General features: G+C 70.9%; 51 protein-coding genes and 1 pseudogene (2 of these 52 cut by a window edge). 19 read left to right on the plus strand and 33 right to left on the minus strand.

The annotated features are described in order from the left end of the window. Positions 1 to 675: the start of a D-inositol-3-phosphate glycosyltransferase gene (mshA, locus tag OHA88_RS22740; protein WP_328626852.1), read on the minus strand. The gene continues 678 nt to the left of window position 1, outside the view; 675 of the gene's 1,353 nt are visible here — the first part of the coding sequence; its start codon is at positions 673 to 675; its stop codon lies beyond the left edge, outside the window. A 182-nt stretch (positions 676 to 857) separates the two neighbouring features. Here mshA and OHA88_RS22745 point away from each other — a divergent pair, with 182 nt between their 5' ends. From OHA88_RS22745 to OHA88_RS22755, 3 genes are all read left to right on the plus strand, one after another. Then, entirely contained in the window at positions 858 to 1,634 is a 777-nt protein-coding gene (locus tag OHA88_RS22745) for a class I SAM-dependent methyltransferase (protein ID WP_267003577.1), read from the plus strand. 216 nt (positions 1,635 to 1,850) lie between these two features. Beyond that, positions 1,851 to 2,924, plus strand: coding sequence for a C40 family peptidase (locus OHA88_RS22750; protein ID WP_328626853.1), 1,074 nt, complete (start codon positions 1,851 to 1,853; stop codon positions 2,922 to 2,924). Positions 2,925 to 3,238: 314 nt separating this feature from the next. Continuing rightward, positions 3,239 to 4,588 (plus strand): PP2C family protein-serine/threonine phosphatase, encoded by a 1,350-nt coding sequence (locus OHA88_RS22755; protein ID WP_328626854.1) that lies wholly within the window; start codon positions 3,239 to 3,241, stop codon positions 4,586 to 4,588. Here OHA88_RS22755 and OHA88_RS22760 read toward each other — a convergent pair. The 4 genes from OHA88_RS22760 to rox form a co-directional block, all read right to left on the minus strand. Beyond that, positions 4,570 to 4,905: a DUF2516 family protein gene (locus OHA88_RS22760; RefSeq protein WP_030929444.1), complete on the minus strand. Its 336-nt coding sequence runs from the start codon at positions 4,903 to 4,905 to the stop codon at positions 4,570 to 4,572. The two genes, OHA88_RS22755 and OHA88_RS22760, sit on opposite strands and share 19 nt — an antisense overlap. 113 nt (positions 4,906 to 5,018) lie before the next feature. Then, a complete protein-coding gene (locus OHA88_RS22765; RefSeq protein WP_328626855.1) occupies positions 5,019 to 5,633 on the minus strand; it encodes a hypothetical protein in 615 nt (204 codons plus the stop codon). 27 nt (positions 5,634 to 5,660) lie between these two features. Then, on the minus strand, positions 5,661 to 6,101 hold the full coding sequence (locus tag OHA88_RS22770; protein WP_328626856.1) for a helix-turn-helix domain-containing protein: 441 nt from the start codon (positions 6,099 to 6,101) through the stop codon (positions 5,661 to 5,663). 146 nt (positions 6,102 to 6,247) lie between these two features. Next, a complete protein-coding gene (rox, locus tag OHA88_RS22775; RefSeq protein ID WP_328626857.1) occupies positions 6,248 to 7,675 on the minus strand; it encodes a rifampin monooxygenase in 1,428 nt (475 codons plus the stop codon). Positions 7,676 to 8,286: 611 nt separating this feature from the next. On the opposite strand from rox, the gene OHA88_RS22780 reads away from it, so the two are divergent. After that, a complete protein-coding gene (locus OHA88_RS22780; protein WP_328626858.1) occupies positions 8,287 to 8,643 on the plus strand; it encodes a VOC family protein in 357 nt (118 codons plus the stop codon). Positions 8,644 to 9,007: 364 nt separating this feature from the next. Further along, positions 9,008 to 11,398, plus strand: coding sequence for an excinuclease ABC subunit UvrA (locus OHA88_RS22785; protein ID WP_328626859.1), 2,391 nt, complete (start codon positions 9,008 to 9,010; stop codon positions 11,396 to 11,398). Positions 11,399 to 11,618: 220 nt separating this feature from the next. On the opposite strand, the gene OHA88_RS22790 is transcribed toward OHA88_RS22785, so the two are convergent. Then, on the minus strand, positions 11,619 to 12,179 hold the full coding sequence (locus tag OHA88_RS22790) for a GNAT family N-acetyltransferase (RefSeq protein ID WP_328626860.1): 561 nt from the start codon (positions 12,177 to 12,179) through the stop codon (positions 11,619 to 11,621). 71 nt (positions 12,180 to 12,250) lie between these two features. After that, complete coding sequence (locus tag OHA88_RS22795) at positions 12,251 to 13,135, minus strand: sigma-70 family RNA polymerase sigma factor (RefSeq protein ID WP_328626861.1); 885 nt, start codon at positions 13,133 to 13,135, stop codon at positions 12,251 to 12,253. A 97-nt stretch (positions 13,136 to 13,232) separates the two neighbouring features. Here OHA88_RS22795 and OHA88_RS22800 point away from each other — a divergent pair, with 97 nt between their 5' ends. Together OHA88_RS22800 and OHA88_RS22805 are read left to right on the plus strand one after the other, a co-directional pair. Next, complete coding sequence (locus tag OHA88_RS22800) at positions 13,233 to 14,003, plus strand: SDR family oxidoreductase (protein WP_328626862.1); 771 nt, start codon at positions 13,233 to 13,235, stop codon at positions 14,001 to 14,003. 325 nt (positions 14,004 to 14,328) lie between these two features. After that, positions 14,329 to 15,135, plus strand: a complete 807-nt coding sequence (locus OHA88_RS22805; RefSeq protein WP_328626863.1) for an SGNH/GDSL hydrolase family protein — start codon at positions 14,329 to 14,331, stop codon at positions 15,133 to 15,135. Positions 15,136 to 15,231: 96 nt separating this feature from the next. Here OHA88_RS22805 and OHA88_RS22810 read toward each other — a convergent pair whose 3' ends face one another. Continuing rightward, complete coding sequence (locus tag OHA88_RS22810; RefSeq protein ID WP_328626864.1) at positions 15,232 to 15,840, minus strand: MFS transporter; 609 nt, start codon at positions 15,838 to 15,840, stop codon at positions 15,232 to 15,234. Positions 15,841 to 15,943: 103 nt separating this feature from the next. Further along, a pseudogene (locus OHA88_RS44655) lies at positions 15,944 to 16,819 on the minus strand (MFS transporter); the annotation flags it as partial. Between OHA88_RS44655 and OHA88_RS22820 the strand changes: the two are divergent. From OHA88_RS22820 to OHA88_RS22830, 3 genes are all read left to right on the plus strand, one after another. Continuing rightward, positions 16,791 to 17,345: a winged helix-turn-helix transcriptional regulator gene (locus tag OHA88_RS22820; RefSeq protein WP_328629769.1), complete on the plus strand. Its 555-nt coding sequence runs from the start codon at positions 16,791 to 16,793 to the stop codon at positions 17,343 to 17,345. The pseudogene OHA88_RS44655 and the gene OHA88_RS22820 sit on opposite strands and share 29 nt — an antisense overlap. Positions 17,346 to 17,459: 114 nt before the next feature. Further along, positions 17,460 to 19,307, plus strand: a complete 1,848-nt coding sequence (locus tag OHA88_RS22825) for a S9 family peptidase (RefSeq protein WP_328626866.1) — start codon at positions 17,460 to 17,462, stop codon at positions 19,305 to 19,307. 81 nt (positions 19,308 to 19,388) lie between these two features. Further along, positions 19,389 to 20,213 carry an SURF1 family protein gene (locus OHA88_RS22830; protein WP_328626867.1) on the plus strand — a complete coding sequence of 275 codons (825 nt, stop codon included), beginning with the start codon at positions 19,389 to 19,391 and terminating at the stop codon, positions 20,211 to 20,213. Positions 20,214 to 20,290: 77 nt separating this feature from the next. On the opposite strand, the gene OHA88_RS22835 is transcribed toward OHA88_RS22830, so the two are convergent. From OHA88_RS22835 to OHA88_RS22865, 7 genes are all read right to left on the minus strand, one after another. After that, positions 20,291 to 21,631 carry a hypothetical protein gene (locus tag OHA88_RS22835; RefSeq protein ID WP_328626868.1) on the minus strand — a complete coding sequence of 447 codons (1,341 nt, stop codon included), beginning with the start codon at positions 21,629 to 21,631 and terminating at the stop codon, positions 20,291 to 20,293. Continuing rightward, positions 21,628 to 22,203 (minus strand): SigE family RNA polymerase sigma factor, encoded by a 576-nt coding sequence (locus OHA88_RS22840; RefSeq protein WP_267008025.1) that lies wholly within the window; start codon positions 22,201 to 22,203, stop codon positions 21,628 to 21,630. The genes OHA88_RS22835 and OHA88_RS22840 overlap by 4 nt, the downstream gene beginning before the upstream one ends. Before the next feature lie 379 nt (positions 22,204 to 22,582). Then, entirely contained in the window at positions 22,583 to 23,647 is a 1,065-nt protein-coding gene (locus OHA88_RS22845) for an aspartate-semialdehyde dehydrogenase (protein WP_328626869.1), read from the minus strand. After that, positions 23,644 to 24,915: an aspartate kinase gene (locus tag OHA88_RS22850; RefSeq protein ID WP_267003613.1), complete on the minus strand. Its 1,272-nt coding sequence runs from the start codon at positions 24,913 to 24,915 to the stop codon at positions 23,644 to 23,646. The genes OHA88_RS22845 and OHA88_RS22850 overlap by 4 nt, the downstream gene beginning before the upstream one ends. 219 nt (positions 24,916 to 25,134) lie before the next feature. Then, entirely contained in the window at positions 25,135 to 25,794 is a 660-nt protein-coding gene (locus OHA88_RS22855) for a DUF5063 domain-containing protein (protein WP_267003615.1), read from the minus strand. A 92-nt stretch (positions 25,795 to 25,886) separates the two neighbouring features. After that, positions 25,887 to 26,486, minus strand: coding sequence for a recombination mediator RecR (gene recR / locus OHA88_RS22860; RefSeq protein ID WP_267003617.1), 600 nt, complete (start codon positions 26,484 to 26,486; stop codon positions 25,887 to 25,889). Positions 26,487 to 26,559: 73 nt separating this feature from the next. Next, positions 26,560 to 26,895, minus strand: coding sequence for a YbaB/EbfC family nucleoid-associated protein (locus OHA88_RS22865; RefSeq protein ID WP_267008026.1), 336 nt, complete (start codon positions 26,893 to 26,895; stop codon positions 26,560 to 26,562). Positions 26,896 to 27,251: 356 nt separating this feature from the next. Here OHA88_RS22865 and OHA88_RS22870 point away from each other — a divergent pair, with 356 nt between their 5' ends. Beyond that, positions 27,252 to 28,085, plus strand: coding sequence for an SLATT domain-containing protein (locus OHA88_RS22870; RefSeq protein WP_328626870.1), 834 nt, complete (start codon positions 27,252 to 27,254; stop codon positions 28,083 to 28,085). Positions 28,086 to 28,150: 65 nt separating this feature from the next. Here the strand turns inward: OHA88_RS22870 and OHA88_RS22875 are convergent, their stop codons facing one another. The 3 genes from OHA88_RS22875 to OHA88_RS22885 all read right to left on the minus strand — a co-directional run bounded on the left by OHA88_RS22875 (position 28,151) and on the right by OHA88_RS22885 (position 31,161). Continuing rightward, positions 28,151 to 28,801: a hypothetical protein gene (locus OHA88_RS22875; RefSeq protein ID WP_328626871.1), complete on the minus strand. Its 651-nt coding sequence runs from the start codon at positions 28,799 to 28,801 to the stop codon at positions 28,151 to 28,153. Between the two features lie 133 nt (positions 28,802 to 28,934). Next, on the minus strand, positions 28,935 to 29,666 hold the full coding sequence (locus OHA88_RS22880) for a GntR family transcriptional regulator (protein ID WP_328626872.1): 732 nt from the start codon (positions 29,664 to 29,666) through the stop codon (positions 28,935 to 28,937). Between the two features lie 112 nt (positions 29,667 to 29,778). Further along, positions 29,779 to 31,161 (minus strand): aspartate aminotransferase family protein, encoded by a 1,383-nt coding sequence (locus tag OHA88_RS22885; protein WP_267003625.1) that lies wholly within the window; start codon positions 31,159 to 31,161, stop codon positions 29,779 to 29,781. Between the two features lie 178 nt (positions 31,162 to 31,339). Here OHA88_RS22885 and OHA88_RS22890 point away from each other — a divergent pair, with 178 nt between their 5' ends. Further along, positions 31,340 to 33,193 carry a serine/threonine-protein kinase gene (locus OHA88_RS22890; protein WP_328626873.1) on the plus strand — a complete coding sequence of 618 codons (1,854 nt, stop codon included), beginning with the start codon at positions 31,340 to 31,342 and terminating at the stop codon, positions 33,191 to 33,193. A 30-nt stretch (positions 33,194 to 33,223) separates the two neighbouring features. Here the strand turns inward: OHA88_RS22890 and OHA88_RS22895 are convergent, their stop codons facing one another. Continuing rightward, a complete protein-coding gene (locus OHA88_RS22895) occupies positions 33,224 to 34,675 on the minus strand; it encodes a helix-turn-helix domain-containing protein (protein WP_328629770.1) in 1,452 nt (483 codons plus the stop codon). Between the two features lie 362 nt (positions 34,676 to 35,037). Between OHA88_RS22895 and dnaN the strand changes: the two genes are divergently transcribed. Next, positions 35,038 to 36,177, plus strand: a complete 1,140-nt coding sequence (gene dnaN / locus OHA88_RS22900; RefSeq protein WP_328626874.1) for a DNA polymerase III subunit beta — start codon at positions 35,038 to 35,040, stop codon at positions 36,175 to 36,177. Positions 36,178 to 36,335: 158 nt separating this feature from the next. On the opposite strand, the gene OHA88_RS22905 is transcribed toward dnaN, so the two are convergent. Next, a complete protein-coding gene (locus OHA88_RS22905; protein ID WP_267003632.1) occupies positions 36,336 to 37,217 on the minus strand; it encodes a glycoside hydrolase family 19 protein in 882 nt (293 codons plus the stop codon). Positions 37,218 to 37,674: 457 nt separating this feature from the next. On the opposite strand from OHA88_RS22905, the gene OHA88_RS22910 reads away from it, so the two are divergent. Beyond that, positions 37,675 to 39,204 carry a substrate-binding domain-containing protein gene (locus tag OHA88_RS22910; protein ID WP_326604975.1) on the plus strand — a complete coding sequence of 510 codons (1,530 nt, stop codon included), beginning with the start codon at positions 37,675 to 37,677 and terminating at the stop codon, positions 39,202 to 39,204. A 55-nt stretch (positions 39,205 to 39,259) separates the two neighbouring features. On the opposite strand, the gene OHA88_RS22915 is transcribed toward OHA88_RS22910, so the two are convergent. Next, positions 39,260 to 40,543: an adenylosuccinate synthase gene (locus OHA88_RS22915; RefSeq protein WP_267003636.1), complete on the minus strand. Its 1,284-nt coding sequence runs from the start codon at positions 40,541 to 40,543 to the stop codon at positions 39,260 to 39,262. 186 nt (positions 40,544 to 40,729) lie between these two features. On the opposite strand from OHA88_RS22915, the gene OHA88_RS22920 reads away from it, so the two are divergent. Both OHA88_RS22920 and OHA88_RS22925 read left to right on the plus strand, forming a co-directional pair. Beyond that, entirely contained in the window at positions 40,730 to 41,587 is an 858-nt protein-coding gene (locus tag OHA88_RS22920; RefSeq protein WP_328626875.1) for a diacylglycerol kinase, read from the plus strand. Between the two features lie 78 nt (positions 41,588 to 41,665). After that, positions 41,666 to 41,938 (plus strand): DUF1876 domain-containing protein, encoded by a 273-nt coding sequence (locus OHA88_RS22925; protein WP_267003640.1) that lies wholly within the window; start codon positions 41,666 to 41,668, stop codon positions 41,936 to 41,938. Positions 41,939 to 41,983: 45 nt separating this feature from the next. Here the strand turns inward: OHA88_RS22925 and OHA88_RS22930 are convergent, their stop codons facing one another. Next, complete coding sequence (locus OHA88_RS22930; RefSeq protein WP_267003642.1) at positions 41,984 to 42,517, minus strand: GbsR/MarR family transcriptional regulator; 534 nt, start codon at positions 42,515 to 42,517, stop codon at positions 41,984 to 41,986. Between the two features lie 113 nt (positions 42,518 to 42,630). Here OHA88_RS22930 and OHA88_RS22935 point away from each other — a divergent pair, with 113 nt between their 5' ends. Together OHA88_RS22935 and OHA88_RS22940 are read left to right on the plus strand one after the other, a co-directional pair. Further along, positions 42,631 to 43,554, plus strand: coding sequence for an ABC transporter ATP-binding protein (locus OHA88_RS22935; protein ID WP_328626876.1), 924 nt, complete (start codon positions 42,631 to 42,633; stop codon positions 43,552 to 43,554). Next, on the plus strand, positions 43,551 to 45,152 hold the full coding sequence (locus tag OHA88_RS22940) for an ABC transporter permease (RefSeq protein ID WP_328626877.1): 1,602 nt from the start codon (positions 43,551 to 43,553) through the stop codon (positions 45,150 to 45,152). The genes OHA88_RS22935 and OHA88_RS22940 overlap by 4 nt, the downstream gene beginning before the upstream one ends. Before the next feature lie 236 nt (positions 45,153 to 45,388). Here OHA88_RS22940 and OHA88_RS22945 read toward each other — a convergent pair whose 3' ends face one another. The 8 genes from OHA88_RS22945 to OHA88_RS22980 form a co-directional block, all read right to left on the minus strand. After that, positions 45,389 to 46,618 (minus strand): cytochrome P450, encoded by a 1,230-nt coding sequence (locus tag OHA88_RS22945; RefSeq protein ID WP_328626878.1) that lies wholly within the window; start codon positions 46,616 to 46,618, stop codon positions 45,389 to 45,391. A gap of 37 nt (positions 46,619 to 46,655) precedes the next feature. After that, positions 46,656 to 47,318 carry a response regulator transcription factor gene (locus OHA88_RS22950; RefSeq protein ID WP_328626879.1) on the minus strand — a complete coding sequence of 221 codons (663 nt, stop codon included), beginning with the start codon at positions 47,316 to 47,318 and terminating at the stop codon, positions 46,656 to 46,658. Next, on the minus strand, positions 47,315 to 48,640 hold the full coding sequence (locus tag OHA88_RS22955) for a histidine kinase (protein WP_328626880.1): 1,326 nt from the start codon (positions 48,638 to 48,640) through the stop codon (positions 47,315 to 47,317). The genes OHA88_RS22950 and OHA88_RS22955 overlap by 4 nt, the downstream gene beginning before the upstream one ends. A gap of 131 nt (positions 48,641 to 48,771) precedes the next feature. Next, positions 48,772 to 49,647, minus strand: a complete 876-nt coding sequence (locus OHA88_RS22960) for an alpha/beta hydrolase family protein (protein ID WP_326814762.1) — start codon at positions 49,645 to 49,647, stop codon at positions 48,772 to 48,774. Between the two features lie 109 nt (positions 49,648 to 49,756). Continuing rightward, entirely contained in the window at positions 49,757 to 50,995 is a 1,239-nt protein-coding gene (kynU, locus tag OHA88_RS22965) for a kynureninase (protein WP_328626881.1), read from the minus strand. Continuing rightward, positions 50,988 to 51,836 carry a tryptophan 2,3-dioxygenase family protein gene (locus OHA88_RS22970; protein WP_267003656.1) on the minus strand — a complete coding sequence of 283 codons (849 nt, stop codon included), beginning with the start codon at positions 51,834 to 51,836 and terminating at the stop codon, positions 50,988 to 50,990. Before OHA88_RS22970 ends, kynU begins: the two co-directional genes overlap by 8 nt. 160 nt (positions 51,837 to 51,996) lie before the next feature. After that, a complete protein-coding gene (locus tag OHA88_RS22975; RefSeq protein ID WP_030977723.1) occupies positions 51,997 to 52,410 on the minus strand; it encodes a DUF3151 domain-containing protein in 414 nt (137 codons plus the stop codon). Between the two features lie 57 nt (positions 52,411 to 52,467). Then, the gene (locus OHA88_RS22980) at positions 52,468 to 53,985 is read right to left on the minus strand and encodes an MFS transporter (protein WP_328626882.1); all 1,518 of its coding nucleotides are present in this window, start codon (positions 53,983 to 53,985) and stop codon (positions 52,468 to 52,470) included. 136 nt (positions 53,986 to 54,121) lie between these two features. Here OHA88_RS22980 and OHA88_RS22985 point away from each other — a divergent pair, with 136 nt between their 5' ends. Continuing rightward, positions 54,122 to 54,772, plus strand: coding sequence for a hypothetical protein (locus OHA88_RS22985; RefSeq protein WP_328626883.1), 651 nt, complete (start codon positions 54,122 to 54,124; stop codon positions 54,770 to 54,772). Positions 54,773 to 54,830: 58 nt separating this feature from the next. Here OHA88_RS22985 and OHA88_RS22990 read toward each other — a convergent pair whose 3' ends face one another. After that, positions 54,831 to 56,021: a MalY/PatB family protein gene (locus tag OHA88_RS22990; protein WP_328626884.1), complete on the minus strand. Its 1,191-nt coding sequence runs from the start codon at positions 56,019 to 56,021 to the stop codon at positions 54,831 to 54,833. Positions 56,022 to 56,079: 58 nt separating this feature from the next. After that, a protein-coding gene (gene fbaA, locus OHA88_RS22995; protein WP_326604963.1) for a class II fructose-bisphosphate aldolase crosses the window boundary here: on the minus strand, positions 56,080 to 56,638 show its 3' portion. 464 nt of this gene lie beyond the right edge of the window; only the last 559 of its 1,023 coding nucleotides appear in the window; the start codon falls outside the window, past its right edge; its stop codon occupies positions 56,080 to 56,082.

Here is a 56,638-nt window from a genome sequence, read left to right on the forward strand (position 1 = left end):
GTGGACGACGGCGACGGCCGCCGCGTCGGCCTCGTAGAACCGGACGAGCTCGTCCGCCTCCCCCGCGGTGTTCGCGATCAGCCGGTCGGCGGCGCTGACGATCTGGGTCTCGCCGATGACCCGGGCGGCCGGCTCGGGGGTGTCGCCCTCGGCGAGCGCCGCGTTCTTCACCTTCGCCATGGTGTGCATGGCGTGCACGAGGGGGACGCCCCAGCGCTGCGCGGCGAGCCAGCCGACATGGCCGGAGAGCCAGTAGTGGGAGTGGACCAGGTCGTAGTAGCCCGGGCGCTGGCCGGCCCAGGCCTGCATCACCCCGTGGGTGAAGGCGCAGAGCTGGGCGGGCAGGTCCTCCTTGGCCAGACCTTCGTACGGCCCCGCGTCGACGTGCCGCACCAGGACGCCGGGCGCCAGCTCGACCGCCGGGGGCAGGGCGCCGGTGGTGGCCCGGGTGAAGACCTCCACCTCGATGTTGATCGCGGCGAGCCGTTTGGCCAGCTCCACGATGTAGACGTTCATGCCGCCCGCGTCGCCCGTGCCCGGCTGGTGCAGCGGGGAGGTGTGCACGGAGAGCATCGCGATGCGACGCGGTTTGCGGTGACTGCCGGGGAAGGCGCCGGGGAACCTCAGGCGTGGCGCCATGCGGTTGCTGCCGAGCCGAGAGACGTACTGGCTCACGTCGTCCGGTCCTCCTCGCTCGGGGCATGACAGTGAAAGGGCATGCGCCCCCTCGGAAGCCTGAAACAGCGGAACGCACCCTTTCATTTCCGCTTCCGTCTCCGTTTTGCCAAATCATTACGATCAGCCACGGCGCGTCACCGCGGCCCGCCCGGGCCCGCGGGATCGTTAGGCTCGCTGTCATGCGCCCCATCGGCACCGCGACCCGCGGGACCACCAACCCGAACCGGCTCCGCCGCATGGACCGCTGGATCGCCGCCACGCACGGCCCCGCCCTGCGCCGCTCCGACTCCCCTGTCGCGGTCGATCTCGGATACGGCGCCGCCCCCTGGACCGCCGTCGAGCTGCTGCAACGCCTGCGCACCGCCGAGCCGCGCACGGCGGTCGTCGGCATCGAGATCGATCCGGAGCGGGTCGCGGCCGCGAAGCCGTACGAGCGCGAGGGGCTCACCTTCGTCCACGGCGGCTTCGAGATCCCGCTGACCGGCCGCCCCACCCTCATCCGGGCGGCGAACGTGCTCCGCCAGTACGACGAGGGTGAGGTCGCCGCGGTCTGGCGGCGGCTGTGCGCCCGGCTCGCCCCCGACGGGCTTCTGGTGGAGGGCACCTGTGACGAGATCGGGCGCCGCCATGTGTGGGTGGCGCTCGGCCCGGAAGGCCCGCGCACGGTCACGTTCGCAACCCGCCTCGGCTCCCTCGACCGCCCCTCCGACCTCGCGGAACGCCTCCCCAAGGCGCTGATCCACCGCAACGTGCCGGGCGAACCGGTCCACGCGTTCCTGCGCGACTTCGACCGGGCGTGGGCCGCGGCGGCTCCGTACGCCTCACTGGGCGCGCGGCAGCGCTGGATCACCGCGGTGCGCACGCTGTCGGGGGACTGGCCGCTGACGGACGGGGTACGGAGGTGGCGGCAGGGTGAAGTCACGGTGAAGTGGGCGGCGTTGCGGCCCGAGCGGTAGCCGAACACGCGCGGACCGATGGCCCGACGGGCGTCCATGGGCGGCCCGACAGGCGCTGAACCGGCGAAGTTCGGGGCGCATCCGGGAACACGGACGCGACGCCGTTCGTCCGAGATGACGGGGAATGCCTCTGTTGCTTTTCGGTACGGCATGGCACGATCGCGACGCCGCGAAAAGTTACTGACGGTAAGTCAGGTCTGCTCGGAGGGGGAGCTTGTGAACCGACGTCACTGTGCCGCTGCCGCGATCACTCTGGTCTGCGCTCTGGCCGTACTGACCGTGCCGACACAGGCCTTCGCCACACCCGCACCGCCTTCCCCCTCCCAGTCCCCCACCGCACCGGCAGCTCCGCAGCGGAAGAGCCTCGAAGAGGTACGCAAGGAGATCGACGCCCTCTATCGCAAGGCCGGGACGGCCACCGACGCGTACAACCTCGCCGAGGAGCGGGCGAAGAAGCAGTCCGGCGAGATCGTCAAACTGGCACAGGCGATCGTCGCGGGACAGGCGAAGATCGCCGACCTCAAGAGCAGGGCGGGCGCCCAGGCCCGCGAGCAGTACCGCACCGGCGGGCTGCCGCCGGGCGCGCAGATGATGCTCAGCGACGACCCGCGGATGTTCATGGACGGCGTGAACAGGGTCTGGCAGGGCCAGCAGGCCGCCAAGGGGGTCCTCGGCGAACTGACCAGGACCCAGGAGGACTTGGAGACGTACACCAAGGACGCGAGCAGCAACTGGAAGAAGCTCGAGGCCAACCGTCTGAAGCAGGCCAAGGCCAAGAAGCGGATCAACGGGCAGATCGCAGCGGCGAAGAAGCTCGAATCGCAGCTGGAGAAGGAGGATCGGGCACGCCTCCTCAAGCTGGAGCAGGAGGCGGAGTACGAGGCGCAGACCGCCTGGCTCGGCTCCGGCGCCCTCAAGGAGATCAACCGCGAGGCGAGCGCGCACGGCAAGAAGGCGGTGGCCTTCGCGACGGCCCAGATCGGCAAGCCGTACGTCTGGGGGGCCGAGGGGCCCGGATCGTACGACTGCTCGGGCCTGACGTCCCAGGCGTGGGCGGCGGCGGGACGGCCGATCCCGCGCACCTCGCAGGAGCAGTGGCGGCAGCTGCCGCACATCGCCGTCAAGGACATGCGTCCCGGCGACCTGATCATCTACCACAGTGATGCCAGCCATGTGGGGATGTACATCGGCGACGGCGCCATCGTGCACGCACCGCGCCCGGGGCGGAACGTGACGCTCGCGGGGGCGGGCTCGATGGAGATCCTCGGGGTGGTTCGCCCGGACCGGTGACCGGTCCGGGCCGGTACGGATACGGGCGGCCCCGCGCGAGTGACCCGGACCACCCGCTCACTCCGCCGCGCCGTGAGGCACGCCACCCGCGTCCGCGCCGCAGGGGTGATGTTCGTCATGACCCTCGGACCGCCCATGGGCGCGCATTTCTCGCCGGATCCGTGACGGGACGCGGCTTATGGCTCCGCATATGCCGGAGGGCGGATGACATTCGCCATTCCGTTCGCATGTCCAGTACCGCTATGGTCCCGGTCTGGTGGGTCGTCGATCGTCGTCCCGCCGCGCCCTCGGGGGGAGGGAAGGAAACCGAACCTATGCCCGTACCCGTACCGCAGCAGCGTGTCGCTCCCACTGTGGAGGCCACCCACGTCGCCCACCTCACCCTCCTGGTGATCGAGGACGACCCGGCGGGCACCTTCACCGTCCCCGAGCTCCCTGCCGCGGCCGGCACCCGGGTCCGCGTCCGGACCGCCCGCAATCTGACCGAGGCGGGACGGCTCCTCACGGACGACGTCGACTGCATCCTGCTGGACCTGGCCCTGCCGCCCAGCAGCGAGACACGCGCCGACGAGGGGGCCGAGGGGCCCGCCGAGCTCGCCACCCTCCAGCACGTCCTGCGCATCGCACCGCGCCACGCCGTCCTCGCGCTCACCGCGGAGGACGACACCGAGCTGGCCGCCGAGGCGGTACGCGTCGGCGCCCAGGACTACCTCTTCCGTGGCGAGCTCGACGGGCGGCTGCTCACGCGCGCCATCCGCTACGCCGTCGAACGCAAACGCGCCGACGTCGCGCAGCACCAGCTCACCGAGTCGAAACTGCGCGCCCAGGAGAACGCCCGGCTGGAACGCGGTCTGCTGCCCACCCCGCTGCTGCAGGGCTCCGATCTGCGGTTCGCCGCCCGCTACCGCCCCGGGCGCAGCCGTGCGCTGCTCGGCGGGGACTTCTACGACACGGTCCGTACTCCCGACGGCACCGTCCACGCGATGATCGGTGACGTCTGCGGCCACGGCCCGGACGAGGCGGCGCTCGGCGTCGAGCTGCGCATAGCGTGGCGGGCGTTGACGCTGGCAGGACTCTGCGGCGACGAACTGCTCTCCACGCTCCAGCAGGTTCTGGAGCACGAACGGGAGAGCGAGGAGATCTTCGCGACGCTCTGCACCGTCGACATCACCCCCGACGGCCGGCGCGCCGGGCTCTGCCTGGCGGGCCACCCGGCCCCGCTGATCACTCGTCACGGACGGGCGGCGCAGCTGCTCCCGTACGAGGACGGCGGCCCGGCGCTGGGTCTGCTGCCGCACGCCCGCTGGCCGCGCCGCCAGGTCGAACTGGGCGGGTCGTGGAGCCTGATGATGTACACGGACGGGCTGATCGAGGGCCGCGTCGGGCCGACCGGAACCCAGCGGCTCGGCCAGGAAGGCATGCTCGCCATGATCAACCGCCAGCTGGCGGAGGGGCTCAGCGGCGAGGCGCTGCTGGAGGCGGCCGTCGCCGAGGTGCGCGAGCTGAACGGCGGCGAACTCACCGACGACGTCGCGGTCCTGCTGCTCGACCGCGACCGGAGCGCCGACCGGAGCCGCAATGACGATCGGGGCCGGAGCGCGCCCCTTCCGCGCCCCCGCCCCGCAACGGCGTCACCCGTGAGCGCTCAACGACCGCCGTTGTAGGGCCCGTACGGACCGTCGCTGCTGGAACCACCGCGCCGGCCGCCGCCACCGGAGACCGCCTTCAGCGCGGGCCGTACGTCGACCATGAAGACGATCGACGCGACCGCGCCCGCAAGCTGCAGGAACAGCATCGGCACGAAGAGGTTCACGGCAACGGTGATGCCGAGAATGATCAGCCAGAAGGACTTCTTCTGCTTGTCCGCGGCGCGGTACGCATCCTCGCGTGCCGTCGCGGCCAGGAACAGCGCGACCACGGCCAGGACGAGCATGATCAGGTAGAGCAGCCAGACAAGTGTGCTGAACCCCGTGAGCAACATGGTGTGCACCGCCTAATGAATGGATGAGCGCCTCGCCGCCAAGGTACCGGGACAACGAGCCGGCCACCCCGAAAGGTGCCCGGCCCGCGCCCCGGTACACATCGGCCGCGGCGCTACTTGGCGGTCGGCGGCGTGGGCTTCTTCGCCACGGGCTTGCGCGCGGGCGTCGCCGGCTTCTTGGCGGGCGTGCCGGAGGTCCGGGTCTCCGCCTTGGCAGCGCTCTTCGGCTCGCTCTTCGCGGCAGGCGCCGGCTTCGGCTTCGGCTCGGACTCCCGCCGCGGCTCGACCACGACGGCGATCTCGACAAGATCCTCGGCGGTCTCGCCACGCCACGTCTTCACGGTCTGCTCGCCGCGCTCGGCGACCTTCTCGTACGTCTCCCGGGCCCGGACCGCGTACTCCGCGGCCACACCCAGGCTCCGCAGCGCCAGGTCCTGAGCGGACTCGCCGAGCTTCTTCAGATCGGTGTCGAGCGACCCGAGCACCTCGGTGACCTTGGCCTGCACGGTGGCCTGCGCCTCCTTGGCCTGCGTGGTCACCTTCTCCTGCACGGCCCGCGGGTCGGCGTTGCGCACGGCCTCGAACCGCTCGGGCGCCTCGGCCCGCAGCTGCTCGATCAGCGCCGGGACCTTCCGCGCCTGCTCGACGGCGAGGTCGGCCGTACCGGCGGCGAAGTAGAGAGGGGTGGGGTCGGTGAGGGTCTTACGCAGGTCATCGGTGATGGCCATGACTGTGGTCCTCCCGGATCATCAGACTCAGTTTGAGGGTGGTGAAGGCTTTGAAGCTGTATCGGCATCTGTGCCGTCGGCGCTGAGGCCGGATTCGTCATCGGTTTCCCCGGAGCCGGATTCGAACCCGTTCTCCTTGCGGAAGGAGTCGTAGATCTGCAGCAGCACGTTCTTCTGCCGCTCGTTCATGGACGGATCGGCCAGGATGACCGCCCGGGTCTCCAGCTCCCCCCGCTCCCGCTCGTCCAGAATCCCGGCCCGCACATAGAGGGTCTCCGCGGAGATCCGCAGCGCCTTGGCGACCTGCTGCAGCACCTCGGCGCTCGGCTTGCGCAGCCCGCGTTCGATCTGGCTGAGATACGGATTGGACACCCCGGCAGCATCGGCGAGCTGCCGCAGCGAGAGCTGAGCAGTGCGGCGCTGCTCGCGCAGGTACTCGCCGAGATTGCCGACGTTGAGTGATGCCATGACTCGATAGTGCGCCATCACTGCTAACTATTGCAAGCACATGCTTGCAATAGTGTCCTGAGTCACGGTGCGTGACCGAACGAGTCCGAACGCGACAGGTGTCGTACCTGCGGGACGCCTGTCGTGTCCCGCCTCATCCGGCGCGCTCAGCCGACGGCAGCGCCGAACCACCTTGGCATCCGGCTGAGCAGATCCGCCTGATCTTCGCCGACCCACGCCACGTGGCCGTCCGGCCGCAGCAGCACCGCGGGCACGTCCAGTTCCTCGCTGACGTCGACCACGTGGTCGACCCGATCCGCCCAGCCCTCCACCGAGAGCCGGCCGGTCCCGTCGAGCAGCAGGCCGCGGCCGCCGTGCATCAGCTCGTAGAGGCGCCCCTGCTTCAGCTTCACGTCCCGCATCCGCCGGCCCAGCAGTTCATGGCCCTCGCCGAAGTCGTAGCGGACCCCGACCGCGGTGATCATCCCGGTCACGTACCGGTTCACCTCCTCGAAGTCCATCAGCGTCGAGAACAGCTCCCGCAGCGCGGTCGCACCCGGATCGGTCCCCAGCAGCGTGATCTGCGCGCGGGTGTTGTCCAGCACGCGGGCGCCGACCGGGTGCCGTTCGTCGTGATAGCTGTCCAGCAGCCCCTCCGGTGCCCAGCCGTTGACCTCGGCGGCCAGCTTCCAGCCGAGGTTGAACGCGTCCTGCACGCCGAGGTTGAGCCCCTGCCCGCCGGTCGGCGGGTGGATGTGCGCCGCGTCGCCGGCCAGCAGTACCCGGCCGACCCGATAGCGCTCGGCCTGCCGGGTGGCGTCGCCGAACCGGGACAGCCGGCGCGGCGAGTGCACACCGAAGTCGGTGCCCGCGACCGCCCGCAACTGCTGCTTGAACTCCTCGAGGGTCGGCGCGGTCGCACGGTCCTCGGCCACGCCGTCGGCGGGCACGATGACGCGGTGCGTCCCGTCCCCGTTGGGGATGGTGCCGAACCGCAACTGGGTCTTGCGGACCTCCGCGACGACCGCGGCCACCGTCGCCGGGTCCTCGGCCATCTCCATGTCGCCCAACAGCGTCTCGACCTTGGCGGGCTCGCCGGGGAAACCGACGCCGAGCAGCTTGCGCACCGCACTGCGGCCGCCGTCGCACCCGACGAGGTGGCGCGAGCGCAGGTACGTGCCGTCCGCCAGCTCGACGGTCACCCCGTCCTCGTCCTGGCTCAGCCCGACCACTTCGCAGCCGCGCCGGATCTCGGCCCCGAGTTCGAGGGCACGCTCGTTGAGCAGCCGCTCGGTGACCGGCTGCAGAGTGGAGAGGCCGTACGGGTGCGCCGTGTCCAACCGGTCCGGCCACGGCTTCTGGATGCCACCGAAGAAACCGCCGACCTGGAACTTCTCACTGACCGCGAGGAACCGGTCCAGCAGGCCGCGCTGGTCCATCATCTCGACGCTGCGCGTGTGCAGGCCGCGCCCGCGGGACTCCCCGGTCGGCTCGGTCAACTTCTCCAGCACGATCACGTGCACTCCGGCCAGCCGCAACTCGCCGGCCAGCATCAAGCCGGTCGGTCCGCCGCCGACCACGATCACGTCAATCATCAAAACGCCCATTCAACGAGATTGGATTTCGGCCGGCGGCTCCGCGCAGTCCGGCGGCGCACACATCCGCACCTCCGCGCCGAGTCCCGCAACCCGTACGTCGGCAAAAACAGACGCACTTCGCGGGTCCCTGATTTCCGCAGGTTCTGGCCTCGGCCGAAGATTCTGCGGCACGACCCGGGTCTTGCCGCAAGGCCCCCCGTGCGCTATATGTTGAGAGTGGCAAGGAGTGGGTTACTTCCTTGCCTTTTCTTTTTGTCGCCCGCTGTGGACGGACAACCTCCTCGCGAAGCGGCACTCGACGAAACACGTCTTCGTTGGCGGCATCCTCGGAAAGACAGTTCCGCGCGCGACGGCAGGGATCCCGTCGCGCGTCGCGAAACAGGCGGCCGAACCGATCAGGATTCGAGAAGCGCGGACCCCCGAGCCGCAGCTAGCGTGACCGCGCAGAGGTGATTCCGGTGGTTCTCCTTCTCTTGCGGGCTGGACCCGGTCAAGACGAACAGCCAACGGCGAAATCACCATCCGGGGCGATGGGCTGCCGATTTCCGGACTTCCCTTTCGCACCTGCGCCGGACAATCCGACCGGACCCACGACTTCAGGAGTGACCATGACCGACTCTGCCACCCAGGGAATCAAGACCGTGCTGCATCCCGTCTCCGACCTGGCGGCGGCCAAGAAGGTGTACGCCGCCCTGCTCGGCGTACCGCCGCAGGCCGACGAGTCCTACTACGTCGGCTTCGAGGCCGCGGGCCAGCACATCGGGCTGGTGCCGGGCGGTGGGTCGCAGGGCATGACCTCACCGGTGGCCTACTGGCACGTGCCGGACATCGAGGCGAAGCTGGCCGAGGTGACGGCCGCGGGTGCCACCGTGAAGGAACCCGCTCACGACGTCGGTGGCGGCCGCCTGGTGGCCACCTTCACCGACCCCGACGGCAACGTCCTCGGGCTGCTTCAGGACCGATGAGCGCCGGCTGAGTGCCGACCACCCGCTCCCGCACCCTGGTCCACCCGCGCGGTGTCCGTGATCGAGGGCGACGCCGAGGTCCTCGGGATCGACGCTGTGAGGCAGGAGCGGGATGGCCGGTTCACCGCGCACACCGGCCTCGACCCGCGTGCGTCGGTCCACCCTGTACCGCTCGTTCCGCATCGCCCCCGCGCGCCGCCGGCTGGTCCGACACCTCGGCGGGCGGGACGCGTCGCCCGGAACCAGAGGTTCCACGGACCGAAGCAAATGAGAGTCGGACGTACTGCTCGAATTTTGGTTGGATCGAGCCAGGCGACACCGACGGAGACCGCGAAAGCGGGCCCGCCCAACAGATGGAGACACCATGAGCCCGGCCAAGAGGAAGAACACGCAGTCGCCTGCGCTGCACGCTGCCGACAGCCACGATCTGCTCCGCGTGCACGGCGCGCGCGTGAACAATCTCAAGGACGTCAGCATCGAGATCCCCAAGCGCCGCCTGACGGTGTTCACCGGCGTCTCCGGCTCGGGCAAGAGCTCGCTGGTGTTCAGCACGATCGCCGCCGAGTCGCAGCGGATGATCAACGAGACCTACAGCGCCTTCGTGCAGGGCTTCATGCCGACGCTGGCGCGGCCGGAGGTCGACGTACTCGAAGGGCTGACGACCGCGATCATCGTCGACCAGCAGCGGATGGGGGCCGACCCCCGCTCCACCGTCGGTACCGCCACCGACGCCAACGCGATGCTGCGCATCCTCTTCAGCCGGCTCGGCAAGCCGCACATCGGCCCGCCCAGCGCGTACTCCTTCAACACCGCCTCGGTCCGGGCGAGCGGTGCGATCACCGTCGAGCGCGGCGCCAAGAAGACGGTGAAGGCGACCTTCAACCGCACCGGCGGCATGTGTACGCGCTGCGAGGGCCGCGGCTCGGTCTCCGACATCGATCTCACCCAGCTCTACGACGACTCCAAGTCGCTCGCCGAGGGTGCGTTCACCATCCCCGGCTGGAAGTCGGACAGCCAGTGGACCGTGGGGCTCTACGCCCAGTCGGGCTTCCTCGACCCGCAGAAGCCGATCCGCAGGTTCACCAAGAAGGAAATGCAGGACTTCCTCTACGGCGAGCCGACCAAGGTAAAGGTCAACGGTGTCAACCTCACCTACGAAGGGCTGATCCCCAAGATCCAGAAGTCGTTCCTGTCCAAGGACAAGGAAGCGATGCAGCCGCACATCCGTGCCTTCGTGGAGCGTGCGGTCACCTTCACGACCTGCCCCGAGTGCGACGGCACCCGGCTCAGCGAGGGGGCCCGGTCGTCGAAGATCAAGCGGATCAGCATCGCCGACGCCTGCGCGATGGAGATCCGCGACCTGGCCGAATGGGTCCGTGACCTGGACGATCCGTCGGTGGCGCCGCTGCTCACCGCGCTGCAGCACACCCTCGACTCGTTCGTGGAGATCGGTCTCGGCTACCTCGCGCTCGACCGGCCGTCGGGCACGCTGTCGGGAGGCGAGGCGCAGCGCGTGAAGATGATCCGCCACCTCGGCTCTTCGCTCACCGACGTCACCTACGTCTTCGACGAGCCCACCATCGGCCTGCACCCCCACGACATCCAGCGCATGAACGGCCTGCTGCTGCGGCTGCGGGACAAGGGCAACACGGTGCTGGTCGTGGAGCACAAGCCCGAGGCCATCGCGATCGCCGACCACGTCGTCGACCTCGGGCCCGGCGCCGGTACGGCGGGCGGCGCCGTCTGCTTCGAGGGCACCATCGAGGGGCTGCGGGCCAGCGGTACCGTCACCGGCCGCCACCTCGACGACCGGGCCGCCCTCAAGGAGACGGTGCGCAAGTCCACCGGCACGCTGGAGATCCGGGACGCCACCCGCCACAACCTGCAGGGCGTCGACGTCGACATCCCGCTCGGGGTGCTGTGCGTCGTCACCGGCGTCGCCGGCTCCGGCAAGAGCTCACTCATCCATGGTTCCGTGCCCGCCTCCGCGAGCGTGGTGTCGGTCGACCAGGCGCCCATCCGCGGCTCGCGACGGAGCAACCCGGCGACGTACACCGGACTGCTCGACCCGATCCGCAAGGCGTTCGCGAAGGCCAACGGCGTGAAGCCGGCCCTGTTCAGCGCCAACTCCGAGGGCGCCTGCCCCAACTGCAACGGCGCCGGCGTCATCTACACCGACCTGGCGATGATGGCCGGGGTGGAGACCACCTGCGAGGACTGCGAGGGGAAGCGGTTCCAGCCATCGGTCCTCGAATACACCCTCGGCGGCCGCGACATCAGCGAGGTGCTCGCGATGTCGGTGACCGAAGCCGAGGAGTTCTTCGGCGCCGGCGAGGCGCACACACCGGCCGCGCACAGAATCCTCGACCGGCTCGCCGACGTCGGGCTCGGCTACCTCAGCCTCGGCCAGCCGCTCACCACGCTGTCCGGCGGCGAACGGCAGCGGCTCAAGCTGGCCACCCACATGGCCGACAAGGGCGGCGTCTACGTCCTCGACGAGCCGACCACCGGCCTCCACCTTGCCGACGTCGAGCAGTTGCTCGGCCTGCTCGACCGGCTCGTCGACTCCGGCAAGTCGGTCATCGTCATCGAGCACCACCAGGCGGTGATGGCGCACGCCGACTGGATCATCGACCTCGGCCCCGGCGCCGGTCACGACGGCGGCAAGATCGTTTTCGAGGGCACACCGGCCGACCTCGTCGCCGACCGCTCCACCCTCACCGGTGAACACCTCGCGGACTACGTCGGCACCTGACCGAGGCCCTCGCGACATCAGGCACCTCGAGGGCGGCGAGATCGGTAGGGAGGACACCGAGGCCCGACAGACTTCGCCCGCGGCGGAGGAGTTCATGACGCTGTCGGGCGGGAAGCGGGGCGCCGCGTTCGCCGCCCCGGGCGCGGACCCGGGGGGCGTGGCGGCCACGACGGCAGCGACGAGCGGGTTCTGCACGGGGGCGCGGGCGGGGGCGCCGGGCTCAGGACGTCTGCCTGCCCGCCCGCCACTCCGGTGCAAGCACCGACCAGATCTCCTCGTCGTGCCGCTTCCCCCGGTACAGGTAGCTCGCCCGCAGCACGCCGTCCTTCGTCATCCCGAGCCGCCGGGCCACGGCGATGCTGGCCTCGTTCGTCGACGAGACCCACCACTCCACACGGTGGATGCCCCGCTCCTCGACGGCCCAATCGATGATCACACGCGCGGCCCGGGTCACCAGCCCCTTGCCCACCGCCGACGGCTCCAGCCAGCAGCCCGCCTCGGCGGTGCCCTGCTCGATGTCCATGGTGCGGAGGAGGACCGCGCCGACCAGCTTGTCGCCCGTCCAGATGCCGTGGAGCCGCCCGGCGTCGGCGGCGGTCTTCTCCGCGTACGCCTGGAGGAACGCCCGGCTCGACTCCAGGTCCGTGACGACATCGGGCAGCGCGTTGTGCTGCCCGATGAACTCCCGCCCCCGGTCGATGTGGGCCAGGAACTCCTCGGCCCGCCACGGCTCCAGCGGGCGCAGCTCGGCGCCGTCGTCACCCAGGGATATCGCGTACATCGTCACCTTCAACAGTCGGAAGCAGCGCACTGCGCAGGGATCTTCCCACGGGCCGCGTGACCGGCGACGCCTCAGTGGTCGAGGACTGTCAGGTCGAGCTGGTGCAGCCGTTCGGGGTCGGACAGTACGTCGATGGCGACGGTCCTGCCGTCCGTGACGGTGAAGGCCATGACGGACAGCGGCCTTCCATGGGCAACGACCACGACTCCGGCAGCCCCATTGATGAGCGCCGGGCGTGCGAACGGCGACAGTTGACCGAAGGTCAGCGCCTGGCCGGCCACGGTCCGTGCGCCGTGGAGCACGGCCGTGTGGCGGGCGCCCGCGACGCCGCCGTCGGACCGCAGCACGACGTCGGGATCGAGTACGGCGACGAGCGCGTCGAAGTCGCCGTCGCGAGCGGCGGCGAAGAACGCGTCGACGGCTTCGCGTTGGCGGATGAGATCGGGGTCGGGAACCGGGGCCCCTCCCTGCACCCGGCGGCGCGCGCGGCTCGCGAGCTGTCTGGTCGCGGCCGGGGTCTTCTCGACCATCGGGGCGATCTCGTCGAAGGGCACGGCAAACATGTCGTGCAGTACGAACGCGAGCCGCTCGGCCGGTGTCAGCGACTCAAGCACCACCAGCATCGCCAGCCCGACCGAGTCGGCCAGCAACGCCTCCTGCTCGGGATCGACCCCGTCCTCGTGGCTGATGACCGGGTCCGGCATACGTATCTCGAGAGGTTCTTCGCGCCGCTGCTCACGCGCGCGCAGCATGTTCAGGCAGATCCGTGCCACCACCGTGGTCAACCATCCGGCGAGGTTCTCGACGCCGCTGGTCCCGGCGCGATCGAGGCGCAGCCAGGTTTCCTGAACGGCGTCATCGGCCTCGCTGAGCGAGCCGAGCATCCGGTAGCCGACCGCCCGCAGACGAGACCGGTGTTCCTCGAAACGCTCCGTCAGCAGTGCGCTGTCGTCCACGTGTCACATTCCTTCGTCGCGGCGGGTCAATGCATTGGACCCACGGAACCTCGACTGATCCAACCGGGAGATCGGCTCCCGTACGAGCGAATTGGAGATGACCGTGACGACCTCACCCATCCTGGTCACCGGTGGCACGGGCACCCTGGGGGGCCACGTCGTACCGCTTCTGCGGCAGGCCGGCCGCGACATACGTGTCCTCAGCCGGCACAGCCGCGAGTCCGCGGGCGGCATCGAGTACGTGACCGCCGACCTGCTCGGGGGCGAGGGCATGGAGCCCGCAATGGATGGGGTCGAGACCGTGCTGCACCTTGCGGGCGGCCCCAAGGGCGATGACGAGGCGACCCGCAATCTGGTGCGGGCCGCGTCGCGGGCCGGGGTGCGGCACCTGGTGTACATCTCGGTGATCGGGGCGGACAAGGTGCCGCTGGGCTGGTTCAGGACCAAGCTCGGCGCGGAGCGCGCCGTGGCCGACTCCGGCCTGGAGTGGACGACGCTGCGTGCCGCCCAGTTCCACGACCTGGCCCTCGATGTGGTGGAGAAGATGGCGAAGCTGCCGGTGGTCCCGTGCCCGGGCGGACTCCGGTTCCAGCCGGTCGACTCGCGCGAGGTGGCGGCCCGGATCGTGGAACTGACCCTCGGCAGGCCCGCCGGCCTGGTACCCGATCTGGCGGGGCCGAAGGTGTACGGGATGGCCGATCTGGCCCGCGGATATCTGCAGGCGCGCGGCAAGCACCGGTTGATGATGCCGGTGCGTATGCCGGGAAAGGCCGGCCGCGCGTACCGGGCCGGCGAGAACCTGTCTCTTGAGGGGGCTGTGGTGGGGCAGCGGACCTGGGAGCAGTTCCTGGCGGAGCGGGTGGGTTAGTACCCCGACGAATCTCCGTCACTGCCGGTCACCGCCCACACCGGTCGGGGCCGACCCGGATGCGAACGGCCGGGTCAGTCCTGACCGGCGGGACGTCGCCGCCTCCTCCACGTCACGTGGATCCCTGGTCACACATTCCAACAGCCTTTATTTCATAGGCAGTTGGAGGTTTATCTACGCGCGGAGCCATGCCTACCGAACGATCATTCGGGCATATCCGGCGAGTTCTTGCGCGGCTATTACCGGCCGGTACCCACAGCTGCTAGAAACGTGCTCGCTCACTCAACCCCCCACTCACCCCCCACACTTCGGAGGGCTGACAGTGATGTCAGTACGGAGATTCTGGGCGTCCGCATCCACTCTGGTCCTCGCAGCCTCGGCCGCACTGGGCGTTGCCCAGCCGGCCTCGGCAACCTCCGCGGCCGCCGCCGGCGGGTACGTCGCTCTCGGCGACTCCTACTCGTCCGGCGTCGGCTCGGGAAGCTACATCTCCGACAGCGGCGACTGCCATCGGAGCACCAAGGCCTACCCCTACCTCTGGGCCACCCAGAACTCACCGTCCTCGTTCGCCTTCGTGGCCTGTTCGGGGGCCACGACGGGTTCGGTGGCGAGCAGCCAGCTGGGCGCCCTGAGTTCGTCCACCACCCTGGTCAGTGTCACGGCGGGCGGCAACGACGTCGGCTTCGCCGATGTCATGGAGGACTGCGTTCTGTACAGCGAGGCCACCTGCCTCAGCAGCGTGAACGCGGCCGTCTCGCAGATGCAGAACGCACTGCCGTCCGGCCTCGGTTCGCTCTACGGCTCCATCCGCTCACGCGCCTCGCAGGCCCATGTGGTGGTGCTGGGATACCCGCGCTTCTACCGGCTGAGCGGGGACTGCATCGCCGGTCTCTCCGAGACCGAGCGCTCCGCCATCAACAACGCGTCCGACGTACTGAACAGCGTCATCGCCCAGCAGGCAGCCAATGCCGGGTTCACATTCTCCAGCGTGGTCGACGAGTTCACGGGACACGAGTTGTGCTCCGGCAGTCCGTGGCTCAACAGCGTGACCGTCCCCGTCTACGAGTCGTACCACCCCAAGTCCGCAGGGCAGTCGGGCGGTTATCTGCCCGCCTTCCGCTCAGCCGCGTAATTCGCTCGTACCCGGCCCTGTGCGAGATGGCGGTCCACCGGCACGGCTCCGGTGGACCGCCACCTCTCTGTCCCGTTCCGTTCCGTCCGATACGTGTCAGGCGCGGCCCGCGGCGCCCGGCCGGGGCAGTGCGAGGGCGGCCGCCGCGGCCAGTACGGCGATGGCGGCCGCTGCCCACCAGCCGTGCCGGAACGCATCGAGCGCCCCGGCCGGGCCGTCCGGGGTGGCGAGCAGCGTGACCATCAGGGCCACGCCGAGGACCGAACCGGTCTGGCGGGCCATCGTGGTGACGGCCGATCCGGTCGCGAACCGGGTGGGCGGCAGGGCCGCCGCGGCCGCACCGACCAGAGTGGGCAGGGCGAAGCCGACGCCGATACCGGTGATCAGCATGCCGGGCAGGAGTCCGGCCGCGTAGTGCGGGGCCGTATCGAGCGCGACGGCCCACCAGCCGAGGCCCACGGCGAACAGCAGGCAGCCGAGCGCCGCCGTGCGGCCCGCGCCGAGGCGGCGGACCATGGGGCCCGACGTGACGGCGAGCACCGGTACGACCAGGGGCCCGGGAGCGATGGCCAGTCCGGTACGGATCGCCGAATAGCCCCATACCTGCTGGCACCAGAGCACCGAGGTCAGCAGCATCGCCGCGAACGCGACGGAGAAGAGCAGCGCAGCGAGGGTCGCCGCCGCGAAGGCCGGGGTGCGCAGCATCGGCAGTTCGACGATCGGTGCGCTGTGCCGGGCCGAGCGCAGCCAGAACGCCCCCGGCGAGGACGACCGTCGCGACGAGCGAGCCGATCACCTCCGGCGAACCCCAGCCCCACGCATCCGACTTGACCAGGCCGAGCGCGAGTGCGCCGATGGCGAGCGTGAGCAGCGCGGCACCGGCCAGGTCCGGCAGCCGTCCGTCGCGGTCCGGGCGCACATCGGGCAGCAGCCGGGCCCCGGCCACCAGGCCGACCGCACCGACCGGCACGTTGACGAGGAACACCCAGCGCCAGTCGGCCTCCACGAGCAGCCCGCCGATCACGGGACCCAGACCGGCGGCGATGCCCCCGATCGCCGCCCAGCTGCGAATGGCCTGCGGCCGGCGCTCCGGCGCGGTGTTGACCAGCAGCAGCGCCAGCGAGGTGGGCATCAGGGCGGCGGCTCCGGCCGCCTGCAGGGCACGGGCGGCGACCAGCCAGCCGACCCCGGGGGCGACGGCGCACAGCGCGGAGGCCACGGTGAAGGCCGCCAGGCCGAGGAGGAAGCCGCGCCGGTGCCCGTACCGGTCCGCGAGCCGGCCTGCGACGACGAGCAGCGCGGCGAAGACGATCGCGTACGCGTTGAGCACCCAGGACAGCGAGGCGAGCGAGCTGCCGTCGAAGGAGTCACCGAGGGCGGGGACGGCCACGTTGACGATGAACAGGTCGAGGTTCACGACGAAGACCCCGGCCGAAACGATCCAGGCCGTCGCGCGGGATCCAGTGGATGGACTCTTCGCGGACCCGTTCGCCGAGCCCTTCGCGGGCCTGGTCGCCCCGGGCGGCCCGGACTCCGCGGGCGGGGCGGACGATCCGGGGTCGGCCGCACCTGCGAGTGAGTTTGATTTTCCAACTGTCATGACGGCAAGGTAGCGCCAGTAAGTTTGAGATGGCAACCTTGTAGGGGTGAGTGCAATGAATGGTTCCGGCAGCCGTATCGACATCGGCGCACTGCCCGGCCGCCCGTGTTCCGCCGCCGCCGCGCTGCAGGTGGTGGGCGAGAAGTGGGCGCTGCTCGCGGTGCGCGAGATCTTCTTCGGCAATCACCGGTTCGAGGCGATCGCCCGGAACACCGGTGCACCCCGGGACCGGCTCGCGGCCCGGCTGCGGTCACTGGAGCACGCCGGGGTGGTCGAGCGGCGCCCGTACAGCGAACGGCCGCCACGCCACGAGTACCACCTGACCGAGGCGGGCCGGGACCTCGCTCCGGTGATCCGCGCCCTGCTGAACTGGGGTGACCGCTGGGTGCACGAGGAGCCGCCGGTCGTCATGGTCCATGAACCGGTGGCCACCACGGACGCGGAGAACCCTGGCGAGGGCGAGGACGAGGGCGCACACGGGCACGACCTGGACACCGCGTGGATCTGCCGCACCTGTGGCGAGGAGGTCGTGATGAACACCCTCACCGTCGACGTCCGCTCCCCCGGCTGGGACCGGGCCGGCCCCACACCCGCACCTGCGACACCCTGACAGCCCATCAGCCGTACGTCATACGCGCCCCCGGTCCGCGGCCGGCCAGGGAGTTGTCCACAGGCTGCGGACGATACGAGCCGAGTGTCCGGCCCCCGGCGCAGAATGGGGGGCATGACTGAGATCACTGGCTCGACGACCGATTCCGTTCCGGCGCTGACGACCGACCCCGTTCCGGAGTGGGAGCAGCGCTTCCGGGCGCCCCGGGTGTCGTTGCCCGACTGGGCGGAGGACGCGCCGGACCGTGCGCTGTTCGTCTCCAACGCGACGGGGACGTACGAGCTGTACGCGTGGGACCGGTCGACCGGGGAGCAGCGACAGGTCACCGACCGGCCGAACGGGACGACGGACGGGATACTGACGCCGGACGGCGAGACGATCTGGTGGTTCAACGACACCGACGGCGACGAGTTCGGGGTGTGGATGCGTCAGCCGTTCCACGGCGGCAATGGGAGCGGACGGGCGGCGGACGAGCCCGCGGCCCCGGGGCTCGAGCCCTCGTACCCGGCCGGGCTCGCGATCGGGCGGGACGGGACGGCGGTGGTCGGCCGGTCGACCGATGAGGACGGGACGACGATCCATGTCGTACGGCCCGGGGCTCCACCCGTCGAGATCTACCGGCACCGCGAGTCGGCGGGCGTCGGGGACCTGTCGCACGACGGGACGCTGATCGCCCTGGAGCACACCGAGCACGGCGACGCGATGCATTCGGCGCTGCGCGTGGTGCGGCAGGACGGGACAACGGTCGCCGAGCTCGACGACACCAAGGGCGGTACGCAGGAGCTGGGCCTGTCGGTGCTGGGCTTCGCGCCGGTGGCCGGGGACACCCGGCTGCTGGTCGGACATCAGCGGCGGGGCCGCTGGGAGCCGATGATCTGGGACCCGGTGGCGGGGACGGAGACGGATCTTGCGATCGATCTGCCCGGTGACGTGGGCGCCGAGTGGTATCCGGACGGCTCCGCGCTGTTGATCGTGCACGGCTTCGAGGCCCGCAGCGACCTGTGGCGGTACGAGCCGGCGACCGACAGCGCTCCGGTACGGGTGGAGACCCCTGCCGGATCGGTGTCGGGTGCCACGGCCCGGCCGGACGGCACCGTGGAGTACCTGTGGTCGTCCGCCGCCCAGCCCCCCGCCGTGCGGTCCACGACGGGTGCGGTGGTGCTCGATCCGCCGGGTGCGAAGGCTCCGGCGTCCGTGCCGGTGGAGGACGTGTGGGTGGACGGGCCCGGCGGCCGGATCCACGCGCTCGTGCAGCGGCCCGCTGCCCCGGCCGAGGGCCCGTTTCCGACCGTCTTCGAGATCCACGGCGGCCCGACCTGGCACGACAGCGACGCCTTCGCGTCCGGGCCCGCCGCCTGGGTGGACCACGGCTACGCGGTCGTCCGCGTCAACTACCGCGGCTCGACGGGGTACGGGCGGGCCTGGACGGACGCGCTCAAGCACCGGGTCGGCCTGATCGAGCTCGAGGACATCGCGGCGGTCCGGGAGTGGGCGGTGAAGTCCGGGCTGGCGGACCCCGCGAAGCTGGTCCTGGCCGGGGGCTCGTGGGGCGGCTATCTGACGCTGCTCGGCCTCGGTACGCAGCCGGAGGACTGGGCGCTGGGCCTGGCCGCGGTCCCGGTCGCGGACTACGTCACGGCGTACCACGACGAGATGGAGGCCCTGAAGGCGATGGACCGCACGCTGCTGGGCGGTACGCCGGAGGAGGTGCCGGAGCGGTTCGAGGCCTCGTCCCCGCTCACGTACGTCGACGCCGTGCGGGCGCCGGTCTACATCTCGGCGGGGGTCAACGACCCGCGCTGCCCGATCCGCCAGGTCGAGAACTATGTGGACCGGCTGAAGGCCCGGCAGGCGGTGCACGAGGTGTACCGGTACGACGCGGGGCACGGCTCGCTCGTCGTCGAGGAGCGCATCAAGCAGGTACGGCTGGAGCTGGACTTCGCCCGGCGCCACCTCGGGTAGCGGGACCCCCGGCCACCGGGGGTGGTGCCGTCGGCGGCACCCCGCTCCGGGGTTCCGGAGCGGGGACCGTACCGTGGAGGGGTGTACCGGTTCCTGCTGACCCCGCGATGGTGGGGGATCAACCTCTTCGCCGTACTGGCCATCCCGCTCTGCGTCTTCATGGGCACCTGGCAGCTCGGCCGCTTCGAGGACCGCGTGCAGTCGCACGAGCAGGCCACGAAGCAGCCGGCCCCGGGGGCGAGAGCCGCAAAGCCTCTCGATGATCTGCTGCCGGTCGACACGGTGACGTCCGGCCGCCCGGCCACCGCCACCGGCCGGTACGCCGACCAGTTCCTGGTGCCCGGCCGGGAGTTGGACGACAGGAGCGGCTTCTACGTCCTGAACATGCTGCGCACCGACGGCGGCAAGGCCCTGCCGGTGGTACGCGGCTGGCTGCCCGGCAAGCCCGGGCACACCCCGGTGCCCGCCGCGCCGACCGGCGAGGTCACCGTGACCGGCGACCTCCAGGCGTCCGAGAACACGGGCACCGACGGCGTCGACACGGCGGGAGGCCTCCCCGACGGACAGCTCGGCATTATCAGCGCCGCGTCCCTCGTCAACCTCGTGCCGTACGACGTGTACGACGCATGGGTGACGCTCCAGGACACCGAGAGCAGCGGCGGCGGCGCCGGGGGCAGCGCGCTGCGCCCCGTACCGGCCGTGGCACCGCAGGGCAGCGGTCTCGACCTGAAGGCGTTCCAGAACCTCGGCTACACCGGCGAGTGGTTCGTCTTCGCCGCCTTCGTGCTCTTCATGTGGTTCCGGCTGGTCCGCCGCGAGGCGGAGGCCGCGCGGGACGTGAAGCTGGGCCTCGTGCCCGACACGGACGCGGACGCGGACACGCACGCGGGTACGCGCACGGCCTGAGCCGTCCCGGCGTACGCACGCACGTGAGGGGGCCCGCCGGTTCGACCGGCGGGCCCCCTCACGTATGCGTCATGGTGCTAGGCCGTCGGTGCGAGCACGCCCGTCCGGTAGATCGTGCCCGCGCAGGCGTTGGGGATCTCCGTCTCCGCGACCGGCGCCCCGGGCTCCGGGGTGTGCGTCACAGCGACGCTGCCGTCGAGCGTCGTGCCGCCGTCCTCGCTGCCGAGCTGCACCTCCGTCTGCGACGTGCTGCCGTCACTGGTGCCGTCGGAGGTACCCGCCGCACCGTCGGTCGGGGTCGGGGTCGGCGACCCGCCGGAGGTCGGACAGGTGTCCTTCGGGACCCAGGCGAACTGCACCTCGTACGCCATGGCCGGCTTCAGCAGCACTGTGCCCGCCTCCTGCGACGGGTCGGGCAGTCCGGCCGCCGCGTCGCCCGCGGTGTGCTGCACGACGTCGATCTTGGCCGGGTCGGCCGCGCCCATCGCCTGGAAGCCCACGGTGCCACTGGTGGTCACCGAGCACTCCTTGCCGGAGATGTTCGAGATGCGGAAGCTGCCGTACACCGTGCCGTCGGCACCGGCCGCGCCCGTCTCGGCCGAGGCGACGCCGAGCTGGCTCGGATCGCAGACCGGCATCGAGGCCGCCGCGCTGTCGGCGGGGCCCGCACCACCGGTGGTCGCGTCGCCGGCTGCGCCCTGGCCACCGGTGCCCGAGTGGCCGCCGGCGCCGTTCGGGTGGCCGTTGCCGCCGGTGCCCTGTCCGCCGGCGGTGCCGCCACCGGCCTTCTCGCCGGCTGCCGAGCCGGTGTCGGAGCCGCTGCCGCCCTGAGCCTGCTCGCCGTGCGCGGCGATGGCCGGGCTGGCGGTGCTCGAGCCCTCGGAGTTGGCGACGTGTACGAACGCGGGGATCGCGGTGCCGATGAGCAGCGCCGCCGCCGCCATTCCGACGACGGCCTGCCGCTTCTTGGCGCGCCGCGCGGGGACGGCGCGCTTCAGATGGTCGAGGGTGCCGTCACCGGGTTCGAGGCCCTCGACAGCGCCCCGCAGCAGACGGCGCAGGGCGACCTCGTCCAGGTCCGAACCGGAGTCGTCGAAGTCGCCGGAACCACCGGAGCCGCCGGAACCACCGGAGCCGCCACCGGCACCCCGGCCCGATCCTGCACCCTGGCCCACGCCCGATACCGCGCCGAAGAGGGCCGTCAGGCCGGCGAGCCGTTCCGTTTCGGCGCGGTCGTCTCCCCCGTCCTCCGTCTCCGGCACTCCCTCGACGGACACGGCGTCCGTATCCGGGTGCCCGTCCGAGTTCACGTTCGGCGCGTTCTCCGGCCCGTGGTTCACAATTCCGTTTCCAGTCCGGTCGATCTCACGCTCGTGCGTACGTTCCTGCGCGGGGTCCTTGTGCTCGCGCCGACTCATGCCTGAGCCTCCATCACGGCGCGCAGCGCCGCGATGCCGCGGGAGCCGTACGCCTTGACCGAACCCAGTGAAATCCCCAGTGTCTCGGCCACCTGGGCCTCGGTCATGTCCGCGAAATACCGCAGCACCAGCACCTCCCGCTGGCGCCGTTGCAGCCCCCGCATCGCTTTGATCAGCGCGTCCCGCTCCAGCTGGTCGTACGCACCCTCCTCGGCGCTCGCCATGTCGGGCATCGGCTTGGAGAGCAGCTTCAGCCCGAGGATGCGGCGGCGCAGCGCGGAGCGCGACAGGTTGACGACCGTCTGGCGCAGGTACGCGAGTGTCTTCTCCGGCTCACGTACCCGGTTCCGCGCCGAGTGCACGCGGATGAACGCCTCCTGCACCACGTCCTCACACGACGCGGTGTCGTCCAGCAGCAGGGCCGCGAGGCCGAGCAGCGAACGGTAGTGGGCGCGGTAGGTCTCGGTGAGATGGTCGACCGTAGTACCGGCTGCCACTGTCTCCTCAGCACCCCCGCGCTGCGACGGCAGCTGGGCCGGGCGCGCAGCGGGCATGGGCGCAATCACCGGCATACCGCCGGGTGCGCGGGGCCGCCGGAGCGGACGCACGGTAGCGCCTCGCAACGGGCCCACCACTGTGATTTCGAGAACCTCTGCCACGCCAGTTGGACACGCGTCCCCCCGTCAGGGTTGTACGCGTGCGGCACCGCGTTTGACGCTGTGCGACATGCCCTCATACGTACCTGCTCTTCCACAAATGCCCCGTTTTCGCGCCCCACCATCCGCGAAGTGACGGCATAGACGCGCGCTGCCCGACTGCTGGTTCCAGCGGGCCGAAAGGTCATCGTCGGACACCGCAACGCCCCAGCTCAAGAGGTTCAGACCAGCAAGTTGCTCACAAGGGCTTCACAGAGAGTACAAAACAGGTTCGATCGTGAGCCGTCGGGTCGGATCAGGCCTGGGGGAACTCGGCAGCCACCGATTCGGCGATCTGAGCCACGTTCAGCGCCGCCCCCTTGCGGAGGTTGTCGCCGCATACGAACAGCTCCAGGGCGCGTGGATCGTCCAGCGCCCGCCGCACCCGCCCCACCCAGGTCGGGTCGGTGCCCACGACATCGGACGGCGTCGGGAAGTCGCCGGAGGCCGGGCTGTCGAACAGGACCACACCGGGTGCGGTCGCCAGGATCTCGTGCGCCCGGTCGACCTCGACCTCGTTCTCGAAGCGGGCGTGCACGGACATCGAGTGCGTCGCGACGACGGGGACGTACACACAGGTCGCCGCCACCGGCAGGTTCGGCAGGTCCAGGATCTTGCGGCACTCGTCGCGGATCGCCAGCTCCTCGGACGACCAGCCGTCCCCGGCCTCCGTTCCGGCCCAGGGCACGACATTGAGGGCCACCGGAGCGGCGAAGGGCGAGTCCTCGGTGTCACCGACGGCCCGGCGCACGTCTCCGGGCTTCGTGCCCAGTTCCGTACCCGCGACCATCGACAGCTGTTCGCGCAGCGCCGCGACACCCTCCCGGCCCGCTCCGCTCACCGCCTGGTACGAGGAGACGACGAGCTCCCGCAACCCGAACTCGGCGTGCAGCGCACCGACCGCGACGATCAGCGACGCCGTGGTGCAGTTGGGGCTGGCGACGATGCCCCGGGGCCTCATCCGTACGGCGTGGGGGTTGATCTCGGGCACGACCAGCGGCACATCCGCGTCCAGCCGGAACGCCGCCGAGTCGTCGACGACGACCGCACCCTTGGACGCGGCGATCGGCGCCCAACGCGCGGACACGTCGTCGGGCACCAGGAAGAGGGCGACGTCCACCCCGTCGAACGCGTCCTCGGTGAGTTCGAGGACTTCGGTCTCCTCACCGCGGACGACCAGCTTGCGGCCGGCCGAACGCGGCGAGGCGATCAGCGACACTTCGCCCCAGACGTCCGCGTGCTGCGAAAGGATCTGGAGCATGACGCCGCCGATCGCCCCGGTCGCTCCGACGACCGCGAGCGAAGGGCGGCGAGGTGTCATCGGCCGGTGCCCCCGTAGACGACGGCCTCGTCGGAGTCGCTGTCGAGGCCGAAGGCCGTGTGCACGGCACGCACGGCCTCGATGACGTCGTCGGCGCGGGTGACCACCGAGATGCGGATCTCGGACGTCGAGATCAGCTCGATGTTCACACCGGCGTCGGACAGCGCCTCGAAGAAGGACGCGGTGACCCCGGGGTTCGTCTTCATACCCGCGCCGACCAGGGAGATCTTCGCGATCTGGTCGTCGTAGCGCAGCGACTCGAAGCCGATCGTGCCGCGGTTGCGCTCCAGGGCGTCGATCGCCTTGCGGCCCTCGGCCTTCGGCAGCGTGAACGAGATGTCGGTCAGACCGGTCGACGCGGCGGAGACGTTCTGCACCACCATGTCGATGTTGACTTCCGCGTTCGCGATGGTGCGGAAGATCGCGGCGGCCTCGCCCGGCTTGTCCGGCACGCCGACAACCGTGACCTTGGCCTCGGAGACGTCATGGGCGACTCCGGAGATGATCGCGTGCTCCACCTTCTGGTCCCCTTGCGGCTCGTTGCTGACCCAGGTGCCACGCAGTCCGGAGAAGGACGAGCGGACGTGGATCGGAATGTTGTAGCGGCGTGCGTACTCCACGCACCGGTGCAGCAGCACCTTGGAGCCGGACGCGGCCAGCTCCAGCATGTCCTCGAAGGAGATCCAGTCGATCTTCCGGGCCTTCTTCACGACCCGCGGGTCGGCGGTGAAGACACCGTCCACATCGGTGTAGATCTCACAGACCTCGGCGTCCAGCGCGGCCGCCAGTGCGACGGCGGTGGTGTCGGACCCGCCGCGGCCGAGGGTGGTGATGTTCTTGCCCTCCTGGCTCACCCCCTGGAACCCGGCGACGATGGCGATGTTGCCCTCGTCGATCGAGGTCCGGATACGGCCCGGCGTGACATCGATGATGCGCGCTTTGTTGTGGACCGAGTCGGTGATGACGCCGGCCTGGCTGCCCGTGAACGACTGGGCCTCGTGGCCCAGGTTTTTGATCGCCATGGCCAGCAGGGCCATGGAGATCCGCTCTCCTGCGGTCAGCAGCATGTCGAACTCACGCCCGGCAGGCATCGGTGACACCTGCTCGGCGAGATCGATCAACTCGTCCGTCGTGTCGCCCATCGCCGACACCACGACAACCACCTGGTTGCCGTTCTTCTTGGCATCGACGACTCGCTTGGCGACGCGCTTGATGCCTTCGGCATCGGCTACGGAGGAGCCTCCGTACTTCTGCACGACAAGGCCCACGTGCGCTCCTCGCTCATTCCATTGCTTCGGTCCGCTCAGTTTAACGAGCAGTCCGGAAACGCCCCGTCGATATCACATCGTGAGATGTCCCGCTCACCACGTGATCTCGACGTGCCGCCCCGAACTGCTCGTACCGGGCTGCTGCCCGGCGCACCGGAATCCACTCCTGTATGTGCCCCACTCCACACGCCGCGCCGGCCGCTCGGTGCGGCCGAACGGCTACTTCACCGGGCGCAGGCCCAGCGGTCCCGCGATCTCCTCCGCCATGACCCGGCCCGCCTCCTCGGCCAGGTCGTCCTCGCCCGCGTCCTGGTCCGTGTCCAGCCCGTCCAGCTCCTGGAGGGGCTGGTTCAGGCGGATGTGGGCGACCAGGGACTGGATGGCGCGCAGGGTTGCGGAGGCGGTGGAGCCCCAGTTGGAGAAGTACGAGAACTGCCACCACCACAGCGCCTCGGTCGTGCGGCCCGCCTCGTAGTGGGCCAGGCCGTGGCGCAGGTCCGTGACCAGGTCGGCCAGGCCGTCGGAGATGCGGCACGGGACCGGGGCCTTGCGGGGCTCGTACGGGTCGAAGACCTCGGAGTAGACGTCGATCGGCTCGAGGAGGGTCGCGAAGCGCTCGCGCAGGCCGTCCGCGTCCGGTTCGGCGCCCAGGTCCGGCTCGTAGCGCTCGTCCGGGAGGATGTCCTCGTACGCGCCGAGCCGGCCCCCCGCCAGCAGCAGCTGGGAGACCTGGAGGAGCAGGATCGGGACGGCCTGTTCCGGCTCGTCGACCTTGGACACCTCGGTCACGGCGACGATGAACGATTTGATCTGGTCCGCGATCTGGACGGCGAAGTCGTCCGGGTCCTGCGTGACGGAGTTCAGCGTGGCGTCAGACATCGAGGGGACCTCCCGTGGGCACGGTCGCGAACGGTGAGTAGAACATAGCGTCGCTGAACATAAAACCGTCGTGAGACGTGGTGGTACGGGTGCTACACATCGAGCAGCCGCCTCCCCTCGAACGCGCGGCCCAGGGTGACCTCGTCCGCGTACTCGAGGTCGCCGCCCACCGGCAGCCCGCTGGCCAGCCGCGTCACCCGCAGGCCCATCGGCTTGATCATCCGCGCCAGGTACGTCGCGGTGGCCTCGCCCTCCAGGTTGGGGTCGGTGGCCAGGATCAGTTCCGTGATGGACCCGTCGGAGAGCCTCGCCAGCAGCTCACGGATGCGCAGATCGTCCGGACCGACGCCCTCGATCGGGCTGATCGCCCCGCCGAGGACGTGGTAACGGCCGCGGAACTCACGGGTCCGCTCGATCGCCACGACATCCTTCGGCTCCTCGACCACACAGATCACCGTCCGGTCGCGACGCGCGTCGCGGCAGATCCCGCACTGCTCCTCCTGCGCGACATTGCCGCACACCGAGCAGAACCGGACCTTGTCCTTGACCTCCAGGAGGGCATGGGCGAGACGGCGAACGTCGGTGGGCTCGGCCTGCAGGATGTGGAAGGCGATCCGCTGCGCGCTCTTGGGACCGACGCCGGGCAGCCTGCCCAGTTCGTCGATGAGGTCCTGGACCACGCCTTCGTACAACGGAACGCCTTCCTGAGCTGAGACCCGCGGCTGTTGCCGTCGTGGTACGTACGGTAGTTGGTGTGCTGACGGATCAGAAGGGCAGACCGGGCATGCCGCCCAGCCCCTGGGCCAGCGGGCCCAGCTTCTGCTGCTGAAGCTGCTGCGCGTTCTCGTTCGCTGCCTGGACGGCGGCGACGACGAGGTCGGCGAGCGTCTCGGTGTCCTCGGGGTCGACGGCCTCGGGGGCGATGACCAGGCTGCGGAGCTCGCCGGAACCGGTCACGGTCGCCTTCACCAGACCGCCGCCCGCCTGCCCCTCGACCTCGGTCCTCGACAGCTCCTCCTGGGCCTGCGCGAGGTCCTGCTGCATCTTCTGGGCCTGCTGCAGCAGCTGCTGCATATTGGGCTGACCACCACCGGGAATCACGGTCACTCCTGGCATTTCGACGACAAATGTTTCGGTATGCCGAGCCTACGTGGTCCCCGGGCACCACGCCCCACCCACTGGCGAGCAACTCTTTCGGGTGAGATCCCGTCAACGACAGGGAGACTCCTATACCTGATCACAGGCCCTGCCCACCCAGGAATACCGCGATTTCGACCCCACGCCCCACCATTCGGCGGTAGGAAGGGCATGCGTATCAGTACGCATACGTGCACCGCCCGTCACGCAGGGTTACGCAGCGGGACAGGTCGGCCACGTCGAAAGTCCGCCCGCCGTCGAGTGCACGCGTCGAAGCACGCGTTGATACGTCGATACGCAGAGTGCAGAGGAGTGCCCCGGTGAGTCAGCCGGAGATGCAGCCCGAGGGGGCGCCCCGCAACGAGCCCGGTACGCCTGGTTCGGCCGTTCCGCCGGGTTCGGGCCCGGAGGCGAGCTCGGACCCGGACCCGGGCCCGGGTTCGGGTTCGGGTTCGGGTTCCGGTGCGCGGGGCGGGGATCTGACCGGGCAGCCGTTCCCGCTCGGCGACTGGGGTGAACCCGCGGAACGCCTCGACGAGCTGTACCGCTATGTCGAGGCCGACGCGCTGCGCACCGCCGGCTGGTACCTGGCCGACCGGGTGTGGAAGCGGCGCGGCGCCAGGGCGCTGCGGATCGGCACGGCGGCCGGGGTGGTCGCAGGCGCCGCGCTGCCGCTCCTCGATCTGACGGGGGCGCTGGACGGCGCGGCCGGCTGGGGCTATCTGTTGCTGTTGCTGGGCGCCGCGTGCATGGCCTGCGATCGGTTCTTCGGCCTGACCTCCGGTTGGATAAGGAACCTCGCCACGGCCCAGGCCGTGCAGCGAAGGCTCCAGGTGCTGCAGTTCGACTGGGCGTCGGAGTGCGTACGCGAGGTCCTCGGGCCGACCGAGGGGACGGCGAGCGAGGCGGCGGAGCGGTGCCTCGGGGTGCTGCGACGGTTCTCGGAGGACATCACGGAGCTCGTGCGGTCCGAGACCGCGGACTGGATGGTCGAGTTCCGGGCCGGGCCGGCGCCGATGGGAATGCAGGCGCTGGTGTCCGGCAGCGGGGTCGGGGGGCGTACGGAGCAGTGGGTGCCGCCGGGGCGGTTCCCGCTCCAGTCGATGGCCCGGCCGAACATGCCGCGGCAGCGGCCCCCGGAGCCACCGCGCTGATCGGTGACCGGCGATCGGTGGCTCCGGGCGGGCTCGTGGCTCCGGGGCGGGGCCCGGCCGTCGCGTCAGCTGAAGATGATCATTGAGCCTTGGGCGAGGCTGCGGGTCACCGCCGCGTGCAGGCCCAGCCAGACGTGCCGTTCCCGGGCGAACGGACTCTCGTCGTACGGAATCGGGCTCGCCGGCTCCTCCAGGGAGGTCGGTGCGGCGGGCGGTGCGGGGGCGGCCGGCGGGTTCGCCGGGTCGATGCCGATGGAGGGGGCGACGAACTCCAGCTCCCGCAGCAGCCCGTGCGCCGAGCCCAGCGGGCCGCCGCCCTCCAGCAGCTCGTCGTTGGTGAGCGGGGAGGGGAAGTCCACGGGGACGTACGCCCCCGCGTGGTCGTAGTGCCAGACCAGATGGGACTGCTGCGCCGTCGCCTCGAACATCTCCAGCAGCTGCTCGTAGTCCCCGCCCAGTTCGTCGACGGGTGTCACGGCGAGGCCGCTCAGCTGGAGCAGATAGGCGCGGCGCAGGAAGTGCAGCGCGTCGTAGTCGAAGCCCGCCACGGGGGCCACGTCGCCGGTCAGGCCCGGCATGTAGGCGTAGACGGGTACGGCCGGCAGTCCGGCATCGCCCAGCGCCTTGTCGTAGATGGCTATCTCTTCGGCGAACGGATTGTCGGGGCTGTGGCACAGCACATCGACGAGGGGGACCAGCCACAGGTCACAGGCCACGAAGTCTCGCTCTCCAACGGGTTCTCGCAAGGGTGCGTGCGATGGTCGGGACAGCGTAATGCGATCGGCACGTTGCGCACAGTGGTCCCTCATGACCGGCTCGGGAACACCTCGTTGTCGGGGCCGGTCGCCCCTACGGCGCCGTCGGCTTCCCGCCGTGTCCCGGGTGCGCCGGGTCACCGGCCGCGAGCCGGTCCGCCCACATCAGCGCGTGGGCGTTGTAGTCGTCGATCGCCGCACGAACCGCGTCGTGCTCGCCCAGCGTGATGGCCGCGACCAGGCCAGGATGGCCGTTCCAGAGCCAGTCCCGTACGTCCACGTCGCTGCGCAGGTACGGGACGGCGAACACCCAGCACTGGACGCGCAGCCGGTGCAGGAAGTCGGTGATGTACGTGTTGCCGACGAGCGCGCCGAGTTCACGCCAGAAGCGCAGGTCGTAGCCGATCAGGATGTCGAGGTCGCCGCCGCGCGCCGCCCGTGCGGCCTCGTCGGCTCTGCGCCGCACCGAGACCAGTGACTCGCGGTACTTCGCCGCCTGCGCGCGCGAGGGCGGCGGTCCGGAGAAGATGTCGCGGATGACTCCGTCCATGACCAGGGTGCGGGCCTCGACCATCGCCCGGTAGTCGGCCACGGTGAACTCGTGCACCCGGAATCCGCGGTGCTGATCGGATTCGAGCAGGCCCTGCGCCGACAGGTCGAAGAGCGCCTCGCGCACGGGCGTCGCGGAGACCCCGTACTGCTCGGCGATCTGCTTGACGGTGAACTCCCGCCCCTGCTGCAGACGCCCGGCGAGCACCTCGTCACGCAGCGCGTCCGCGATCTGCTGCCGCAACGTACTGCGGGTCACAGTTCCGCTCGCGCCCATGGCGACCCTCCCTCTTCGGCTGCGGCCACCTTAAGCCAGGGCCGGTGTGCCCGGTTCCGGGCACGGGGAGGGGCGCCATGCGGGATGCGTACGGATGTGTCGGACGGATGCGTCAGACGGTGTGCTCGTCCGCGACCGACAGGGCCACGTCCAGCGCCGCCAGTCCCTCCTTGGCCTCGGCCTCCGTGACGTTGCAGGCCGGAACGGCGTGGGTGCGGTTCATGTTGATGAAGGGCCACAGGCCGTTCTTCTTGCACGCCGCGCCGAAGGCCGCCATCGGGGCGTTGGCCTCGCCCGACGCGTTGTACGGGACGAGCGGCTCGCGGGTCTCCCTGTTACGGACCAGGTCCAGCGCCCAGAACGCGCCGAGGCCGCGCACCTCGCCGACCGACGGGTGGCGCTCGGCGAGCTCGCGCAGGCCGGGGCCGAGGACCGTCTCGCCGATGTGGGCCGCGTGCTCGACGACCTTCTCGTCCTCCATCACACCGATGGTGGCGACGGCGGCGGCGCAGGCCAGCGGGTGACCGGAGTAGGTGAGTCCGCCCGGGTAGGGGCGGGTCTCGAAGGTGGCGGCGATCTCGGCGGAGACGGCGACGCCGCCCAGCGGCACATAACCCGAGTTGACGCCCTTGGCGAAGGTCATCAGGTCGGGCGTGACGTCGAAGTGCTCGGCGGCGAACCACTTGCCGGTGCGCCCGAATCCGGCCATCACCTCGTCGAGGACGAAGACGATGCCGTACCGGTCGCAGATCTCGCGGACACCCGCGAGGTAGCCGGGCGGCGGCGTCATGATCCCGGCCGTGCCGGGGATCGTCTCCAGGATGATCGCGGCGATGGTGGCGGGGCCCTCGAAGGCGAGGGTGTCCTCCAGGTGCTGGAGGGCGCGGGCGCACTCCTCGGCCTCGGTCTCGGCGTAGAACGGCGAGCGGTACAGGAACGGGGCCCAGAACCGGACGACGCCCGCCGAACCGTTGTCGGACGGCCAGCGGCGCGGGTCGCCGGTCAGGTTGATGGCCGTCGAGGTGGCGCCGTGGTACGAGCGGTAGGCGGAGAGCACCTTCGTACGGCCGGTGTGCAGCCGGGCCATCCGGACGGCGTTCTCGACGGCCTCGGCACCGCCGTTGGTGAAGAAGATCTTGTCCAGGTCGCCGGGGGTCCGCTCGGCGATGAGGCGTGCGGCCTCGGAGCGGGCCTCGATCGCGAACGCGGGGGCGAAGGTGGCGAGCTTGCCCGCCTGCTCCTGGATCGCGGCGACGACGGTGGGGTGCTGGTAGCCGATGTTGGTGAAGACGAGGCCGCTGGTGAAGTCCAGGTAGCGGTTGCCGTCGTAGTCCCAGAAGTACGCCCCCTCGGCGCCGGCGACGGCGAGCGGGTCGATCAGGCCCTGGGCGGACCAGGAGTGGAACACGTGCGCACGATCGGCGGCCTTCACGGCCGCACCGGCCGCGGAGTCGACCTGCGGAGCGTGGGATCCATGGGAGGCATGAGGGGTCATGCGGCGAGCGTAGGTCGTGCGGTGAGCGGCTCGACATGGCCATCTTGTATGGCGTGGGGCGGTTTGGTGGGCAGGGTGTCGGGTCGGCGGGCAGCGGTGTCCCGGTCAGGGCTTCCGCCGGACGCTATTCTCAGGCCGCATCGGCGGCGTGTCGCCGGAGGGGGAAGGACTGCACACCATGGACAAGCTCGGCTCCGGGGATCCGCAACGCATCGGCGCATACCGCCTGCTGGGGCGGCTGGGCGCGGGCGGCATGGGGCAGGTCTATCTGGCCCGCTCCGACCGGGGCCGTACAGTCGCGATCAAGCTGGTACGCCGGGAGCTCGCCGAACAACAGGAGTTCCGTGACCGCTTCCGTCAGGAGGTGCGGGCCGCCCGCCGGGTCGGGTCGGCCTGGACGGCCCCCGTACTCGACGCCGACACCGAGGCCGCGGTGCCGTGGGTCGCGACCGGGTACGTCGCCGGGCCGTCCCTCCAGGCCACCGTCTCCGGTCGCGCGGGCGCCCCGGCGGGTCCGGGCCCGGGGGCGTACGGTCCGCTGCCCGAGCGTTCCGTCCGCAGTCTGGGGGCCGGGCTGGCCCGCGCGCTCCGGTCCATCCACTCCGCCGACCTCATCCACCGGGACCTGAAGCCGTCCAACATCCTGCTGACGATCGACGGTCCGCGGGTCATCGACTTCGGTATAGCCCGGGCACTCGACACCGTCACCGACGGGGGTCTCACCCGCACCGGCTCATTGGTCGGATCCCCCGGCTTCATGGCGCCGGAGCAGGTGCGGGGCGAGCGGGTGACCGCGGCGTGCGATGTGTTCTGCCTCGGCTCGGTGCTGGCGTACGCGTCGACGGGCCGGCTTCCTTTCAGTGGGGCGGACAACGAGGTCCATGCCCTGCTGTTCCGGATCGCCCAGGAGGAACCGGACCTGACCGGTGTCCCGGTGGACCTGGCCGACCTGGTCCGGGACTGCCTCCTCAAGGACCCGGCCGCCCGGCCGACCACGGACGCGATCCTGGAGCGGCTGGTGGAGGGCGAGGCGGCCGAACCGTGGCTGCCGGGCGCACTGATCGCCCAACTGGGCCGCCACGCGGTGGAGTTGCTGGACTCGGAAGACCCTGAGGAGTCGGCGGGGGCCGCGGGGCCGCAGGACGCGGTGCCACCCGTGGGCAATCCGCTACCTCCGCCGGCCCAGACGCCCGGCGCAGTTCACGCGCTCCCCACGGTGATCGGCACCCAGCCTCCCGCGCCGGCCCCGGCCCCGGTGCCCGGGTTCGGACCGCCGCTGCCAGGACCTCCGCCGCCAGGACAGCCCGCCCCCGGGTACGGCTATCCGCAGCTGCCCGCCCAACCGCATCCCGGTCAGGGGTACGGCTACCCGCAGCAGCACCCCGGCTTCGGCCCCACACCCCCGTACGGCCCGCTCCACCCCACCGTCGCGCCGGGCGCGCAGCCCGCGCCGACGCGACGCAGCACGGGGTCGACCATCGCGCTCGTCGCGGTCGCGGTGCTCGTCGCGATCGGTGCGGGCGGCTCGGTGTACGCGCTCATGAGCGACGACGGCAAGAAGCCCGCCGCGCCGCCCACCGCGTCCCCCTCCGCTTCGTCGGACTCCCCCGCCCCGGACGACTCCCCGTCCTCCACCGGCCCGTCCCCCGGCGACGAGTCGAAGAACGGCGACGGCCCCATCCCCGAGGCCTACCTCGGCACCTGGTCCGGCAACATCGACAACGCCGCGGGCCACTCCACCCGCGAACTCGTCATCCAGCAGGGCAAGGTGGGCCAGGCCGTCCTCACCCTCACCGCTCAGGGCCCCATCGACAGCGGTGGCACCTACCGCTGCGTCTTCCAGGCGGACCTGGCCTCCGAGCCCTCCCCCGACGAACCGGTCCACATCGGCCCCTCCACGGTGACGCTCGGCGAGCCCATGTCGTCCTGCACCCCGGGCAAGGCCACCACACTCACCCTGCTTTCCGACGGCACCCTGCGCCGCGAGAACACGGAGACCGGCGAGCAGCTCACGTACACGAAGAGCGACTGACCCGCCGCCGCACCGGCCAGGCGCCGGACCTCACGCCGTGCCGGTGCCGCCTGCGACGTCCAGCGCGTGGAACGCCAGCCACAAGTCGTACCGTGCGCTGGGGGTTTGGAGCAGCGAGCGTTGAAGTACGGCTTCGAGCCGGGTGAGGCGTTTGCGTACGCCCGGTACGGAGATGCCCAACGCGGCGGCGGTCGGACCGAGTTGAGCCTCGCACTTCAGCCAGGTACGCAGGGTGGTCTCGGCCGCCGTACCGGTCTCGGCGAGCGGGCGCAGCTGCTCGGCCGCCCACTGCCCGACGGCGGGATGCCGCAGGATCTCGTCCAGCGCGCCGGCCGGTAGGGATTCCGTGGGCCGGACGGCCCGCTGGGGTACGGCCCGGATGCGCAGGGCCAGGTCGAGCGCGGCCTGATCGGCGACCCGGTTGAGGTCCAGGCCGAGCAGCTCGCCGATCAACCGCAGCCGTGCGGCGAGGGTGTTGCGGTGGATTTTCAGGTGCTGCGTCGCATGCGACGAGAACGCCAGCCAGGAGGACAGGGTTGCCGCCAGCTCCTGGCTGCCGGGGTCCTGGCTGCGTCGTGGCAGGTGGGTGAGCAGCGGCGCCAGCAGGGTGTCGGCCCACTGCGCGCCCGCCGCGCCGACGACCAGGGCCGGTTCCGGTGCCGAGCCGAACCGGGCGTGGCGCGCGGGCAGTCCGCGGGCCACGGCCAGGGCGTGGAACGCCTGCCGGTATCCGGTCGCCGTGTCGCTCAGCGGCACGTCCTCGCTCACGCCCACGACACAGTCGTCCACCACGGCGGCGACGTCGAGGCCGAGTCGCGGATCGGCGCCGTCCGGCCCGGCAGGCACGATGAGGATCAGATGGCGTGCGTACACCGGACACCGCACGATCCAGGACCGGCCGCCGCAGATGTCCGTGCACACCCGCGCCACCTCGTCCCGCCGGCCGCCCGAGCACTGGACCACGCAGACCTGGACGGGGTCCGGCAGCGTGGGTTTCAGCGCGCCCGCCACCTGATGGGCGATGGAGAGCTGGCCGGTCATCAGCAGATGCAGCACCGCCTCCCGGCCGCGGGACTCGGCGAGGTCGACGCGGCGGCGCTTGCGTTCGACCGTCTCGGCCGCCCAGCACATGGTCAGGGGCATCGCCACATCGGCGAGAAGCGTGGCCAGTCCGTCCGGCAGCGGCCGGCGGGCGACGACGGCGAGGACCGGTGCGGGTGCGTCGGGAGTGCCGTCGAGGGGGAACAGCAGGGCGGTGTCCGGGCCCTTGTCGAGAGCGAAGGAGCGGCCACGGAGAGCTGTCAGCTCCTTCACGCCCTCGGTGGCCAGCGAGAGGGCCGAGGCGCTCGTGAGGTCCGGGGTGCGGGCCACGCCGCGCAGGACGGTGCCGTCGCTTCCGAGCAGACCGGCCCAGCCGCCGGCCCGCCCCGACACCCAGCGCAGCAGCTCCTGTGAGCCGCCGGCGCGGGCCAGGCGGTGCATCCGCAGCACGTCGTCGGCACGTTCTCCTGCTCGCACCGGTCCCTCGCTCCCTACCCGTCCTGCATTCCGCAGAAAAACGGAGTGCAGCGTACCGGTTTGACTGTGCGAACTGATACCCCTGTAACGCCCACACAGTGCGAATTGAATCTCCCTGCCGTCTACCCGCAGCCCTAGAGTCCGAACGTGTTCCGGGGCGTCGGGGGAACACGCGGCCACCTCGGACTCGGGGGACGACGGGGAGTCACGACGGCAGCGACCCACGGGGGTGGTCGCTGTCGTCGGCCGCACCGGCCCCGGGCCGATTGTCAGTGGCACCGCCTAACGTCGGGTCCTCACCTGGACCGACGGAGAAGGGCCCCGCCATGGAGTTCCGTATCGACCGCAGTGCACTGACCGATGCCGTGGCCTGGGCGGCCCGCGTGCTGCCCACACGCTCTCCGGTGCCCGTGCTCGGCGGGCTGCTGCTGGAGGCGGACAGCGGGTGGCTGCGGATCTCCGGCCTCGATTACGAGGCGTCCGCCTGCATCGAGGTCGAGGCGGAGACCGTACGGGCCGGGCGGGTGCTGGTCATGGGGAGACGGCTGCTCGATGTGTGCCGGGTGCTGCCCGAAAGTCCGGTGGTGTGCGCGGTGGAGGGTTCACGGTTCTCGGTGACCGGCGGCGGCGCCCGGTTCGGGCTGTCGGTACTGCCGTTGGACGACTATCCGGCGCTGCCGCCGCTGCCCGGGGTGCTGGGGGCGGTGGACTCGGAGGAGTTCGCCGCGGCCGTCGCCCATGTGGCGGTGGCCGCGGGCCGGGACGACACGCTGCCGACCCTCACCGGGATCCGGGTCGGGCTCGACGGCGACACGATGACGCTGGCCGCCACCGACCGGTACCGCTTCGCGGTGCGCACGCTCGCCTGGAAGCCGGCGACGGCGGATGCCTCGGCCGATGTGGTGGTGTCGGCCCGGCGCCTGACGGAGATCGCCCGCTCCTTCGGCCGCTCCGGCATGGTCAGCGTCGCCCTGGATGCCGGGTCGGCCGGCTTCGAACTCGCCGGAATGCGCACCACGGTCCGGCTCCTGGACGGCCGGCTCCCCCGGCACGACAAGCTGTTCGCGATGACCGACCCGACGACCGCGATGACGGACCGGGCGCCCCTGGTCGAGGCCGTCAAGCGCGTCGCGGTGGTCGCGGACGGCGACAGCCCCCTCCAACTGACCTTCTCCGGCGAGTCGGTGCTGCTTCAGGCGGGGTACGAGGACGATGTCGCGTCCCAGCGGCTGCCCGCCGTCCTGGAGGGCGCCGATGAGTTGACGGTCGCGTTCAAACCCTCGTACCTGATGGACGCCCTGGCCTCGTTCGACGCACCGGTCGTCCAGTTCAGCCTGATGGGTCCTGGCCAACGCGCCATGATCACCGGCCGGGCGGCCGAGGGCGGCACCGCGGAGTCGGATCAGGGCCCCGCACCCCGTCCGACGCACCGGCACCTGTTGATGTCGGTGAAACCACTGGTCTGAGGACGGCGAGGCGGTGACCGGCCTCATGCGAGCCGATCCTTCCGGCGAACACCGCCCGGAAGAACGAAGCGGGGGTGTGCCCTGGCCGTGGCCGGGCACACCCCCGTCGGGCGGAGGGATCCACAGGCTGTGGATCGGAGGGTCGGTTCAGCGGCGGATCAGCAGCTCAGGTTCGAGCCGGGGGTGGTGCCCAGGATCTGCACGAAGGCCCGGTACCGGTCGATGCGGCTCTGGACCTGGGCGGGGTTGCCGCCGTTGCACTCCAGCGAGCCGTTGATGGAGCGGATCGTCTCGCCGAAGCCGGCGCCGTTGACCATCGCGTTGTGGGCGGTCATGGTGCCCGGACCGTTCTGGGTGTTCCAGTACCAGAGACCCGTCTTCCAGGCCACGGACGCGTTCTGCTCGACCAGGTACGGGTTGCCGAGCAGGTCGATGCCGAGTGCGTCGCCCGCTGCCTTGTAGTTGAAGTTCCAGCTGAGCTGGATCGGGCCGCGGCCGTAGTACGCGGACTGCCCGGCCGGGCAGCCGTAGGGCCGGCCGGTGTCGCAGTAGTGCGGGTAGTTGGCCGTGTTCTGCTCGACCACGTACACCAGTCCGCCCGTCTCATGGCTGACGTTGGCGAGGAATGCCGCCGCCTCCTGACGCTTGACCGTGTCGCTTCCGGTGTTGGCGAAGCCCGGGTAGGCGCTCAGGGCCGCGGTCAGTCCGCTGTACGTGTAGAAGGGGTTCCGGCTCGGGAACATCTGGTTGAACTGCGCCTCGCTGACGACGAATCCCGACGGGGTGCCCGGATCCGTTCCGCCACCGCAGCTGCCCTGGTCCGCCCAGACGTCGGAACTGCCCGGCCGCTCGTTCTGGGTCCACCACTTCGCGGTCCAGTTGTGCCCGTTGTACGAGGCCGCTCCGCCGCCCGTGTAGACGGACGAGGCGTTCCAGGGTGCCGCGCACTCGGCCGCCGAAGCGGTGGAGGCGGGGAGGACGACGAGCATCGCGACGACCGCGCCCAGCGCGGCCAGCATGCCCATGACGCGTCTCATCATGTGATCACTCCTTCGGTGCGGTGCACCGAGCGCGTCGGTGCACCGCCATGGGGGGTGACCGTCACTCAAGCGCCGCTGGTCTGTACCTGTCAAGGTCTAGACCAACGCAAGGAGTCTTTCCGAAGAGGCGCCGTGGAGTGCGTCCACAGCACATACGCAACGCCGGAGCGGGCCTCAACAGGAGTAATTCCGGAAGAAGTTCATCCGGATCACCGGGCGGGCAGCCGGCCGGACCCGGACGAAAACCTTTGCGCCCGTCCAGCATGCGGAACGACGAACCGGCCCGCCCGCCGGACCCCGCCGCTGCGCGAACGGCAGGCGAACGTCAGCCGAAAGGATCCGGCCGCCCGCCCCGACTCCCCCATCGCGCACATACGGTGGCCCGAACCGGGGGCCGGTACCGCACCGGTACGCGTACGCGCGTGCACGCGTTCGACGAGGGGAGCGCGAGGAAGCCGTGGAGTGGTTCAGCGCCGAGAACATCGTGGCCGTGTGCACCGCCGTGCTCGGCGTCCTGGCCTCCGTCGGAGTGCTCTGGTACGAGCGCCGGGTACCCCGCCGCAAGCGCATCGGCTACCGGGTCCAGATGGACACCCCGATCGGCAGCGACGTCAGCGAGGGCCGGGCCAATGTCCGGCTCGGGCTCTTCAGCGAGACGCCCGACATGGCCGATGCCACGCTCGTCCTGCTGCGCGTAGAGAACGACGGCTCGCAGTCCATCGCCGACAACGACTACACGGGCCGTGAACTGCACGGACTGACCGTGGAGTTCACCGGCCGCACCGTACGCGGCATCGCGGTCACCCAGGCACCCGGCGCCGACCATCTGATGGAGCACTTCACCCCGGCGGGCGGAATGCGCCACAGCGGCCGGCTCATCCGGCTGCCGCGCGTCCCCCTCAACCGGGGAGAGCACTTCAAGCTGCTGGTGCTGCTCACCGGATCGCACGTGGGCAGCCCCATCAGGATCACCGGCGGCATCCGGGACGGCGAGGTGACCCCCAACAGCGCCGCCCGCCCCGACGAGAAGCCCCCGATGTTCGGCCGGGCCGCCCGGCTCATCACCGTGGCACTGACCGTCTGCGTCATCACCCTGGCCTCGATCATCCTGGTCCGCGACGACACCCCGCCCCCGATGGGCTGCGCCCGGGGCACCCTGACAGTGACCGGCTCCACCGCCTTCGAACCGGTCGTGCGGGAACTGGCGCAGAAGTACGAGAAGGAGTGCGAGGGTTCCACCGTCACCGTCGACGCACACGGCAGCAACGCGGGGATACGGGAGCTCGCCGACCGGGGCGCGACAGCCGGTACGTCCGGCTCCCCCGCACTGATCGCCCTCTCCGACGGCCCCAAACCGGACGGCTACCCGCAGCTGCGCGAGAACCGGGTCGCGGTCTCGCTCTTCCGCCTGGTCGTCAACGACCGGGTTCCCGTCAAGAACCTCTCCCTGGCCACCGTCCGGAAGATCTACCGGGGCGACATCCGCAACTGGAAGGCGCTCGGCGGACCCGACCTGCCCGTACTCCTGGTCAGCAGGGATGCCAACTCCGGCACCCGCGAGGTCTTCCAGCGCCGCGTCCTCGGCCACAACGAACCCGCCCAGTCGTCCCGCGACTGTGCCACCAAGGACGACGCCGCGGCCCGGGTCATCCGCTGCGAACTCGACTCCACCGACCAGGTCCTGGCCACCGTCGGCCGGCTCGACGGCGCGATCGGCTACAGCGAGCTGCGTTCCGGAACCGCGCTGAAGGGGGCGCACCAGCTCGCCATCGACTCCACCGTCCCGTCCGTCGACACGATCGGCTCCAGCACCTACCCGTACCGGGAGATCGAGTACGCCTACACGTACGGCCAGCCGCCCGCCGACTCGCTGGCCTCCAGCTTCCTGGGCTATCTGAGCCGCGGCAACGGCCAGGACGTCATCCGAACGCACGGACATCTGCCGTGCGCGACGCCGAAGGGGCTGCGGATCTGCGGGGAGGAGTGAGAGCGCGGAGAGGGCCGGGGCAGCAGCCGCCCCGGCCCCCTCGCGTTGTCCCGTCCTACAGGAACGAGTTGATCTCGATGGTCTCGGTACGGCCGGGGCCGACACCGATCGCGGAGATCGGGGCGCCGGACATGTCCTCCAGCGCCTTCACGTACGCCTGCGCGTTCTTCGGCAGATCGCTGAAGGTCTTGGCCTTCGTGATGTCCTCGGACCAGCCCGGCAGCATCTCGTAGACCGGCTTCGCGTGGTGGAAGTCGCTCTGGCTGTACGGGAGTTCCTCGACCCGCTTGCCGTCGATCTCGTACGCGACGCACACCGGGATCTGCTCCCAGCCGGTCAGCACGTCCAGCTTGGTGAGGAAGAAGTCGGTGAGACCGTTGACCCGGGTCGCGTACCGCGCGATCACCGCGTCGAACCAGCCGCAGCGGCGGTCACGGCCGGTGGTGACACCGCGCTCGCCACCGATCCGGCGCAGCGCCTCGCCGTCCTCGTCGAGCAGCTCCGTCGGGAACGGGCCGGCGCCGACGCGCGTGGTGTACGCCTTGAGGATGCCGATGACCCTGCTGATCTTCGTCGGGCCCACGCCGGAACCGGTGCAGGCGCCGCCCGCGGTCGGGTTCGAAGAGGTGACGAAGGGGTACGTGCCGTGGTCGACGTCGAGCAGCGTGCCCTGACCGCCCTCGAAGAGGACGACCTTGCCCGCGTCGATGGCGTCGTTCAGGATCAGCGTGGTGTCGGCGACGTACGGCTTGATCTGATCCGCGTACTGGAGCATCTCCTCGACGATCTTCCCGGCCTCGATGGCGCGCCGGTTGAAGACCTTGGCGAGGAGCTGGTTCTTCTGCTCCAGCGCAGCTTCGACCTTCTGCTCCAGGATCGACTCGTCGTAGAGGTCCTGGACGCGGATGCCGACCCGGTTGATCTTGTCGGCGTACGTCGGGCCGATGCCGCGGCCGGTCGTGCCGATCTTGCGCTTCCCGAGGAACCGTTCCGTCACCTTGTCGATCGTGACGTTGTACGGGGTGATCAAATGAGCGTTACCGCTGATCAGCAGCTTGGACGTGTCCACGCCGCGGTCGTTCAGCCCACTCAGCTCGGAGAGCAGGACGGCCGGGTCGACGACGACACCGTTACCGATGACCGGGGTACACCCCGGTGAAAGGATTCCGGAGGGGAGGAGATGAAGTGCGTACTTCTGGTCACCGACGACCACCGTGTGGCCGGCATTGTTGCCGCCCTGGTAACGCACCACATAGTCCACGGATCCACCGAGGAGGTCGGTGGCCTTTCCCTTGCCCTCGTCACCCCACTGAGCACCGAGCAGCACAAGTGCGGGCACAGGCGTACACCCCTTCCGGGCGGGGCATGTCCAAGGTCAGGGGGCGTACGTAAACGTCGTACATGCCGTACGACGATGTACGACGAAGCCTGAACCGTCGAACCGGGTGCCCCGGAATAGACGAAGCCCCTGGCGCAATAGCGCAAGGGGCTCTTGCACCAAGATGCTACCCGAGGAAGGACCGAGGTGTCGGCTGCCCAGCCCCCCGGCAACGGTGCGCACCAACTGCTGGTGGTGATCGACCCGGTCGCCCGCCGGACGGACGGCGAGTCCGTCCGTATCGCGAAGGACGTGCTGAGCGCAGGTTCGCACGCAAAAATCTGCCTCCCGGACGGGCCGGAGGAATTCGCGCGGGCCTTGTCCCGCCGGGGCAGTCGGCGTCCGGTGGTCGTCGGCGACGACCGGACACTGCTGCGCGCCGTGACGCTGCTGCACCGGGACAGGGAGCTGACCGGTGAGGCGCTCGCACTGGTTCCGGTGGGCCCGGCGGCAATGCTGGAACTCGCGCATTCGCTCGGCGTGCCCATGGGCACGGTGGCCGCGGCGCGGGCGGCGCTGGACGGTGCCGTACGCCGGCTCGACCTGCTGGTCGACGACAGCGACGGCGTCGTCCTGGGCGCCCTGCACATCCCCGCCCTGCCCACGGCGCCGGGCTCGGCGGCCGCGCACACGGGCGTCACGGCGGTCTGGGACACCTGTCGCTCCCTGGTGCGCACACTGGTCCGCCCCGCCCCGCCCACCTCACCCGCCACACCACGCACCCATCGGCTGCGGGTCGAGACGGACGGGGTGGTGCTGAACGATCTGGACAGCCCGGTCGAATCGGTGACGGTGACCTCGCAGGGCGGCGGCGGAGGCCTCGCGGACGTGGTCGTCCACACCGCGAAGGGCGAAACTCTGACGGCGGAGGCCAAGGCGGTCACGGTCTCCGGCGCGGACTTCCGCTACCGGGCGGACACCCGGATCGCCGGCCCGGTCCGGACGCGGACCTGGACGGTGCGGGCGGGCGCGTGGGGACTGATGCTCCCGGTGGCCGAGGGATAGCTCCACGCGTCGCGGGGCCGGCCGTGCGCGGGCGCGGGAACGGGCGCACTCTGGTAACAGGTCCCGGAGGTGATGGTCATGATGAAGACCGCTGTCGGATGGCACATCGAGCTGGAATTCGAGGAGGACAACCGCCGCACCCGCGCCGCCGCCCTCGTACGACTCCCTGATGGCAACGAGGTACGTGCGCACGGGTACGCCAGCCGCCACCCTTCCGACTCCCAGCAGCCGAGGGTCGGCGAGGAGATCGCAGGAGCCAGAGCGATGAACGAACTCGCGATGAACCTGCTGACCAAGGCGCACGACGAGATCGACGAGGCGTCCGGCCGGACGTCGCACCCGCTGGCCTGAGCCGCCCCGGGGCTCAGGGGCCGGCGCCCGTCCCCAGCCGTTCCGTTACGAGAGGTCCAATTTCTTGCGGTAGTCGCGCCAGCGGTCCATCAGGCCGATCAGCTCCGTCTGCAGGAACTCGAAGAACTCCGCCGTCTCCGTGAGCCGCGCACCGGCAGGCGTGTCCTGGCCCAGGGTGCGTGCGCCTTCTCTGAGGGTGTGCTCCCAGCGGGTCAGGACCCGGTCGCGGCTGGCGAAGGTGGCGTACCAGATCTCGTTGTGCAGGCGGTAGCGGTCCCGGCGCGAGCCGGGGTCGCGCTCGCGGCCGACCATGCTGACCTGGGTGAGGTAGTTGATCGCCCCGGACACCGCCGCCGGGCTGATCTGCAGCTGTTCGCTGAGCTCCGCCGAGGTCATGGAGCCGTCGTCGTCCGCCAGCAGCGCGGCGAAGACGCGGGACGCCATCCGCTGCATGCCCGCCTCGGTCATATCGGCCGCGAAACGCTCCACGAACCGCGACACGGCCTCCTCGTCGCGGCCCTGCTCGGGTTCGCTCCCGGGTTCGTGCGCACGTCCGTCTGCGCCGGTTTCGCTGCTCATCGCCCCATCGTCTCCCCTGGAATTCCGGCGGGTCCCCCGGCCCCGGACCACACCTTGACTTTATATGCTTCCTTAACTTCACAACTTTGTGAAAGTAGCGTACGTTCAGAAACATGACGAAGGCAATCACCGTGGCCGGACTGCACAAGTCGTTCGGGCGGACGCACGCACTGGACGGCCTCGACCTCGCGGTCGAGACCGGTGAGGTCCATGGCTTCCTCGGGCCCAACGGTTCCGGGAAGTCCACCACCATCCGGGTTCTGCTGGGCCTGCTGCGGGCAGACTCCGGCGCCGCCCAGCTGCTCGGCCGGGACCCGTGGAAGGACGCGGTCGAGCTGCACCGCCGGGTGGCGTACGTCCCCGGTGACGTCACCCTGTGGCGCAACCTCTCCGGCGGCGAGGTGATCGACCTGTACGGGCGGCTGCGCGGCGGCGGCCTCGACAAGCAGCGGCGCGCCGACCTCATCGAACGGTTCGAGCTGGACCCCACCAAGAAGGGGCGGACGTACTCCAAGGGCAACCGCCAGAAGGTCGCCCTGGTCGCCGCACTCGCATCCGACGTCGACCTGCTGATCCTGGACGAGCCGACCTCCGGGCTCGACCCGCTGATGGAGGAGGTCTTCACGGACTGCGTGCGGGAGGCCGCCCGCGAACGCGGCCAGACCGTACTGCTCTCCTCGCACATCCTGAGCGAGATCGAGACACTCTGCGATCGCGTCAGCATCATCCGCAAGGGCGTCACGGTCGAGACCGGGTCCCTCGCGGACCTGCGCCACCTGACCCGTACCAGCGTCACCGCCGAACTGGCCGCCGCACCGAACGGGCTCGCCCAGTTGCCCGGCGTCCATGACCTCGACGTCCAGGGCAGGCGGGTACGGCTGCAGGTGGACACCGACAAGCTCGACGCCGTGCTGCGTTCGCTCACCACCTCGGGCGTACGGTCGCTGACCAGCACCCCGCCCACCCTGGAGGAGCTGTTCCTCCGGCACTACCAGGACGATGCGGCCACGGTCCCGGAAGAGGCGATGTCGCGATGACCGCGGAACTCGCGGTACGCCGCGGCGGTGCCGGGCAACTCACGGGAATCACCCCGCTGTTCAGGCTCGCTCTGCGCCGGGACCGCATCATGCTTCCGGTGTGGGTCCTCGTGCTCACCCTGATGGTCGTCAGCGGCGGCTCGTCGATCGAGCAGCTCTACGACACTCCGGCCGCCCGCGCCGAGGTCGCCGCGTCCATGAGCGCGAACAGCTCCTTGCGCTCCATGTACGGACCGGTCTTCGGCGACTCGATCGGAGGTCTGGTGGCCTGGCGGTTCGGCGTCCTCGCCGCCACACTGGCCGCCGTGATGAGCCTGATCATCGTCATCCGGCACACCCGCGAGGAGGAGGAGACGGGCCGTCAGGAACTGCTCTCCTCAGCAATGGTGGGGCGGCGCGCCCCCCTGACATCGGCGTTGCTCACCGCCCTGGCCGCCAACGCGCTGGTCACGCTGTTCATCACGGGCGGCCTCGCCGGACAGGGCGGAACAGGAGCGCTGGCACTCGGGCTCGCCGTCGGCGCTACCGGAATGCTCTTCGCGACGATGGCGGCGATCGTCGCGCAGCTCACCGAGAGCGCGCGGCTCGCCAAGGGGATGACGGGCGGCGTGCTCGGCCTCGCCTTCCTGCTGCGGGCGGCCGGAGACTCCGGCGCGAACGACGGGTCGTCCGTACTGACCTGGCTGTCGCCGATCGGCTGGGCCGAGAACATGCGACCGTACGCCGGCGAGCGCTGGTGGGTGCTGCTGCTTTTCGTGGCGGCAGTCGCGGCTCAGGCCGCGGCCGCGTACACACTGGCCGGGCGGCGCGACATCGGCATGGGCTTCCTCCCGGCCCGTCCGGGCCCGGCCGAGGGCCGACTCGCCACCGCGGGTGGCCTGGCCCGGCGGCTGCAGCGCGGCACGCTGCTCGGCTGGACCGCGGGCTTCGCCGTCGCGGGCGTCGTCTTCGGTGGCATGGCCGAGGGTGCGGCCGACCTGGTGGGTGACAACGAGCAGGCCAAGGAGATCTTCGCGCGGATGGGCGGACAGGAGGGCATGACCCAGGCCTTCCTGGCCACGATGGTCGGGATGCTGGGGATGATGGCCGCGTTGTATGTGGTGGCATCGATCCTCCGCCTGCACAGTGAGGAAACCTCGCAGCGCGCCGAACCGCTGCTCGCGAACCGCCTGGGGCGGTTGCGGTGGGCAGCCGGGCACCTGGTGATCGCGTTCGGCGGCGCGGTGGCCATCATGCTGGTCGGCGGGCTCGGTCTGGCCGTCGGATACGGCGACGAGTTCGGCGCGGTGCTCGGGGCGTCGCTGGTCCAGGTGCCCGCGATCTGGCTCCTCGGCGGTCTGGCGGTCCTGCTGTACGGAGCGCTTCCCAAAGCGGCTCCGGCGGCGTGGGGTGTGGTGGGAGCGTGCCTGCTGATCGGCTGGATCGGCCCGGCGCTCGACCTGCCCCGGTCAGTGATGAACCTGTCGCCCTTCGGTCATCTGCCGAAGCTGCCGGGCACCGAGATGCAGTGGGCTCCGGTGCTGCTGCTCACCGCGATGGCGGTGGCGCTGACGGGCGCGGGACTGGCGGCGCTGCGGCGACGCGACCTCCTGACCTGAGCAACGGTCCGGCCGGTCGGACCGAGTCCGGCTGAACCGCGTGCACGGCCGGACCTCCATGCGGCCGGCCCCCGGAGGGGCAGAACTCTTCCCGGGGCGGGCCGCTCCTCCCGCGAGGCACGTGCGGCCGGGCCCTGCGCCGTGCGCTCACCGCCTTCGGTGTCGCCTTCGACGTCCTGGACGGACCGCGCCTCGCGAGCGGCCCGGGGTGCTGAGCGGCGTTCGGCGGCTTCCCGTCACAGCTCCACGCGCAGCTCCTTCACGCCCCTGATCACGTAACCCGGGTTCCACTCCGGCTCGGCCGCCAGCCGCATCCCGGGCGCCCGGCGCAGCAACTCGCTGAAGGAAGCCGAGAGTTCGACCCGGGCCAGCGGCGCGCCCAGGCAGAAGTGGATGCCGGCGCCGAACGAGACGTGCGGATTCTCCCGCCGGGACAGGTCCAGCGTCTCCGGGTCCGTGAAGCGGGCCGGGTCGCGGTTGGCGGAGCCGAAGAGCAGGGCCACCTCCGAGCCGCGCGGGATGACCGTGCCGTCGATCTCGATGTCGTCGAGGACCCAGCGCTCGAACATCTGCAACGGAGTGTCGTACCGCAGCAACTCCTCCACGGCCGTGGGCAGCAGCCCGTGGTCGGCGCGCAGGGCCGCCAGCTGCTCGGGATGGCGCAACAGCGTCCACCAGCCGTTGACGGTGGTGTTGACCGTCGCCTCGTGTCCCGCGTTCAGCAGCAGCACGCAGGTGGAGACCATCTCCTGCTCGCTCAGCCGCTCCCCCTCGTCGTGCGCGGCGATGAGCGCGGAGATCAGATCCGTACCGGGGTTCTTGCGGCGCTCCGCGATCAGCTCCCGCAGATAGGCGGAGAATTCCACCGAGGCGCGAACGGCGGCGCTCGCGGTCTCCTCGGACGGGTTCAGTTCGAACATCCCGCAGATCGCCGCCGACCAGGGCCGCAGCGGAGCGCGGTCGGACGCGGGGATGCCCAGCATCTCGGCGATGACGGCGACGGGCAGCGGTTCGGCGACCGCGGTGAGCAGGTCGCCGCCGCCCGCCTCGACGAAGCTGTCGACCAGCTCGGCGGCCAGCCGCCGCACCGTCGGGACGAGCCGCTCCACCGTACGCGGGGTGAATGCCTTGGAGACCAGGCGCCGGATCCGGGTGTGGTCGGGGGCCTCCAGATCGAGGAGCCCCTGCCCGTTGAGGGTGGTGAAGGGCTCGTACGCGGCGGGCGGGGGCGTGCGGCCGAACTCCTCGTGGGTGAAGCGGTGCAGATAGGTGCGGCCCAGGCGCCGGTCCCGCAGCAGCGCCGACACATCGGCGTGGTGCGGGACGAGCCACTGGTCCGTGGGCTCGAACCGGTGCACCCTGCCGGTGGCCCGCAGCGCGGCGTAGGCGGGGTACGGGTCGGCGACGAACGCCGGCGACCAGGGATCGAACGAAGCGGCGGACTCGGGCTGGGGAGACGGGTGCATGGAAGGACGCTAGCCGCCCGCCCGCCGGTGCGGCGGCTCAGGCCGGGGTGACCAGCCGCGCCTCGTACGCGAACACCGCCGCCTGCGTACGGTCCCGCAGCCCCAGCTTCACCAGGATGCGGCTCACATGCGTCTTGATGGTGGACTCGGCGACCACCAGGTGCGAGGCGATCTCCGCGTTCGACAGGCCCTGCGCGATGAGGACGAGCACTTCCGTCTCGCGCTCCGTCAGATCGCCGATCCGGGCGAGCGCGGGCGTCCGCGGGGCCCCGGCGAGCCGGGAGAACTCGGTGATCAGCCGCTTCGTGACGGTCGGTGCCAGCAGCGCCTCCCCGGCCGCCACCACCCGTACCCCGTCGGCGAGCTGGCGGGCGGAGGCGTCCTTCAGCAGAAACCCGGACGCCCCGGCGCGCAGCGCCTGGTACACGTACTCGTCGAGGTCGAACGTGGTCAGCACGAGCACCTTGGCGGCCGCGTCGTTCGCGACGATCTCACGGGTCGCCTCGATGCCGTTGAGCTCCGGCATCCGGATGTCCATCAGCACCACGTCGGGCCGCAGCGCGGCGGCCTGGGCGATGGCCTGCCGGCCGTCGACGGCCTCGCCGACGACCTCGATGCCCGGCATCGCCCCCAGGAGCACCGAGAAGCCCTCACGGACCATCATCTGGTCGTCGACGATCAGGACACGGATGTCGTTCATGAGGTCTCGCTCTGCGTCGGTTCCTGGGCCAGGGGTACGGGGATGAACACGACGATCTCGTACCCGCCGTCCGCCGTCGTCCCGGCGGTCATCTCGCCGTTCAGCATGGCGACCCGCTCCCGCATCCCCGTGATGCCGTGACCGGCGCCCGGCGAGGGCTTCACCGGACCGGTCGGCGGCCCGTTGACGACCCGCAGCCCGAGCCCGCCGAGCACATAGCCGATCTCGACCTTGGCGGCGGCGCCGGGCGCGTGCCGCAACGTGTTGCTGAGGGCTTCCTGGATGATCCGGTACGCCGACAGCTCGACGCCCTGCGGCAGTTCGCGTACCGCTCCGGTGACGGTCTTCTCCACCGCCAGGCCCGCGTCCGCCACGTTGGCGAGCAGTCCGTCCAGCTCGGCGAGGGTGGGCTGCGGGGCGTCCGGCGCCTCGTAGTCCTCGGCCCGCACGACACCGAGGACCCGGCGCAGTTCGGTGAGGGCGGCGACGGCGTTCTCCCGGATGGTGACGAAGGCCTGCTCCAGCTCGGGCGGCGGGTTCTCCACCCGGTACGGGGCGGCCTCGGCCTGGATCGCGACGACCGACATGTGGTGGGCGACCACGTCGTGCAGCTCGCGGGCGATGGTGGTGCGCTCCTCCAGCAGCGTGCGCCGGTCGCGTTCCACGGCGGTGACGGTGCGCTGCACGGTCACCTCGCGCTCCGCCTCCCGGCGGGTCTGCACGACGGTCACCACGAGCAGGGCGAACGCGGAGGCCACGGCCATCGGCCCGGTGGTCGACGAGTAGTGCCAGCCGAAGTTCTCCAGGAAGGTACCGAGCACCACGGTCAGGACCCACATCCAGGCGGCGGTACGCGGCCGGGTCCGGGCCGCGACCACGACGAGCACCACCAGGTGCGAGAGGAACATGCTCGGCACCCACGGCCAGTCGCCACCGGTGATCACGGCTGTCACCGGAGTGAGCGCCATCGACATCCAGAACGCGCCGACCGGCCGGAACAGCGTCATCACGACGGTCAGCGCCGGGAGCAGCCCGGTCAGGATGATCTCGATCCCGGACCAGATCCCGGAGCCGTCCGCCGAGCCGATGCCTATGCCTATGAGGGCCGTGATCAGCGCGGCCAGCCCGACCAGCGCGTGCGGCGTCCGGGCGGCCCGCGCGCGCATCCGCTCGGACAGCCGCCGGGTCAGCGCCCCGTCGGTCCGCATGGGCGCCAGCGGACGGTAGGCGAACGCATCGTGGAAGAGGTCCTGCCGCAGGCCGCCTATCGCCCCTGCGGCCAGCCGGAACTCGGGGCTTCTGGTCTTGGTGGTCTCGGTCACGCTCCCAAGGTAGGCGGCCGGGCGCACCACGTCGTCAGCAGTGATACGGATCCTGCGGCGTCCATCGCAAGGACTACTGGACCCGGGAAATCACTGACAAATGCGACCGCCGGGTGCCCTCGGCGCCCCCTTCACCACGCCAGCTGGGCGATCTCCTCCGCCACCACCGCGCACGCGTCCGCCGCCGGATCGATCAACGGGAAGTGCCCGACCTCCTCCAGCAGCGTCAGCCCCACCGTCTCGCCCGCCTTGGCCGCCGCGTCCACGAACGCCTCGGCGACCGCGTGCGGCACGGTCAGATCGGTGCGTCCCTGTACGACCGCGGTGGCGATACCGGTCGGCAGCAGCGCGGCCGGATCGGCGTACGGGCTCCGCGCGGCGAAGTCCTCTTCCCTCCCCAGGAGTTGCCCCACCGCGCCGGAGCAGACATCCAGCTCCACCGCCGTGCCGAAGTCGGCGATCGGCGCGAGGGCGACGACCCCGCGCAGCGGCGGCGCCGCGGCAAGCCGCCATGGTGACCCCTGCGGCAGTACGTGCCGGGCCGCGGCCCACAGCGCCAGCTGACCGCCCGCGGAGTGCCCGGTGACGACGACCCGTCGCGCATCGGCCTCCGGAAGCGCGACGGCCAGCAGCCCGGGCAGCGCGTCCATCGCCGCGGCGACATCGTCGAACGTCTCCGGCCAACGGCCGGCGACCGGACCGGAACCCCGCTGCTGCGGGAGCTCGCTGCCGCGCCGGTACTCGACGTTGGCGACGGCGAAACCGCGCCGGGCCAGGAAGTCCGCGAACGGCGTCACATGGAGCCGGTCGTACGGCCCCCGCCACGCACCACCGTGCAGGACGACCACGACGGGCGCCCCGGCCCGCCCGTCGCGCGGGGCGTAGAAGTCGATCACCTGGTCGGGATGGTCGCCGTAGGCGGCCGAGGCGTCGGGGGCGACGGCCGGATGCGAGAAGGCCGACTCGGTCTCGACTGCGTCCCGATCACGCGCGGCGGAATCCGACATGCTGCTCCAACCATCCGACAGAGGTGCCCAACTGGCCTGACCAGCGGGGACGGTATCAGCACGCGGTTCCGCGTCCCCACGGGGATTCACCGTGGGGACGCGGCAGGCGTCACACCTCGCCGAGCACCCCGTCGAGCGCCCCGCCCGACACCTCGCTCAGCACCTCACCCAGCACCCGCGCAGCCCGCTCCACATCCGCGAACCCCACGTACAGCGGCGTGAACCCGAACCGCAGCACATCCGGCCGCCGCAGGTCCCCGACCACGCCCCGCGCGATCAGCGCACGCATCACCGGCTCGGTGATGCCCGCGTCCACGCACCGCAACGACACCTGGCTGCCGCGCTCCACATGGGCCTGCGGCGTGACCGGAACGACCACACCCTCCGGCACATACGCCCCGACGCACTCCAGGAAGAAGTCCGTCAGGGCCAGCGACTTGGCCCGTACCGCCTCGACCGGCACCCCGTCCCACACGTCCAGCGCCGCTTCGAGCGCCAGCATGGACAGGATGTCGGGGGTTCCGACCCGGCCGCGTACGGAACCGTCCGCGGGCGCGTACCCGGGATCCATCGCGAACGGGTCGGCGTGCGACGTCCACCCCGGCAGCGGCGAGTCGAAGGCCGCCTGATGCCGCTCGGCGACGTACAGGTACGCGGGCGAACCGGGCCCGCCGTTCAGGTACTTGTACGTACAGCCGACCGCCAGGTCCACGCCGTGCGCGTCCAGGCCCACGGGCAGCGCGCCCGCGCTGTGGCACAGGTCCCAGACGGCGAGGCCGCCCGCCGCGTGCACGGTCGCGGTGAGGCCGGGCAGGTCGTGCAGCCGGCCGGTGCGGAAGTCGACGTGGTTGAGCAGGACGACCGCGGTACGGGGCCCGACCGCGCCGGGTACGTCACCGGGTGCGACGGGGACGAGCCGGTGCCCGGTCATCCGGGCGGCGGACTCGGCTATGTACCCGTCCGTGGGAAAGGTCGTCGCGTCGACCAGGATCTCGTCGCGCCCCTCCGGCGCCAGCCGGCTCGCGGCGACGACGGCCTTGAAGACGTTCACGCTCGTCGAATCGCCGACGACGATCTGTCCGGCGGCCGCCCCGACGAGCGGGGCGATCCGGTCGCCGATCCGCTCGGGCGCGGTCCACCAACCGCTCTCGTCCCAGGACCGGATGCGCAGCTCGCCCCACTCGCGGGTGAGGACCTCCTGCACCCGGGCGGGTACGTGTCGCGGCAGCGCGCCGAGCGAGTTTCCGTCGAGGTACACACCGTCGTCGAGGGTGAACAGCTTGCGCAGATCCGCGAGTTCGTCGGCGGTGTCGAGTGCCGCGGCCCGCGCGGCAAAGGTCTCAGACATGGCTGCGCGCCGTCCAGAGCTCGGGGAACACGTTCTTCGTGGCCCGCTTCTCCAGCCACGCGACCCCGGCGGAGCCGCCGGTACCGGTCTTCGATCCCATCGCGCGCCGGGTGGCGACGAGGTGGTCGTTGCGCCAGCGCCACACCAGTTCGCCGACGTCGGTGAGCGCCTCGCCGAGCCGGACGAGCTCGTCGTACCGCTCGGGGTCGGAGTAGATCTCCGTCCAGACGGCCTCGACCTCGGGGGACGGCTCGTACTTCTGCGTCAGGTCGCGGCCGAGCACGGACTGCGGCACCCGGTGGCCGCGCCGGGCGAGCAGGGCGAGCACCTCGTCGTACAGGCTCGGCTCGGCGAGCGCCTTCTCCAGCTCGGCGTGGACGCGGGGCGCGCCCCGGTGCGGTACGAGCATGGACGCGGACTTGTCGCCGAGCAGGAACTCCATCCGCCGGTACATCGCCGACTGGAAGCCGGAGCCCTCGCCGAGTGCGGCGCGGTAGGAGTTGAACTGGGCGGGGGTGAGCTGGGCGAGCGGCGTCCAGGACGCGTTGAGCGCCTCCAGTTCCCGTACCGACCGCTTCAGCGCATCGCGCGCGACCGGCAGCCGGTCCTCACGCAGGGCGTGCGCCGCGGTCTCCCACTCATGGACGATGACCGTGAACCACAGCTCCATGACCTGGGTGGTGACCAGGAAGACCATCTCGCCCGGGTCGTCGGAGCGCAGGTGCTGGAGGTGGGTCAGGACATCCGCCTGGACGTAGTCCTCGTACGGAGTCGTTCCCGCGAAGTCCAGGTGCGGGGTGTCCGCACCGGTGGCTTCGGGGTCGGGGTGGATCGTCGACATCGCTGTCTCCTCGACACGAGCTTCCGGGTAGCGGTCCGCCCCTTCCGTGAGGTGATGGAGCTCCGGTCCCCTGCCCGCATCCTAAGCGGACCCCGGGGAAACGTGCAGGCCCCGCAGACGGCGGTACGTCTGCGGGGCCCGGATCACCGTCCCGGAGGTCCTAACCCAGGATCTCGGCGGCGGTCGGCGACGAGTCGCGGAGGAACGTCGAGCAGCGCTCGTACTCCTCCTGCTCACCGATCGACTGGGCGGCGCGCGCGAGGGCGTGCAGGGCGCGCAGGAAGCCGCGGTTCGGCTCGTGCTCGAACGGAACGGGCCCGTGGCCCTTCCAGCCGGCCCTGCGCAGTGCGTCGAGGCCACGGTGGTAGCCGGTGCGGGCGTAGGCGTACGACTCGATGACACGGCCGCCCTCGAACGCCTCGTCGGCGAGCTGCGCCCAGGCCAGCGAAGAGGTCGGGTACTTCGCGGCGACATCGGCGGGGGCCGTGCCGTTCGCGAGGAGCTCGCGCGGCTCGGGGTCGTCGGGCAGGTGGGTCGGGGGAGGTCCCCCGAGCAGGTTCTCGTGGATGGACATGGGTTCAAGTGTGCCTGGCACATGCGCGTCGGGGGTAGCCGGGCGTCCTCGGATCGGTCAGGTCCGGCCCGGGTCCCCGTTCTCGTCCCGAGCGGGCTCCAGGGGAGGCGCCGCGACAGCGCAGTGCACGGTGCATTCGGGACGTGCCTTGCTCTTCCGGACCGCGGGCGGTGTCCGTACGGTCGCCCAGGCGATCACCGAGCCCAGCACCATCAGGCCGGCACACATCGGCATGGCCCGCTTGAAGGCCGCTGCGAACTGCCCGGCGTCGCGGTACGCCTCCGGGCCCATCCCGGCGAGCAGCGGCAGCGCGGCCACGGCGATCAGGCCTGCGGCGCGGGCGGCGGCGTTGTTGATCCCGCTGGCCAGCCCGGCCCGGGCGGTGTCGACGGAGGCGAGGACGGTCGAGGTGAGCGGCGCCACCACGGTGACCAGGCCGAGGCCGAGTACGGCGACGGCGGGCAGCACGTGCTGCACGTACGCGGAGACGGTGGCGTCGCCGGGCCCCACCCGCAGCATGAGCAGCATCCCGGCGGCGGCGAACAGCGGCCCGACAGTGAGCGGGATACGGGGCCCGATCCGCTGCCCCAGCTCGCCCGACGAGGCGGAGAACAGCAGCATCAGCACAGTGGTCGGAAGGAGGGCGGTCCCGGCGCCGAGGGCGGAGTACCCCGCCACGACCTGGAGCTGGATGGCGGAGAGGAAGAAGTAGCCACCGAGCGCCGCGTACACACAGAGCGTGACGATATTGACCGCGGTGAACTGCCGGGACCCGAACACCGACGGCGGCAGCATGGGGTTCGCCCGCCGCCGCTCCACCTGCACGAATGCCACCCCGAGCAGGATCCCGCCCACGGCCGCCCCGATCACCGCGGCGGACGCCCCCTGGCCGGGCGCCTCGATCAGCGCATAGGTCACCAGGGCGAGGGCGAGCGCGCCGAGCACGGCCCCCAGGACATCGAAGCGGCCGTGTGCGTGCGGGTTACGCGACTCGGGTACGTGACGCAGCGCGACCGGCACGCAGACGGCGGCCACCGGCACATTGATCAGAAACACCCACCGCCACCCGGGGCCGTCGACGAGCCATCCCCCGACGAACGGCCCGATGGCGGCCCCCACCCCACCGAACCCCGACCACAGCCCGACCGCGCGCGCCCGGTCGTCCGGATGAAAACTTGCCTGGATCAACGCCAGCGACCCGGGGGTGAGGAGCGCCCCGCCCACTCCCTGGAGGGCGCGGGCACCGATCAGAACGGCGGCATTCGGCGCAACGCCGCACAGTAACGAGGCAGTGGCGAACCAGATCACTCCCACGACGAAGACCCGCCGCCGCCCGTAACGGTCCCCGAGCGCCCCACCGAGAAGGATCAGCCCGGCGAGCGTCAGCATGTAGGCGTTGACGGTCCACTGAAGGGCGGCCAGGTCGGTGCCGAGGTCCTTGCCGATGCGGGGCAGGGCGACGTTGATGACGGTGGAGTCGAGCAGGGCCATGCTGGACCCGAGGACGGTGGTCAGGACGACCCAGCGCCCGGGTGCGGAGGCAGCACGGATCTCGCCGGCCGGTGTCTCACCCATGCGAGCAGCATCGCCGCTACGGAGCGCTCCGGCCAGTCCAGGTCCGGCCGGCCCGCCCGTCGCCCGCGCCCGCGCCCGCAGCGCGTGAGCCCTGAGTAATGTGTGCGGAAATGTCCCGGTTCCGGAGATGGATTCCATGGATGACGACGAGACCCGCTCCGCAGGCGCGGGTTCAGGCGCGGGTGCCGGAAGGGGCGCAGATGCGGGCGCAGGCACGGGTCCCGGCCCCCACCGCAGCCGCAGCGCCGCCATCGGCCAGGTGGTACCGAGGACCGCCGTGATCGCCGGCGGCGGAGCGCTGGCGATCTGGGAGCCCGCCTTCACGCTGGGCGCCTACAACGTCGTCTTCTACTACCAACTGCTCACCCTCTGGGCCGTGTCGACCGCCGTGATGCTGACCGCCCTGCTGATGCGCGAACGCGGACCGCGGCACGGCTGGATGTACTGGGCCTGTCTGGCCCTGCCCAGTGTGTGGCTCGTCATCGCCGCCGTGGTGCCCCGCCACAACGGCTGGCCGGACAAGACGCTCTTCCTGGCGGGCGGCATCCTCAGCATCGTCGGCACCCCGCTGCTGGTCTGGGTGCTCCTGCACCTCCTGCTCTTCGGGGAGTCGGAGCTCTCCGGGCGCGAGCGAAGGACGGTCATCGGCGTCGTCGTGGCCGTCGGCGTGCTCGCCTACGGGCTCGGCCAGTTGAACCACGTCTTTCTCACCTGCGGGGACTTCGACATCAGCGGAAACAGCGTCCCCTCCGGTTGCCGGCCGGGACACGCCTCCCCGCTCGGCTGACGCACGGCGCCCGGCAGGGAACGCGTTCACCCTTCGCCGCCGGGCGGGCAGTCGTCCGCTACCTCACGGCCTTCAGCGCCCGCACCAGCGCCTCCACGCCCGCTTCGACCTTGCTCCGCGGGCACCCCACGTTGAGCCGCAGGAACCCCTCGGCCCCGTACACCGCACCCGGCATGATCGCGACCTTCTCGCGCTCGATCAGCACCCGCTGCAGCGCCTCGTCGTCCACACCCAGGGGGCGCAGATCGATCCACGCCAGATAGCCGGCCTGCGGGGGCTGCCAGGACAGTTCGGGGAACGCCGCGTTCAGGCGTTCCGCGACCAGGGCCATGTTCCCGGCCACGTACGCGCGTACCGCGTCCAGCCACGGCCCGCCCTGCCGGTACGCGGCTATGTGCGCGGTGAGCGACAGCACCGCCGGGGAGGCCAGGCCCTCCGCCGTCTCCATGCGGCGCAGGAACTCCGTCCGGTCGGCCGGATCGCCGATGATGCCGTACGAGCCGGTCAGCGCCGGGAAGTTGAAGGACTTGGACGCGGACGAGATCACCGCCCAGCGGGCGTCACCCGCCACCCGCGTCCACGGCACATGCCGGTGGCCGTCGTGCACGAAGTCCGCATGGATCTCGTCGCTGATCACCGCGACCCCGTGGAGCGCGGCCAGAGCGGCCATGTCGACCAGTTCGGGCTCCGTCCACACCCGGCCCGTCGGGTTGTGCGGCGAGCAGAGCACCAGCACCTTCGCGTCGGGGCGCGCCAGTTCCCGTTCCAGCGCCCCGGTGTCCCCCACCGGCACGCCCCGCAGCTCGCGGCCGAGGCCGGTGATCGCCTTGCGGAAGCCGTCGTACGTGGGGGTGTGGACCACCACGCCGTCGCCCTCGGCCGTCCACATCTGGAGGAGCTGCGAGAACTGGCTGAGCACGGACGGGCCGTACACCAGCCGGCCGGTGTCCAGCTCGGTGCCGTACCGGGTCTCGTACCAGTGCGCGATCGCCGACCTGAAGTCGTCGTGCTGCCAGCTGGTGTAGCCGAGCACGCCGTGGTCGAGGCGGGTCCGCAGTGCGGTCAGGACCTCGGGGGCCGTCTCGAAGTCCATGTCGGAGATGGTGAACGGGAGCAGCCCGTCGACACCGAACCGGTCGGCGACCCCGTCCCACTGGACACACCAGGTGCCCCTGCGGTCGATGACGGTGTCGAAGTCATAGCGCGCGTTCGCTTGCACAGTGGGCTCCTCGTGCTCGTTCTCGGACATGCCGTGGGCCCGGCACCCCAGGGAGTACCGGGCCCACGGCCGCCGTTCGTACCTACTACTACTTCAGCTTGGTGCCGGTGGACCGCAGGTTGGCGCAGGCCTCCGTGACGCGCTTGGCCATGCCCGCCTCGGCGGACTTGCCCCAGCTGCGCGGGTCGTAGACCTTCTTGTTGCCGACCTCGCCGTCGACCTTCAGCACGCCGTCGTAGTTGCGGAACACGTGGTCCACGATCGGGCGGGTGAAGGCGTACTGGGTGTCGGTGTCGAGGTTCATCTTCACCACGCCGTTCTCCAGCGCGGTGGCGATCTCCTGCTCGGTGGAGCCGGAGCCGCCGTGGAAGACGAAGTCGAACGGGGACGACTTGCCGTACTTGGCGCCGACGCCCTCCTGGAGGTCCTTGAGGAGCTCGGGACGGAGCACGACGTTGCCCGGCTTGTAGACGCCGTGCACGTTGCCGAAGGAGGCGGCCAGCAGGTAGCGGCCCTTCTCGCCCAGGCCGAGCGCCTCGGCGGTACGCAGCGCGTCGTCGACGGTCGTGTACAGCTCGTCGTTGATCTCGTGGGTGACGCCGTCCTCCTCGCCACCGGTCGGGGTGATCTCGACCTCGAGGATGATC

The organism is Streptomyces sp. NBC_00353 (assembly GCF_036108815.1).
In the GTDB taxonomy this organism is placed as follows: domain Bacteria; phylum Actinomycetota; class Actinomycetes; order Streptomycetales; family Streptomycetaceae; genus Streptomyces.

Bases quoted from the DNA above. Each gene is read 5' to 3' on its own strand.
- OHA88_RS22745 (WP_267003577.1), top strand. From the start codon at position 858: ATGCGCCCCATCGGCACCGCGACCCGCGGGACCACCAACCCGAACCGG.
- OHA88_RS22755 (WP_328626854.1), top strand. From the start codon at position 3,239: ATGCCCGTACCCGTACCGCAGCAGCGTGTCGCTCCCACTGTGGAGGCC.
- OHA88_RS22760 (WP_030929444.1), bottom strand. From the start codon at position 4,905: ATGTTGCTCACGGGGTTCAGCACACTTGTCTGGCTGCTCTACCTGATC.
- OHA88_RS22765 (WP_328626855.1), bottom strand. From the start codon at position 5,633: ATGGCCATCACCGATGACCTGCGTAAGACCCTCACCGACCCCACCCCT.
- OHA88_RS22770 (WP_328626856.1), bottom strand. From the start codon at position 6,101: ATGGCATCACTCAACGTCGGCAATCTCGGCGAGTACCTGCGCGAGCAG.
- rox (WP_328626857.1), bottom strand. From the start codon at position 7,675: ATGATTGACGTGATCGTGGTCGGCGGCGGACCGACCGGCTTGATGCTG.
- OHA88_RS22780 (WP_328626858.1), top strand. From the start codon at position 8,287: ATGACCGACTCTGCCACCCAGGGAATCAAGACCGTGCTGCATCCCGTC.
- OHA88_RS22785 (WP_328626859.1), top strand. From the start codon at position 9,008: ATGAGCCCGGCCAAGAGGAAGAACACGCAGTCGCCTGCGCTGCACGCT.
- OHA88_RS22790 (WP_328626860.1), bottom strand. From the start codon at position 12,179: ATGTACGCGATATCCCTGGGTGACGACGGCGCCGAGCTGCGCCCGCTG.
- OHA88_RS22800 (WP_328626862.1), top strand. From the start codon at position 13,233: ATGACCGTGACGACCTCACCCATCCTGGTCACCGGTGGCACGGGCACC.
- OHA88_RS22805 (WP_328626863.1), top strand. From the start codon at position 14,329: ATGTCAGTACGGAGATTCTGGGCGTCCGCATCCACTCTGGTCCTCGCA.
- OHA88_RS22810 (WP_328626864.1), bottom strand. From the start codon at position 15,840: ATGCTGCGCACCCCGGCCTTCGCGGCGGCGACCCTCGCTGCGCTGCTC.
- OHA88_RS22820 (WP_328629769.1), top strand. From the start codon at position 16,791: ATGAATGGTTCCGGCAGCCGTATCGACATCGGCGCACTGCCCGGCCGC.
- OHA88_RS22825 (WP_328626866.1), top strand. From the start codon at position 17,460: ATGACTGAGATCACTGGCTCGACGACCGATTCCGTTCCGGCGCTGACG.
- OHA88_RS22835 (WP_328626868.1), bottom strand. From the start codon at position 21,631: ATGAGTCGGCGCGAGCACAAGGACCCCGCGCAGGAACGTACGCACGAG.
- OHA88_RS22840 (WP_267008025.1), bottom strand. From the start codon at position 22,203: ATGCCGGTGATTGCGCCCATGCCCGCTGCGCGCCCGGCCCAGCTGCCG.
- OHA88_RS22845 (WP_328626869.1), bottom strand. From the start codon at position 23,647: ATGACACCTCGCCGCCCTTCGCTCGCGGTCGTCGGAGCGACCGGGGCG.
- OHA88_RS22855 (WP_267003615.1), bottom strand. From the start codon at position 25,794: ATGTCTGACGCCACGCTGAACTCCGTCACGCAGGACCCGGACGACTTC.
- OHA88_RS22880 (WP_328626872.1), bottom strand. From the start codon at position 29,666: ATGGGCGCGAGCGGAACTGTGACCCGCAGTACGTTGCGGCAGCAGATC.
- OHA88_RS22885 (WP_267003625.1), bottom strand. From the start codon at position 31,161: ATGACCCCTCATGCCTCCCATGGATCCCACGCTCCGCAGGTCGACTCC.
- OHA88_RS22890 (WP_328626873.1), top strand. From the start codon at position 31,340: ATGGACAAGCTCGGCTCCGGGGATCCGCAACGCATCGGCGCATACCGC.
- OHA88_RS22895 (WP_328629770.1), bottom strand. From the start codon at position 34,675: ATGCACCGCCTGGCCCGCGCCGGCGGCTCACAGGAGCTGCTGCGCTGG.
- dnaN (WP_328626874.1), top strand. From the start codon at position 35,038: ATGGAGTTCCGTATCGACCGCAGTGCACTGACCGATGCCGTGGCCTGG.
- OHA88_RS22905 (WP_267003632.1), bottom strand. From the start codon at position 37,217: ATGATGAGACGCGTCATGGGCATGCTGGCCGCGCTGGGCGCGGTCGTC.
- OHA88_RS22925 (WP_267003640.1), top strand. From the start codon at position 41,666: ATGATGAAGACCGCTGTCGGATGGCACATCGAGCTGGAATTCGAGGAG.
- OHA88_RS22930 (WP_267003642.1), bottom strand. From the start codon at position 42,517: ATGAGCAGCGAAACCGGCGCAGACGGACGTGCGCACGAACCCGGGAGC.
- OHA88_RS22935 (WP_328626876.1), top strand. From the start codon at position 42,631: ATGACGAAGGCAATCACCGTGGCCGGACTGCACAAGTCGTTCGGGCGG.
- OHA88_RS22940 (WP_328626877.1), top strand. From the start codon at position 43,551: ATGACCGCGGAACTCGCGGTACGCCGCGGCGGTGCCGGGCAACTCACG.
- OHA88_RS22945 (WP_328626878.1), bottom strand. From the start codon at position 46,618: ATGCACCCGTCTCCCCAGCCCGAGTCCGCCGCTTCGTTCGATCCCTGG.
- OHA88_RS22950 (WP_328626879.1), bottom strand. From the start codon at position 47,318: ATGAACGACATCCGTGTCCTGATCGTCGACGACCAGATGATGGTCCGT.
- OHA88_RS22960 (WP_326814762.1), bottom strand. From the start codon at position 49,647: ATGTCGGATTCCGCCGCGCGTGATCGGGACGCAGTCGAGACCGAGTCG.
- kynU (WP_328626881.1), bottom strand. From the start codon at position 50,995: ATGTCTGAGACCTTTGCCGCGCGGGCCGCGGCACTCGACACCGCCGAC.
- OHA88_RS22970 (WP_267003656.1), bottom strand. From the start codon at position 51,836: ATGTCGACGATCCACCCCGACCCCGAAGCCACCGGTGCGGACACCCCG.
- OHA88_RS22975 (WP_030977723.1), bottom strand. From the start codon at position 52,410: ATGTCCATCCACGAGAACCTGCTCGGGGGACCTCCCCCGACCCACCTG.
- OHA88_RS22980 (WP_328626882.1), bottom strand. From the start codon at position 53,985: ATGGGTGAGACACCGGCCGGCGAGATCCGTGCTGCCTCCGCACCCGGG.
- OHA88_RS22985 (WP_328626883.1), top strand. From the start codon at position 54,122: ATGGATGACGACGAGACCCGCTCCGCAGGCGCGGGTTCAGGCGCGGGT.
- OHA88_RS22990 (WP_328626884.1), bottom strand. From the start codon at position 56,021: ATGTCCGAGAACGAGCACGAGGAGCCCACTGTGCAAGCGAACGCGCGC.